The organism is Pseudomonas sp. Eth.TT006 (genome assembly GCF_054456575.1).
Map to the genome: position 1 here is coordinate 55,279 of NZ_JBTJEN010000011.1, position 54,430 is coordinate 109,708.

The 54,430-nt window shown below is 60.2% G+C and carries 55 protein-coding genes, 2 tRNA genes, 1 pseudogene and 1 riboswitch (2 of these 59 running past the window's edge); of the genes and pseudogenes, 26 read left to right on the forward strand and 32 right to left on the reverse strand.

Going from position 1 to position 54,430, the window contains the following annotated elements; all coding sequences use genetic code 11:
- The 3 genes from ACXR0M_RS18315 to ACXR0M_RS18325 all read right to left on the reverse strand — a co-directional run.
- Positions 1 to 38 carry the 5' portion of a low affinity iron permease family protein gene (locus ACXR0M_RS18315; RefSeq protein WP_458833195.1) on the reverse strand. The gene continues 373 nt to the left of window position 1, outside the view, so the window shows 38 of its 411 coding nt (coding positions 1–38); its start codon is at positions 36 to 38; its stop codon lies beyond the left edge, outside the window.
- A 120-nt stretch (positions 39 to 158) separates the two neighbouring features.
- Entirely contained in the window at positions 159 to 689 is a 531-nt protein-coding gene (locus ACXR0M_RS18320; protein ID WP_458833196.1) for an AidA/PixA family protein, read from the reverse strand.
- 123 nt (positions 690 to 812) lie between these two features.
- Complete coding sequence (locus ACXR0M_RS18325) at positions 813 to 1,316, reverse strand: inclusion body family protein (RefSeq protein ID WP_458833197.1); 504 nt, start codon at positions 1,314 to 1,316, stop codon at positions 813 to 815.
- Between the two features lie 369 nt (positions 1,317 to 1,685).
- Here ACXR0M_RS18325 and tam point away from each other — a divergent pair, with 369 nt between their 5' ends.
- Positions 1,686 to 2,456 (forward strand): trans-aconitate 2-methyltransferase, encoded by a 771-nt coding sequence (gene tam / locus ACXR0M_RS18330; protein WP_458833198.1) that lies wholly within the window; start codon positions 1,686 to 1,688, stop codon positions 2,454 to 2,456.
- A 286-nt stretch (positions 2,457 to 2,742) separates the two neighbouring features.
- Here the strand turns inward: tam and ACXR0M_RS18335 are convergent, their stop codons facing one another.
- The 13 genes from ACXR0M_RS18335 to ACXR0M_RS18395 form a co-directional block, all read right to left on the reverse strand.
- A complete protein-coding gene (locus tag ACXR0M_RS18335; RefSeq protein ID WP_458833199.1) occupies positions 2,743 to 4,002 on the reverse strand; it encodes a type II toxin-antitoxin system HipA family toxin in 1,260 nt (419 codons plus the stop codon).
- The gene (locus tag ACXR0M_RS18340) at positions 3,995 to 4,312 is read right to left on the reverse strand and encodes a helix-turn-helix domain-containing protein (protein WP_458833200.1); all 318 of its coding nucleotides are present in this window, start codon (positions 4,310 to 4,312) and stop codon (positions 3,995 to 3,997) included. The genes ACXR0M_RS18335 and ACXR0M_RS18340 overlap by 8 nt, the downstream gene beginning before the upstream one ends.
- A gap of 286 nt (positions 4,313 to 4,598) precedes the next feature.
- Positions 4,599 to 4,672: transfer RNA gene (locus tag ACXR0M_RS18345), tRNA-Gly, on the reverse strand.
- A gap of 157 nt (positions 4,673 to 4,829) precedes the next feature.
- Complete coding sequence (locus ACXR0M_RS18350; RefSeq protein ID WP_458833201.1) at positions 4,830 to 5,714, reverse strand: alpha/beta fold hydrolase; 885 nt, start codon at positions 5,712 to 5,714, stop codon at positions 4,830 to 4,832.
- A gap of 314 nt (positions 5,715 to 6,028) precedes the next feature.
- Entirely contained in the window at positions 6,029 to 6,721 is a 693-nt protein-coding gene (locus ACXR0M_RS18355; RefSeq protein WP_458833202.1) for a pseudouridine synthase, read from the reverse strand.
- 33 nt (positions 6,722 to 6,754) lie between these two features.
- A complete protein-coding gene (locus ACXR0M_RS18360) occupies positions 6,755 to 6,985 on the reverse strand; it encodes a cysteine-rich CWC family protein (protein ID WP_458833203.1) in 231 nt (76 codons plus the stop codon).
- Between the two features lie 237 nt (positions 6,986 to 7,222).
- Positions 7,223 to 8,995 (reverse strand): allophanate hydrolase, encoded by a 1,773-nt coding sequence (gene atzF / locus ACXR0M_RS18365; protein ID WP_458833204.1) that lies wholly within the window; start codon positions 8,993 to 8,995, stop codon positions 7,223 to 7,225.
- 24 nt (positions 8,996 to 9,019) lie between these two features.
- Positions 9,020 to 12,682, reverse strand: a complete 3,663-nt coding sequence (uca, locus tag ACXR0M_RS18370) for an urea carboxylase (protein ID WP_458833205.1) — start codon at positions 12,680 to 12,682, stop codon at positions 9,020 to 9,022.
- Between the two features lie 283 nt (positions 12,683 to 12,965).
- The gene (locus ACXR0M_RS18375; RefSeq protein WP_458833206.1) at positions 12,966 to 13,607 is read right to left on the reverse strand and encodes an urea amidolyase associated protein UAAP2; all 642 of its coding nucleotides are present in this window, start codon (positions 13,605 to 13,607) and stop codon (positions 12,966 to 12,968) included.
- A gap of 11 nt (positions 13,608 to 13,618) precedes the next feature.
- A complete protein-coding gene (locus tag ACXR0M_RS18380; protein ID WP_458833207.1) occupies positions 13,619 to 14,344 on the reverse strand; it encodes an urea amidolyase associated protein UAAP1 in 726 nt (241 codons plus the stop codon).
- 13 nt (positions 14,345 to 14,357) lie between these two features.
- A complete protein-coding gene (locus ACXR0M_RS18385; protein ID WP_458833208.1) occupies positions 14,358 to 15,146 on the reverse strand; it encodes an ABC transporter ATP-binding protein in 789 nt (262 codons plus the stop codon).
- Complete coding sequence (locus ACXR0M_RS18390) at positions 15,143 to 15,958, reverse strand: ABC transporter permease (protein ID WP_458833209.1); 816 nt, start codon at positions 15,956 to 15,958, stop codon at positions 15,143 to 15,145. The genes ACXR0M_RS18385 and ACXR0M_RS18390 overlap by 4 nt, the downstream gene beginning before the upstream one ends.
- Before the next feature lie 18 nt (positions 15,959 to 15,976).
- Positions 15,977 to 17,044: a putative urea ABC transporter substrate-binding protein gene (locus ACXR0M_RS18395; RefSeq protein ID WP_458833210.1), complete on the reverse strand. Its 1,068-nt coding sequence runs from the start codon at positions 17,042 to 17,044 to the stop codon at positions 15,977 to 15,979.
- 64 nt (positions 17,045 to 17,108) lie between these two features.
- Positions 17,109 to 17,209, reverse strand: a riboswitch (guanidine-I (ykkC/yxkD leader).
- 283 nt (positions 17,210 to 17,492) lie between these two features.
- Between ACXR0M_RS18395 and ACXR0M_RS18400 the strand changes: the two genes are divergently transcribed.
- The gene (locus tag ACXR0M_RS18400; RefSeq protein ID WP_458833211.1) at positions 17,493 to 17,756 is read left to right on the forward strand and encodes a hypothetical protein; all 264 of its coding nucleotides are present in this window, start codon (positions 17,493 to 17,495) and stop codon (positions 17,754 to 17,756) included.
- A gap of 178 nt (positions 17,757 to 17,934) precedes the next feature.
- On the forward strand, positions 17,935 to 18,333 hold the full coding sequence (locus tag ACXR0M_RS18405) for a hypothetical protein (protein WP_007963255.1): 399 nt from the start codon (positions 17,935 to 17,937) through the stop codon (positions 18,331 to 18,333).
- Between the two features lie 65 nt (positions 18,334 to 18,398).
- Here the strand turns inward: ACXR0M_RS18405 and ACXR0M_RS18410 are convergent, their stop codons facing one another.
- The gene (locus ACXR0M_RS18410; protein WP_458833212.1) at positions 18,399 to 19,511 is read right to left on the reverse strand and encodes an enoyl-CoA hydratase/isomerase family protein; all 1,113 of its coding nucleotides are present in this window, start codon (positions 19,509 to 19,511) and stop codon (positions 18,399 to 18,401) included.
- A gap of 133 nt (positions 19,512 to 19,644) precedes the next feature.
- Between ACXR0M_RS18410 and ung the strand changes: the two genes are divergently transcribed.
- Positions 19,645 to 20,337 (forward strand): uracil-DNA glycosylase, encoded by a 693-nt coding sequence (gene ung, locus ACXR0M_RS18415; RefSeq protein ID WP_097086750.1) that lies wholly within the window; start codon positions 19,645 to 19,647, stop codon positions 20,335 to 20,337.
- Positions 20,338 to 20,426: 89 nt separating this feature from the next.
- Here the strand turns inward: ung and ACXR0M_RS18420 are convergent, their stop codons facing one another.
- The 5 genes from ACXR0M_RS18420 to ACXR0M_RS18440 form a co-directional block, all read right to left on the reverse strand.
- Entirely contained in the window at positions 20,427 to 21,461 is a 1,035-nt protein-coding gene (locus tag ACXR0M_RS18420) for an AbrB family transcriptional regulator (RefSeq protein ID WP_458833213.1), read from the reverse strand.
- Positions 21,454 to 22,968, reverse strand: a complete 1,515-nt coding sequence (locus ACXR0M_RS18425; protein WP_458833214.1) for a tripartite tricarboxylate transporter permease — start codon at positions 22,966 to 22,968, stop codon at positions 21,454 to 21,456. Before ACXR0M_RS18425 ends, ACXR0M_RS18420 begins: the two co-directional genes overlap by 8 nt.
- A gap of 1 nt (position 22,969) precedes the next feature.
- A complete protein-coding gene (locus ACXR0M_RS18430; protein WP_458833215.1) occupies positions 22,970 to 23,428 on the reverse strand; it encodes a tripartite tricarboxylate transporter TctB family protein in 459 nt (152 codons plus the stop codon).
- A gap of 58 nt (positions 23,429 to 23,486) precedes the next feature.
- Complete coding sequence (locus ACXR0M_RS18435) at positions 23,487 to 24,464, reverse strand: Bug family tripartite tricarboxylate transporter substrate binding protein (RefSeq protein WP_458833216.1); 978 nt, start codon at positions 24,462 to 24,464, stop codon at positions 23,487 to 23,489.
- A 108-nt stretch (positions 24,465 to 24,572) separates the two neighbouring features.
- On the reverse strand, positions 24,573 to 25,865 hold the full coding sequence (locus ACXR0M_RS18440; protein WP_458833217.1) for an OprD family porin: 1,293 nt from the start codon (positions 25,863 to 25,865) through the stop codon (positions 24,573 to 24,575).
- Positions 25,866 to 26,103: 238 nt separating this feature from the next.
- Between ACXR0M_RS18440 and ACXR0M_RS18445 the strand changes: the two genes are divergently transcribed.
- Together ACXR0M_RS18445 and ACXR0M_RS18450 are read left to right on the forward strand one after the other, a co-directional pair.
- Entirely contained in the window at positions 26,104 to 26,775 is a 672-nt protein-coding gene (locus ACXR0M_RS18445; RefSeq protein ID WP_025110675.1) for a response regulator, read from the forward strand.
- Complete coding sequence (locus ACXR0M_RS18450) at positions 26,768 to 28,153, forward strand: sensor histidine kinase (RefSeq protein WP_458833218.1); 1,386 nt, start codon at positions 26,768 to 26,770, stop codon at positions 28,151 to 28,153. Before ACXR0M_RS18445 ends, ACXR0M_RS18450 begins: the two co-directional genes overlap by 8 nt.
- 117 nt (positions 28,154 to 28,270) lie before the next feature.
- On the opposite strand, the gene ACXR0M_RS18455 is transcribed toward ACXR0M_RS18450, so the two are convergent.
- Together ACXR0M_RS18455 and ygfZ are read right to left on the reverse strand one after the other, a co-directional pair.
- Positions 28,271 to 29,092 carry an HDOD domain-containing protein gene (locus tag ACXR0M_RS18455; RefSeq protein WP_458833219.1) on the reverse strand — a complete coding sequence of 274 codons (822 nt, stop codon included), beginning with the start codon at positions 29,090 to 29,092 and terminating at the stop codon, positions 28,271 to 28,273.
- 34 nt (positions 29,093 to 29,126) lie between these two features.
- A complete protein-coding gene (gene ygfZ / locus ACXR0M_RS18460; RefSeq protein ID WP_458833220.1) occupies positions 29,127 to 30,068 on the reverse strand; it encodes a CAF17-like 4Fe-4S cluster assembly/insertion protein YgfZ in 942 nt (313 codons plus the stop codon).
- 150 nt (positions 30,069 to 30,218) lie between these two features.
- Here ygfZ and ACXR0M_RS18465 point away from each other — a divergent pair, with 150 nt between their 5' ends.
- Both ACXR0M_RS18465 and ACXR0M_RS18470 read left to right on the forward strand, forming a co-directional pair.
- Positions 30,219 to 30,473 carry an FAD assembly factor SdhE gene (locus ACXR0M_RS18465; protein ID WP_007911418.1) on the forward strand — a complete coding sequence of 85 codons (255 nt, stop codon included), beginning with the start codon at positions 30,219 to 30,221 and terminating at the stop codon, positions 30,471 to 30,473.
- A complete protein-coding gene (locus tag ACXR0M_RS18470) occupies positions 30,457 to 30,909 on the forward strand; it encodes a protein YgfX (protein ID WP_458833221.1) in 453 nt (150 codons plus the stop codon). Before ACXR0M_RS18465 ends, ACXR0M_RS18470 begins: the two co-directional genes overlap by 17 nt.
- On the opposite strand, the gene nadB is transcribed toward ACXR0M_RS18470, so the two are convergent.
- Positions 30,878 to 32,494 carry an L-aspartate oxidase gene (gene nadB / locus ACXR0M_RS18475; RefSeq protein WP_458833222.1) on the reverse strand — a complete coding sequence of 539 codons (1,617 nt, stop codon included), beginning with the start codon at positions 32,492 to 32,494 and terminating at the stop codon, positions 30,878 to 30,880. The two genes, ACXR0M_RS18470 and nadB, sit on opposite strands and share 32 nt — an antisense overlap.
- A 558-nt stretch (positions 32,495 to 33,052) precedes the next feature.
- On the opposite strand from nadB, the gene rpoE reads away from it, so the two are divergent.
- From rpoE to ACXR0M_RS18495, 4 genes are all read left to right on the forward strand, one after another.
- Positions 33,053 to 33,634, forward strand: a complete 582-nt coding sequence (gene rpoE, locus ACXR0M_RS18480; protein WP_003172477.1) for an RNA polymerase sigma factor RpoE — start codon at positions 33,053 to 33,055, stop codon at positions 33,632 to 33,634.
- A gap of 30 nt (positions 33,635 to 33,664) precedes the next feature.
- Positions 33,665 to 34,252: a sigma-E factor negative regulatory protein gene (locus ACXR0M_RS18485; protein ID WP_458833223.1), complete on the forward strand. Its 588-nt coding sequence runs from the start codon at positions 33,665 to 33,667 to the stop codon at positions 34,250 to 34,252.
- An 8-nt stretch (positions 34,253 to 34,260) separates the two neighbouring features.
- Complete coding sequence (locus ACXR0M_RS18490; protein ID WP_458833224.1) at positions 34,261 to 35,223, forward strand: MucB/RseB C-terminal domain-containing protein; 963 nt, start codon at positions 34,261 to 34,263, stop codon at positions 35,221 to 35,223.
- 210 nt (positions 35,224 to 35,433) lie between these two features.
- Positions 35,434 to 36,864, forward strand: a complete 1,431-nt coding sequence (locus ACXR0M_RS18495) for a DegQ family serine endoprotease (RefSeq protein WP_458833225.1) — start codon at positions 35,434 to 35,436, stop codon at positions 36,862 to 36,864.
- A gap of 81 nt (positions 36,865 to 36,945) precedes the next feature.
- Here ACXR0M_RS18495 and ACXR0M_RS18500 read toward each other — a convergent pair whose 3' ends face one another.
- Complete coding sequence (locus tag ACXR0M_RS18500) at positions 36,946 to 38,379, reverse strand: M48 family metalloprotease (protein ID WP_458833226.1); 1,434 nt, start codon at positions 38,377 to 38,379, stop codon at positions 36,946 to 36,948.
- Between the two features lie 98 nt (positions 38,380 to 38,477).
- Between ACXR0M_RS18500 and ACXR0M_RS18505 the strand changes: the two genes are divergently transcribed.
- Both ACXR0M_RS18505 and ACXR0M_RS18510 read left to right on the forward strand, forming a co-directional pair.
- Positions 38,478 to 38,717 carry a sulfurtransferase TusA family protein gene (locus ACXR0M_RS18505; RefSeq protein WP_007963279.1) on the forward strand — a complete coding sequence of 80 codons (240 nt, stop codon included), beginning with the start codon at positions 38,478 to 38,480 and terminating at the stop codon, positions 38,715 to 38,717.
- A 32-nt stretch (positions 38,718 to 38,749) separates the two neighbouring features.
- Positions 38,750 to 39,820, forward strand: a complete 1,071-nt coding sequence (locus tag ACXR0M_RS18510) for an AI-2E family transporter (protein WP_458833227.1) — start codon at positions 38,750 to 38,752, stop codon at positions 39,818 to 39,820.
- An 85-nt stretch (positions 39,821 to 39,905) separates the two neighbouring features.
- Here ACXR0M_RS18510 and ACXR0M_RS18515 read toward each other — a convergent pair whose 3' ends face one another.
- Both ACXR0M_RS18515 and ACXR0M_RS18520 read right to left on the reverse strand, forming a co-directional pair.
- Positions 39,906 to 40,379, reverse strand: a complete 474-nt coding sequence (locus ACXR0M_RS18515; protein WP_458833228.1) for a peroxiredoxin — start codon at positions 40,377 to 40,379, stop codon at positions 39,906 to 39,908.
- A gap of 10 nt (positions 40,380 to 40,389) precedes the next feature.
- Entirely contained in the window at positions 40,390 to 40,950 is a 561-nt protein-coding gene (locus ACXR0M_RS18520) for a glycine cleavage system transcriptional repressor (RefSeq protein WP_039760908.1), read from the reverse strand.
- 321 nt (positions 40,951 to 41,271) lie between these two features.
- Between ACXR0M_RS18520 and dapA the strand changes: the two genes are divergently transcribed.
- The 6 genes from dapA (at position 41,272) to ACXR0M_RS18550 (ending at position 45,816) form a co-directional block, all read left to right on the forward strand.
- Positions 41,272 to 42,150: a 4-hydroxy-tetrahydrodipicolinate synthase gene (dapA, locus tag ACXR0M_RS18525; protein WP_458833229.1), complete on the forward strand. Its 879-nt coding sequence runs from the start codon at positions 41,272 to 41,274 to the stop codon at positions 42,148 to 42,150.
- Between the two features lie 17 nt (positions 42,151 to 42,167).
- Positions 42,168 to 43,283 (forward strand): outer membrane protein assembly factor BamC, encoded by a 1,116-nt coding sequence (gene bamC / locus ACXR0M_RS18530; protein WP_458833230.1) that lies wholly within the window; start codon positions 42,168 to 42,170, stop codon positions 43,281 to 43,283.
- Between the two features lie 4 nt (positions 43,284 to 43,287).
- Positions 43,288 to 44,049, forward strand: coding sequence for an MBL fold metallo-hydrolase (locus ACXR0M_RS18535; RefSeq protein WP_458833231.1), 762 nt, complete (start codon positions 43,288 to 43,290; stop codon positions 44,047 to 44,049).
- Positions 44,050 to 44,077: 28 nt separating this feature from the next.
- Positions 44,078 to 44,791 (forward strand): phosphoribosylaminoimidazolesuccinocarboxamide synthase, encoded by a 714-nt coding sequence (gene purC / locus ACXR0M_RS18540; RefSeq protein ID WP_003222578.1) that lies wholly within the window; start codon positions 44,078 to 44,080, stop codon positions 44,789 to 44,791.
- An 83-nt stretch (positions 44,792 to 44,874) separates the two neighbouring features.
- Positions 44,875 to 44,964: transfer RNA gene (locus tag ACXR0M_RS18545), tRNA-Ser, on the forward strand.
- Positions 44,965 to 45,531: 567 nt separating this feature from the next.
- Positions 45,532 to 45,816, forward strand: coding sequence for a hypothetical protein (locus ACXR0M_RS18550; RefSeq protein WP_458833232.1), 285 nt, complete (start codon positions 45,532 to 45,534; stop codon positions 45,814 to 45,816).
- A gap of 88 nt (positions 45,817 to 45,904) precedes the next feature.
- Here ACXR0M_RS18550 and ACXR0M_RS18555 read toward each other — a convergent pair whose 3' ends face one another.
- Entirely contained in the window at positions 45,905 to 46,198 is a 294-nt protein-coding gene (locus ACXR0M_RS18555; RefSeq protein ID WP_458833233.1) for a DUF3077 domain-containing protein, read from the reverse strand.
- Positions 46,199 to 46,597: 399 nt separating this feature from the next.
- On the opposite strand from ACXR0M_RS18555, the pseudogene ACXR0M_RS18560 reads away from it, so the two are divergent.
- Positions 46,598 to 46,780 (forward strand): annotated as a pseudogene (locus ACXR0M_RS18560) (toxin-antitoxin system HicB family antitoxin); the annotation flags it as partial.
- Between the two features lie 78 nt (positions 46,781 to 46,858).
- On the opposite strand, the gene ACXR0M_RS18565 reads toward ACXR0M_RS18560, so the two are convergent.
- Together ACXR0M_RS18565 and ACXR0M_RS18570 are read right to left on the reverse strand one after the other, a co-directional pair.
- Positions 46,859 to 47,755 carry a DUF2950 domain-containing protein gene (locus tag ACXR0M_RS18565; protein ID WP_458833234.1) on the reverse strand — a complete coding sequence of 299 codons (897 nt, stop codon included), beginning with the start codon at positions 47,753 to 47,755 and terminating at the stop codon, positions 46,859 to 46,861.
- Entirely contained in the window at positions 47,752 to 49,188 is a 1,437-nt protein-coding gene (locus ACXR0M_RS18570) for a DUF3300 domain-containing protein (protein ID WP_458833235.1), read from the reverse strand. The genes ACXR0M_RS18565 and ACXR0M_RS18570 overlap by 4 nt, the downstream gene beginning before the upstream one ends.
- 252 nt (positions 49,189 to 49,440) lie before the next feature.
- Between ACXR0M_RS18570 and ppk2 the strand changes: the two genes are divergently transcribed.
- Entirely contained in the window at positions 49,441 to 50,265 is an 825-nt protein-coding gene (gene ppk2 / locus ACXR0M_RS18575; RefSeq protein ID WP_458833237.1) for a polyphosphate kinase 2, read from the forward strand.
- 57 nt (positions 50,266 to 50,322) lie between these two features.
- Here ppk2 and ACXR0M_RS18580 read toward each other — a convergent pair whose 3' ends face one another.
- A complete protein-coding gene (locus tag ACXR0M_RS18580) occupies positions 50,323 to 50,514 on the reverse strand; it encodes a YegP family protein (RefSeq protein WP_458833238.1) in 192 nt (63 codons plus the stop codon).
- 276 nt (positions 50,515 to 50,790) lie between these two features.
- On the opposite strand from ACXR0M_RS18580, the gene ACXR0M_RS18585 reads away from it, so the two are divergent.
- The 4 genes in view from ACXR0M_RS18585 to ACXR0M_RS18600 are tightly spaced (at most 3 nt apart) and all read left to right on the forward strand, a layout consistent with a single transcriptional unit that may run on beyond the window.
- Positions 50,791 to 51,756, forward strand: a complete 966-nt coding sequence (locus tag ACXR0M_RS18585) for a glycosyltransferase family 2 protein (RefSeq protein WP_458833239.1) — start codon at positions 50,791 to 50,793, stop codon at positions 51,754 to 51,756.
- A 3-nt stretch (positions 51,757 to 51,759) separates the two neighbouring features.
- Positions 51,760 to 52,470 carry a class I SAM-dependent methyltransferase gene (locus ACXR0M_RS18590; RefSeq protein ID WP_458833240.1) on the forward strand — a complete coding sequence of 237 codons (711 nt, stop codon included), beginning with the start codon at positions 51,760 to 51,762 and terminating at the stop codon, positions 52,468 to 52,470.
- A complete protein-coding gene (locus ACXR0M_RS18595) occupies positions 52,467 to 52,853 on the forward strand; it encodes a GtrA family protein (RefSeq protein WP_458833241.1) in 387 nt (128 codons plus the stop codon). The genes ACXR0M_RS18590 and ACXR0M_RS18595 overlap by 4 nt, the downstream gene beginning before the upstream one ends.
- A protein-coding gene (locus ACXR0M_RS18600; protein ID WP_458833242.1) for a DUF6311 domain-containing protein crosses the window boundary here: on the forward strand, positions 52,850 to 54,430 show its 5' portion. Its footprint extends 525 nt past the window's final position; 1,581 of the gene's 2,106 nt are visible here — the first part of the coding sequence; its start codon is at positions 52,850 to 52,852; its stop codon lies beyond the right edge, outside the window. The genes ACXR0M_RS18595 and ACXR0M_RS18600 overlap by 4 nt, the downstream gene beginning before the upstream one ends.

A 54,430-nucleotide genomic window follows, 5' to 3' on the forward strand; every position in this document is an offset into this window, starting at 1 on the left:
CACAATGCGAGTTTTTGGGAGATTTTTGCGAATTTCATTGCCGTGTTCCTTATTGGGATTGCCTGAAATTCAGACCGTGACGGCGTTGCGAAAATTCGTTTTTTTACAGGCATGCCCCTGAAAAACCGGTCATGCGACCGGTTTCGACATGAGTACGCTCAGGACGTCAATTCAACCTCTGCCTGCCACTGAAAGAACCCCGCCACTTCACATTGCTGATTGACCAGCATGAAACCCAATTCGCACCGGGCGGTGCCAGGTGTTGCCGGGGTGCTTGTCCAGAAGTGATCGTCCGCTTTGCGCGTTCCTGGTACGGACGGCATTTCAGGGTTGGGCGCGGGGACGGTGAGTTCGGTGTGAACTTGCAGTTGAGGGACAGAAAGTAGGCCGCTGTTATCGACGGTCATGCGGTAGGTAACCACGCTGTGCTCGGCGATCAGGCTGACGCTTCTGGCGCGGAAATTAATGTCGCGACCAATCCTGACAAGGATTTTGGTGTGGCTGTCATTTGTAACTATTTTATCTGAATTGTTATCCGAGACAAAAAAGATAAACCCATCGGTAATGCTTGTAGGGTTCGCGGGATCCTGGCTGGGTGTTGGATAGTGCGAAAGCAGAGATTCGGCATCGACGATCAGCAACACATTCTGTGCGTTGGTAGTGTGGGTCGGGATCGGTTCGGAAGTCATTGTGGATTCCTTTCATGACGTCGCAACAAACGGCGGCCGCTTTGCTCAAGGCAGACATCCTGGTCCGGCCGGAGCGGCATCGGATCGATGGAGCCCCTCGTAGCCGAGAGGCTCACCACATCATCAGTTGTGGATGGAGATGAACGGATCCCAGGAGCAGCAGCCGATGATCTGGCAGTTGCGGTCGACGATCAGGAAGTGGAAGTGATAGGTCACGCGGCCGCAGTCCAGGGTCTCGGATGACCAGTAATGGTTGTCGACTTTCTGGCAGCTTGGCACGGATGGATTGCTCGTGTTGGGCACAGCTACGCACGCTGTGGCCTTGCGCGGTGAGGGGGGCGAGATCAGGTTCTCTCCGGCGTTGGGGACGAATTTGTAGAAAATCACTGCCTGTTCGAAGCTCTGCGACAGGCTGGTTTCACGCCAGCGGATCAGATCGCCGACCTGAGCCTTGAGATCGAGTTCGCCACCGGCCTGGCCACTGACGACGTTGTCCTGATTGGTGACCATGTACACATGTTTCCAATCAATCAGCGTTGGATTCTTCGAATCCTTGCTGATGTTTGGATACTTTTTCAGGATGGTTTCGGTGTCGATGGAAACCAGAATATCCGTAACTCGAGACATGGTGATGCTCCTTTTTCATAGTGAGCGTCGGACTGCAATCCAGGCACGACGACGCTTGCTTGCCGTATGGCTTTCGCGAGCACACTACTGGTGGAACCCATCGGTCATGAGGGACGGGCAGGCCGTGCTTCTTGCACGAAATAACGCGTTGTCGGGTTCCTTCCGATTGCCGCAGCTTGACTATAGGCAAGGTTGTCATGCTGTCAAAAACGCGTGTTGCTTGTTCGACGGACGGTCGATGATTTGGATGGCGGGAATAGGCGATAGCAGGACGATGTCTGAAACCGTTTGCAACGAGTCGCTCTGGAACTGCTCGCCGGGCTGCCTGTATTGTGACGAACAGCCGTCATGCCTCGACAGGAGAACGCAATGAGTTGGTCCGCCAAGCAATACGTCGCTTTTGAAGATGAACGCACCCGTCCGGCCCGTGATTTGCTGGCGGCGATTCCCACGGTGCAGGCTCGATCAGTCGTCGATATCGGTTGTGGTCCGGGTAACTCCACCGAGCTGTTGGTGCAGCGTTTTGTGCAGGCTCGGGTCAGCGGTCTGGACAGCTCTCCGGACATGATCGACGCCGCGCGCAAGCGCCTGCCGCAGTTGCAGTTCGACGTGGCGGAGATCGACCGCTGGGGCGATGCCGGCCCGTTCGATGTGATCTTCGCCAACGCCGTACTGCAGTGGCTGCCGGATCACGCGAAGCTGTTGCCGGCGCTGGCCGGCAAGCTGTCTCCTGGCGGCAGTCTGGCGATCCAGATGCCGGACAACCTCAACGAACCTTCTCATCGGCTGATGCGCGAAGTGGCGGCCAGCGGTCCCTGGGCCGCGAAACTGGCTGACGCTGCCGGGCAGCGTACCGAGATGGCGAGTGCCAGCGATTACTTCTCGATGTTGCGCCCGCACTGTTCGCGCGTCGACGTGTGGCGCACCACCTATCACCACCCGTTGGCGGACGGTGCAGCGGGGGTGGTGGAGTGGTTCAAGGGCAGTGGTTTGATTCCGTTTCTGAAACCGCTGAGCGAAGACGAGCGGGCGCAGTATCTGCAGCAATATCTGGCGGCGGTGGCCGAGGCTTATCCGGCGTTGCCTGATGGTTCGGTGCTGTTACCGTTCCCGCGGTTGTTCATTGTCGCGACCCGCTAAAGGCAAACACCGATCCTGTGGTGAGGGGATTTGTCCCCGATGGACTGCGTAGCAGACCCAAAATCTTAGGGGCGCTTCGCACCCCAGCGGGAGCAAGCTCTTTTCCGAAACATCCAGCCCCAGCACATGGGCGGTGCCGTGCTCACTGGCCCAGCGGCTTAACTAGCCATAGCCGCGCAGGGGGAGGGTGGTAGGGAAATGCCAATGGGTCGCGGGGCGGGTGAAAACCGTCGGTGCGTTGTGGATCTGTAATGTCGGAAAACGCTGCATAATTGCAGCGCCTTCTTCACCGCAACAATGCGATGTTGTGATCTATACGGTCTTGAATGGTACGCAGGGTTTCCTGAGTGATCAGGTCCGGGTAAAGGTCATTAGCCAGGGCCGAAAACTGGCTGGATACGTGGCAAAAACGCTCAATGATCAATCCTGCATCATTGGCACTGACTTCCGCTTCTGCTGCAAGACCAAACATCGCTTTCCGGTCGATTTCCAGCGCTTCGCCCATTACATCCATCTGATGATATCCACCGGATCCTTCGCAAAAGGTCACATCGTAGGCCGGCGCTAATTTCCAGTCGCCAGTTGACGACATGGTGTAGGCAAAGTTCTTGGGGTGATCATCCCGGTTATTGAACACAACGTTGAAAACAGCTCGCTCGAACGCCAGTGCTTTTTCACGCACGTCATTGGTACATCTTTGAGTCGCGCGCAAGAAATTGACGTAGTCCAATGAACCTGGTGATCGAAAATCTGCTCCGGTAAAGGCTGCAAGACTTTGCATGGGAACGCGCAGGCCGTCCTGTCGATCAAACCGTTTGCTGGCGAAGGCGGCCATTCCGTCTGACAGGCTGAAGTATTGCGTGTCTGGCGTTTGAATACCGCAGAGGCGCAAGCATTCGGCATAGACCATTTCGATGACACACACTTCGGGGTGTTCATGTCGGGCCGGGAACTTCACCAGCCATGCTTCAAAACCTGGAGTGGCAGCAGTGGTGAACATCCCGGAGTCAGGATCGCGATAGACCAAGGCCTTTGGTCTGGCACCTTGCGGAGCACCGCCCACCAGCAATAACTTCTGAAGGAGTTCGCCCCCTTCACCTTTCAGCACTTGCTGCACTTCAGCCGCCAGCAGCTCAATGGGAACATGCATTTGCGGCTCCTGCATCTCGGGTGCCACAGGTTTGAACGACATGGCACCCATGGCATTGTTGCCGATATAGGCCAGTCGTGCCAAAGGACCGATGCGTGCGGGATTCAGGCCACGCCGTTTGAATAAACGATCCATCAGCAGCATGCCCCAGCCGTCGGGCAGCGAGTCATAAACGGGACCGGGCAACCCCAGCTGATGCGGCGGGAAGTCCCGGCTCAATCTGGCGCCTTGCAGAGGAAGGCTCAGGGACGAAAGCTCCAAGCCCCTTTTTTTTGCTTTGTCGCTGTACTCGAAGACGGTCAGCGGTCGGCCAGTCAGGGCGGTGGTGGAAGCAAGAGTCCCCCACCGCCAATGCTCACCCCAGCCCTCATAGTAGACTTCCACTTGCTCAAGCATTGTCGGACTTCCTTTTGATGCGCTGACGCTTGGCACTGTTTTCGTAGCGCAGAATGTCGTCCAGCGTTTCCAGCTTCGGCAGGAACAGGTTTTCGAGTTCTTTGCTGCGGCCGAGAACCATGGCAACGCGCACCAGGTTTTCGAAGCCCACATTTCGTCCGGCCTCCAGATTGGATACCGTGTTGGTCCCGATACCGGCGCGAGCGGCTACGTCCGCCTGGGTCATTTCCAAGGCGAGCCGATCAGTGCGCAGGCGCTCACAAATCCGTTTGACGAGCTCACTGGGCTTGCTCAGGCTTAAATCCAGCATAGTGGCTTTTTACACCTTAAATTCAGTTCAAGGACGGGCATCAGGGGAATCATGCCAAGATGTGCATTCCTTTTGTTAATCCCGTTTATTGTGGCTTATCTTCGAAAAAGCGCAATAACACCCGAAAAAAGGAATTAATCCAATTTGTTGCAGCGTTCTTTTCCTTGCGAAGATCGAATGCCTGAAATCTTTTTTCAAATCCCGGACACAAAAAAACCGGCCCTGTAGGCCGGTTTTTTCTGGTGCTGCATCCCCCGTCAGAACCACGACGTGAGACTCGATTGTGTGGAGCGGGTAGAGGGAATCGAACCCTCAACTAAAGCTTGGGAAGCTTTCGTTTTGCCACTAAACTATACCCGCTCAGAGCGGCTGACTTTGTACCAGAGTCGGGCGCGGATTTGAAGTTTTTCTTTTGCTTGCCGCACGTTACAACATTGAAACGGGCATGCGCAGGCGAGTCGGGCAGGGGCGATACGCTGATGTTCGAGCCTGCCGACTCGTCTGCGACAACATCTTTTCAAATAGCCAGTGCATGGTGCTCCTGAACGAACGAGTAGCGCGTTCGGCTCGACTGTTGAGCCGGTTTCAGGAACCCGAGCAGGGCGTTCTGACTGTCGCGGCAGGCGGCCTTGTGTTCCATGTCGAGGAAGTGCCCGGTGGCCTGCAGCGTGGTGAAGCTGCTGTGCTTCACGTGGTTGCCGAATAGCCGGGCGTCTGTGGCGGCGGTGTACTCGTCCCATTCGCCGTTGAGAAACAGCACCGGCACGTTGACCTTCTTCGCTGCATTCAAATAGCACTGGCGATCGCTGTGCAACACGTCGTTGATGTGAAAGTGCATCTGCCCGTATTCGTGTTCGGCCAGGCTGCTGACGTGGCGATAGTTGAAGCGCTTGAACAGCGACGGCAGGTGTTTGCCGATGGTGTTGTTGACCAAGTGCCCGACGCGGTCGCCGTCGCGCTGGCCGAGGTAATCGACCCCGCGCTCCAGGTAATCGAGCATGTGCGCGTTGATCACCGGCGAGAACGAGCTGATCACGGCCTTTTCAATGCGCCGCGGCTGGTGGGCCAGGGCAACCAGGGTGGCCGCGCCGCCCCAGGAAAACGACAGCACGTGTTCGGCACCGAAGTGGTCGATCAGCTCCAGCAGAATCTGGCCTTCGACTTCCTTCGTCAGATGTTTCTCGTGACGGTTGTGGATTTTCGACTTGCCAGCGTAGGGCTGGTCGTAGCAAACCACATTGAATTGCGGGTGCAGGTTTTTCACAGTCTGTGCAAACGACGCAGTCGTGGCCATCGAGCCGTTGACCAGAATGATGGTCTTGTCTGCGGCGTCTGCGCGATAGAACTCCGTGTAAACCCGATACTGACCCTGTATATCCAGCACAGCGATTTCTGGCCTCATGTCATAAGACTCCTGGCAAGCAAGCGGGTATGCGCGCAATGAGATTGCACGAGCTTTGTGACAGGTAGGCATACGCCTGGAATTTGCCTGGCCCATGTCGATCCATGACTGCGGTCGACGGGTGTTGTTATTGGCGGGCAGTCTGCCGGCTGAGGCGCAGCCCAAGGGGCTGACGACCGGCAAAAAGTTTCTTGGAAGTATGTGGTGACTCATCGGTCACATTTCGGCCGACGTCCTGATTCAAGCAGTGAGCCGGGGATCGCGCAAGTGCCGTTGGTAAATTGTTCGACAACTTCTGCTGAGCGGTCGCCGGCTTAGAACCAATGAATCTCTTCGGTGCGCAAAGCACGGTACTCGCCCGGTTTTAGCGCGTCATCGAGCCGCAGCGCTCCCATGGATTCGCGGTGCAGGCGCAGCACTTTATTGTTGAAGTGACCGAACATGCGCTTCACCTGATGGTAGCGACCTTCGACGATGCCCAGACGCGCCGCCCTCGGGCCAAGCACTTCGAGCTGCGCCGGTTGCGTGGTCAGGTTTTCGAACGCGAAGTAGATGCCCTCGGCGAAGGTGATCGCATACTCCGGTCCGATGTCCTGTTCGGTTTCGACGTAATAGACCTTCGGCAGTTTGGTCTGCGGCTGGGTCAGGCGGCGCGACCAGGCGCCATCGTTGGTGATCAGCATCAGCCCGGTGGTATTGAAATCCAGGCGACCGGCGATGTGCAGGTCGTCCTTGTCCGGTTCATCGATCAGATCGAGCACGGTCGGGTGTTGCGGATCGCGGGTGGCGCTGACGCAGCCGGGCGGCTTGTGCAGCATGAAGTAGCGCGCCGGTTTGCCGATTTGCAGCACTTCGTCATCGACTTCGACGCGGCTGAACTCCAGCACTTCGCTGTGCGGATCGCTGACGACTTTTCCGTCGATCCGCACGCGCTTTTCCACGAGCAACAGGCGAACCTGCTGACGGTTGTAGCGGGGCAGGTTGCTCAGGAAGCGGTCGACGCGCATGTTCAGGAATCGGTTGAAGGCGGGGCGCGCATCTTACGGGATCGGCCGCGCCGCTGCTTGCAGTTGCGTCTCGACCTGAGCGCAGCGCGGGCAGAGGCAGGATTTGTCGCGCAGCGCCGCCGGCAGCGCTTCGAGCACTGCCGGATCGATGCTCACGCCGTAGCACCAGCACGCGCGGTCGGCGGTGCGCGGGTCGGCCAGGCTGCAGTCGTTGCGAGCGCCACAGGCCGGGCAGAGGTCGGGTTTAACGTCGGAATCAGGCATAAGTCGAGTAAGGCATTTCCACGCAGGTGCGGTTGCGGCCGGTTTTGTTTGGCTCGGTACATCACATGATCGGCCCGCGACGGCAGGCTGTGCAAGGTGTTCGGTGTTGACGATGCACCCTGTTGCCAAGCTGTCCCTGTAGGAGCGAGCCTGCTCGCGATATCGGAATAACATTCACCGAATATGTGACTGATCTCCCGCTATCGCGAGCAGGCTCACTCCTGCAGGGGGGCAGATTCAGGTCAGGGTTTCTAGATACGCGCGCCACCCACCCAAATGGCTGATGTCCAGCGCACCCTCCAGACCATAAGGTTCGCAGATAAACCCGCTCTCCCAACGTCCGTCCGCCAATTGCACCTTGCCCAGTCCAAGCGGCGCCGGAATCCCGGTCAGGAACGAGCCCAATTCGCTGCTCGGCAACTCCCACACTTCCACCGCAATCGCTACGCCGCCATCCTTGACCCGCACCATCCCCGGACGCAGCGGCGGGCCGCCGGCCAATGAATGCAGTTGATAGTCCGGCGAACTGAACGTCGTTTCCAGCAATCTCCCACCCCGCTGCGTCAGTTGCCAGTTCAACGCCAACCCTTGCAGATGTGCGCCACAGACCACGATGCGTGCGCGATCATGGCGCGCTGCGTTCGCCGGCGTCGGCAGGTCGGCATCCTGTTGACGCTGCAGCGCATCGGCGATGCTCAGCAGATATTGATCGGTGAACGCCCGGCCAAACAGCGTCACGCCCCACGGCAAACCGTTGGCCATGAACGCGCTCGGCACGGCGACGGCGGCGTAGTCGAGCAGGTTCATGAAGTTGGTGTAGTAACCCAGTTCGGAATTGCGCAGCACCGGTTCGGCCTGCAGTTCAGCCAGTGTCACCGGGCGGCCGATGGTCGGGGTCAGCACGCATTCGAGGCCGTCGAGGGCCTGATCACACAGGGCTTTCAGGGCTTGCAGCCGATACTGCGCGCGGAAGGTCTGCACGCCGGTCACCGCCGGGGCCTTGGCCAGCACGGCGCGGATCACCGGCAAAACGGCCTCGGGATTCTGTTCCATCAACTCGCCCGCCACGCTGTAGCGCTCGGCGACCCACGGCCCCTCGTAAAGCAGACGCGCGGCTTCAAGGAATGGCGAGAGATCCAGTTCGACTGCTTCACCTCCCAGGGCCTTGAGCCGGTCGATGGCATCGCCGAACAACAGCGGCCCTTCGACGCAGCCGAAAAACTCAAGGTCCTGCGCGCGCGGCACGCCGAAACGAAACGCTCGCGGCGCACCAAACGCCGAGCCGTCATTCCACGATGGATTGCGGCGGCTGTATGCGTCGCGTGGATCGAGTCTGGCGACAAGCGCCAGCAACTGACTGGCCTCACGCGCCGTGGCGGTAAACGTGGTAACGCAATCGAGCGTGCGACAGGCCGGCAGTACACCGGCGGTGGAAATCAGACCTTTGCTCGCCTTCAATCCGACCAGATTGTTCAGCGCCGCCGGCACCCGACCGGAGCCTGCAGTGTCGGTGCCCAAGGCGAAACTCGCCACGCCCAGCGCCACCGCCAGCGACGAACCGGCGCTGGAACCGCCGGACGGATATTCCGTCAGCACACTGTTTGGGCACGCGCCATAAGGCGAGCGGCTGCCGTTGAGTCCCGTGGCAAATTGATCGAGATTGGTCTTGCCCAGCGGAATCGCCCCCAAGGCGATCAACTGCTCGACGATGGTCGCCGAGCGCTCCGGCACATAAGCAAAGTCCGGGCACGCGGCGGTGGTCGGGATGCCCGCCAGATCAATGTTGTCCTTGATCGCAAACGGCACGCCGTACAGCGGCAGGCTGTCGAGGTCGCGACCGTCGAGGCCGGCAAGGTAGGGCTCCAGCTCCGCAACGCTGAGCAGATGAATGAACAGGTGATAATCCGGGTTCAGCGCGGCAGCTTTCTCGCGCAGTTTCGCCAGCAGTTGGCGCGGTGTGGTGTCGCCATTGCGATAGGCCCGGCGCAGAACATCGAGTTGCAGATTCATGAGTTGATCCTTGTCCAATTGGCTTCAGTCGAGTGCTAGCACCACGACCCGTTGTCCGGCGCGTACCGACGAACCGGGCTGCACGCGGATCTCGCGCACCACCCCGGCCATCGGCGCGAGTACCGGGATTTCCATCTTCATCGACTCGAGAATCACCAGCACATCTCCCGCCGCGACGCGGCTGCCGGCTTCGACCAGCACCTGCCAGAGATTGCCGGCGATGTGGCTGTCGACGCTGTGCTCACCGCTGGCCAGCGGCGCATCTTCGCTGGACTCGGCCATAGCTTCTTCGCTGTCGAAATGTGCCTGCCCGCTGGTGATCCAGCGTTCGCGCTCGGCGTTGAAGGCGCCCTGTTGCCGGGCGCGAAAGGCACTGATGCCTGTGGCTTCGCGGCTGAGAAACGCCTGATAGTCGGCAAGGTTGAGCTGGCTGTGTTCGATGTCGAGATCGAAACGCCCCAGCGGAAAATCGCGGCGGATGCGCAGCAATTCGTCGGCGCTGACCGGGTAGAAACGGATCTGGTCGAAGAAGCGCAGCAGCCACGGTTTGCCAGCGAATGCGGCGACTTCGCGGTAGCGATTCCACATCTGCAGCGTGCGCCCGACAAACTGATAACCGCCGGGGCCTTCCATGCCGTACACGCACATGTAAGCGCCGCCGATGCCCACCGAATTCTCGGCGGTCCAGGTGCGTGCCGGGTTGTATTTGGTCGTCACCAGGCGATGGCGCGGATCGAGCGGCGTGGCCACCGGCGCACCGAGGTATACGTCGCCGAGGCCCATCACCAGATAGCTCGCATCGAACACCGTTCGTTGCACTTCGTCGAGATTGGGCAGGTCGTTGATGCGACGGATGAACTCCAGATTGCTCGGGCACCACGGCGCGTCCTTGCGCACGGTGGTCATGTACTTTTCGATGGCCAACTGGCAAGCCGGGTCGTCCCAGGACAGCGGCAAATGAACGATGCGTGACGGCACTTGCAGGTCGTTGGCAGCGCACACCGCGTCCCACTCGCCGGCGATGAGGCCGAGCAGATCGGCCAGCGGCAGTTGCTCGGGCTGGTAGTGGATTTGCAGCGAGCGGATACCGGGGGTGAGGTCGATCACGCCGTGCAGGGATTTTTGTTCCAGGGCTTGCATGAGGGCGTGCGCGCGGAAGCGCAGGACGAGATTGAGCTCAGGCTCGCCGATTTCCAGCAATAGGTGAGTATCCCCGGAGACCCGCGCAACCAGCCGCCGATCCCCCTGACCCAACGCCAAAACCACAGGCGACACCAAACCCTGTGGGAGCGGCGGTGCGACGATTCGACTTGCTCGCGAAAGCGCTGTGTCAGACACATCAATGTCGACTGACACGGCCTCTTCGCGAGCAAGCCCGCTCCCACAGTGGGAATCCCATTTCAAGGCGAGGTTGCGGGCGGTCTTGAGGTCGACGGGAATGAACTGGATTTTATCGCCCGCCTTGAGCTGGCCCAGTTGCCAAAGATCCGCCTCGATCACCGTCACCGGGCAGACAAACCCGCCAAGGCTCGGGCCGTCCGGGCCGAGGATCACCGGCATGTCGCCGGTGAAATCTACCGCGCCGATGGCATACGGATTGTCGTGAATGTTTGACGGATGCAACCCGGCTTCACCACCGTCGGCCCGCACCCATTCCGGCTTCGGCCCGATCAGCCGGACGCCAGTGCGGCTGGAGTTGAAATGCACTTCCCAGCGGGTTTCAAAGAATCTGCTGATGTAGTTTTCGGTGAAATATTCCGGTGCGCCGTGGGGGCCGTAAATCACCCGAATCTGCCGCACCGCCGGCAACGCGGTGATGTGCTGTTCGGTCAACTGCTGACCAGCGCTGCGGTCCCCCAGCGCGGGGATATGCAACACATCCCCGGCGCGTAACGCACGACCACCGTGCCCGCCAAACTGGCCAAGGGTGAACGTGCTTTTGCTGCCCAGATAATCCGGCACCTGCAAACCGCCGCGCAGGCACAGATAACTGCGTGCACCGGCGCCGCTGATGCTGCCCAGATGCAACGTCGCGCCCGCCGGGATCAGCAGGGCGGTATTCATTGGCACGCTTTGCCCCTCAAGCGTCAGGCCAATCGGCGCCCCCGTCACCGCGACCACCGCCTCACAATTGAAGCGCAGCAACGGCCCGCTCATGGTGATTTCCAGCGCCGCCGTACCTTCGGCGTTGCCCAGCAGACGATTGCCCAGACGCAGCGCACGACTGTCCATCGGCCCCGATGGCGGTACACCGACCGCCCAGTAACCGAGGCGCCCGGGATAGTCCTGCACGCTGGTTTGCGTGCCGGCGCTGAGCACTTCAAAGGTGTTGGCGCGATAGACCAGATGCTCCAGACAACGGGTCCACGGCTCACCGCTGGCGAACGGCGTGTCGAGGAGGATCTGTCGCAGGTAATCACGGTTGGTTTCGACGCCGTATAACAGACTGTCGCCCAACGCTTGATCCAACTCGGCACGCGCCTGTTCGCGGGTCGGCGCCCAGGTGATGACTTTGGCAAGCATCGGATCGAAGTACGGCGGGATCTCGCAACCGGCCTCGACCCAGGTATCGATGCGCAGCTCAATGCCATTGGCCGGGGGGAATTGCACGGCCGTCAGCAAGCCAGGGCTCGGCTGGAAATCGCGGCCCGGATCTTCCGCATACAACCGCGCCTGAATCGCATGGCCTTGAGGTTTCAACGGGCGATACAACTCGCTCAGCGGTGGCAAATCTCCCGCCGCCAACTCGACCATCCAGCGCACCAGATCGACACCCCAGACCTGTTCGGTGACACCGTGTTCCACCTGCAAGCGTGTGTTCACTTCAAGAAAATAGAAACGCTGCGCCTCGCTGTCGAAGACAAATTCCACGGTGCCGGCGCTGCGATAGTTCACCGCTTTCGCCAGTTTGATCGCCGCCGCACAGAGCGCTTCGGCCATGCCGTGCGGCAGGTTCGGCGCCGGGGTTTCTTCGAGGACTTTCTGATTGCGCCGCTGCACCGAGCAGTCGCGCACGCCGAGGGCGATGACCTCACCGCGGCCGTCGCCGAACACCTGCACCTCCAGGTGCCGGGCGCGCTGGATGTATTTTTCGATGAACACCCCAGCGTCGCTGAAGTTGTTCTGGCCGAGACGTTTTACCGCTTCGAAGGATTCGCTCAATTCGCTGGCGCTGCGGCACACGCGCATGCCGATGCCGCCACCACCGGCGGTACTTTTCAGCATCACCGGGTAGCCCACCTGTTCGCCGGCGATCAGCGCGGCGTCGAGGCTGTCGAGCAGTTCGGTGCCTTCGAGCATGGGCACGCCGTGCTGTCTGGCCAGCGCACGGGCGGTGTGCTTGAGGCCGAACACGCGCAGTTGTTCCGGCGTCGGGCCAATGAAGGCAATGTCGTGCGCTGCGCAGGCTTCGGCGAACGCGGCGTTTTCCGAAAGAAACCCGTAACCGGGATGAATCGCCGTGGCGCCGCTTTGTTTTGCGATGGCGAGGATCTTGTCGACCGCCAGATAGGTGCCGGCGGCGGCGCCTTCACCGAGGCTGTGCGCTTCATCGGCGTGGAGGATGTGCAGGCTGGCGGCGTCGGCTTCGGAATACACGGCCACGCCTTTGACCTGCAGCGAAGCGAGAGTGCGCAGGATGCGGCAGGCGATGGCGCCACGGTTGGCGATAAGGACTTTTTCGAACATGGCATAACCCCTGAAGGGGAAGCGGGCCGTCCCGCCGTTTTTCGACAGACATCCGGGCCGTCCCGGATGAAAAAAAACACGTGTCTCAAATTCACCACAGCCCCCTGTGGGAGCGGGCTTGCTCGCGAAAGCGGTGTGTCGTTCAGCGGGGATGTAGCTGATCCACCGCATTCGCGAGCAAGCTCGCTCCCACAGGTTGATCAGGGGTGTCTGGGGGATTTCAGGCACTGCCCGGACCGCGCCTGGCACAGGGCAAACAACCAACGGCGCAACCGGCTGATTTTCAGTTCCATACCAGCAGCTCCGCAGGTGTCGGGTTGTAGGCGTTGCACGGGTTGTTCAGTTGCGGGCAGTTGGAAATCAGCACGATGACATCCATCTCCGCGCGCAAGTCGACGTACTTGCCCGGCGCCGAAATCCCGTCCTCGAAGGTCAGCCCGCCGTCCGCCGTGACCGGCACATTCATGAAGAAATTGATGTTCGGCCCGATGTCGCCTTTGCCTAGTCGGCCGTCGTGGGCGCAGGCGCGCAGGTAGTTGTCGCGGCAGCTGTGCATGTAGCGTTTTTCCAGGGCGTAGCGCACGGTGTTGCTCTCTTGTGCGCAGGCGCCGCCGAGGGTGTCGTGGCGGCCGCAGGTGTCGGCGACGATGGTCAGCATCGGCTGGCCGAGGTTGGAATACAGCACGCTGCCGCTGCTCAGGTAGACGCTGTTCTGCCGGCGCAGCGTGCGCTGCACGTCGTAGCGTTCCTTGGGATTGGCGAGGCTGTAGAACAGCGTATCGACGGCCTGATTGCCTTCCAGGTCTAGGATACGCAGGGTCTGGCCGGCTCTGACCTCCATCAGCCAGGGTTCACCGGCCGGGATCGTGGCGCGGTACACCGCGGTGTCGGGTTGTTTTGGCGAAGTGGCGATAGCAATTGACATGGCAGCGATCCTCAGGCGAACAAACGGTCGGTGTTGATAAAGCCGCGCTCATTTTCCGGGCGCGAGGTGCGGCAGTGTTCGGCGACGCTGGCGTCGGCGTTCATCCAGCTCAGTTTCAGTGGTCTGGGCGCGTATTCCGGCGCCGGATCCATCGGGTGTTGCAGCGCGGTGAGCACCACCAGCGTGTCCATCGGCGCGTACAACTCGATGTAGTCGCCGGCCCTGGAGTTGCCCTCGACGAAGTGAAAACGCCCGGCCTCATCGACGTTGACGCGGCTGAACAGATTGAGGGTCATCAACAGATCGGAGAGGCCCAGGCCCCACTTGCCGAGTTCCACCAGCAGGTTGTCGGTGCCGTTGCGGAAGAAGCCGTTACGCAGTTCCTGGTAGCGGCCCTGACCATACTTCTGCGCGACTTCTTCGGCGCAGAGCACACCGCCGAGGCTGTCACTCCAACCGCAGGTGTCAGCGGTGATCGCGGCGAGTACGCGGCCCATGTCCGAGTACAGGCAGTGGCCGCTGGTGAGTTTGGCGGTGTGTTGGCATTTGAGGCTGTCGGGCAGGTTGAGCCGTTCGGTTTTTTCATTGGCGTTGAGCAGGGTCAGGCTGACGTTGGCGCCGCCGCGCAGATCGGTCAGGCGCAGCAATTGGCCGCGCTTCAACACAAAAGAGCGATGGCCGCCGCCGGGCAGCATTTCTTCGGCAAACGGTGGAAACAGTCGGGTCGAATCAGTCATGGGAGCAGTCCTCTCAAGCGGTGCGAAGGGCGCCTGCCAGTGGCAACGGCAGGGCGTCGACAACGGCGCGTTGGGCGCGGCGGTCGCTGTTCAAAGGGATGTCGTAGGTGATGCGCGCGCCATAGGCGCCGGGGGCATGCGGGTCGAGGCGAACCTTGTCGAACACCAGCAGACGGGTGCCGAGGCTGAAGCCTTCGGACAAGTCGTGGGTGACCATGAACACCGTCAGTCGGGTTTCGCGCCACAGCTCCAGCAGCAAGGCGTGCATGTCTTTGCGGATGCCCGGGTCGAGCGCGCCAAACGGTTCGTCGAGCAGCAACACCCGTGGTTTCATGATCAGCGCCTGGGCAATCGCCAGCCGTTGCTGCATGCCGCCGGACAGCTGCGCCGGGTACTTGTCGAGTGCATGGCCGAGGCCGACTTTGTCGAGCAATGCCGCCGCCTGTTCGCGCGCCTCACGTTTGGCGCTGCCGAACAACCGACCGAGCAACGGCGCACGCGGCAGTTCAAGGCCGAGTGCGACGTTGTCGAGCACGCTCAAATGCGGGAACACCGAGTAGCGCTGGAACACCACGCCACGGCTGGCGTCCGGCTCGCTGGCCAGCGCTTGACCGTCGAGCAGGATCTCGCCGCGACTCGCCGTTTCCTGACCGAGCAGCAGCCGAAGGAAGGTCGATTTGCCGCAACCGGACGCGCCGACCAGGGTGCAGAACTCGCCCTCGTTGACGCTCAGGTTCAAGCCTTCCAGCACGACCTGATCGGCGTATTGCTGCCAGACGTTCTTGACCGTGATGAAGCTCATTTCGCCGCCCCTTCATACCAAGGGAATGCACGACGAGTCAGGTATTTCAGGCCCCAATCCATCAGCCAGGCGAGCAGGGTGATCCACACCACGTACGGCAGAATCACGTCCATCGCCAGATAGCGCCGCACCAGAAAAATCCGGTAGCCGAGGCCGTCGGTGGAGGCGATCGCTTCGGCAGCAATCAGGAACAGCCACGCCGAACCGAGCATCAGCCGCAACGAGATCAGTAAACGTGGCAGCAGTTGCGGCAGTACCACGCGCAGCATCAGCGTCCAGGTCGAGGCGCCGAGGGTCTGCGCCTTGATCAGCAGTTCGACGGGGATGTCCCGTGCTCGCTGTTCCAGATCACGCGCGAGGGCCGGGGTGATGCCGATGACGATCAGCATGACTTTCGACAACTCGCCCAGACCGAAGACGATGAACAGAATGGGCAGGATCGCCAGCGGCGGCACCATCGACAGCACCGTCAGCAGTGGTGATAACGGCGCACCGAACAGCGGCAGCGTACCGGCGGCGATGCCCAGGCACAGCCCCGCCAGCGCGGCGATGCCGAGGCCGATGGCCAGACGCCGCAGACTCGACGCGGTGTCCTGCCACAACAGGTAGTCACCGGTGCGGCTGTCGGCATTCAAGGCCAGGCGTTTTACCGCGTCGGTCATCTGCACGGCGCTGGGCAGCAGTTTGTCGTTGGGGTTGTCCGCCAGGCGCTCGGCCGAGCCCAGGAAGTAGGCGAACAGCACCAGGGCGAACGGCAGGATCACCAACAACAGGCGACTCGGGCGATCCGGGTGGCGATTGATCAGGCGCATGGCCAAATCCTCCGTGGCTTACAGCTTGGCGTCGGCGGCCATCTGCACGTAGGTCGGATCGAAACGCAGCTTGAGGTTGCCGGTGTCGCCGCTGGTCACGCCGTTGGCGAAAGCCATGCCGACCGCGCTGGTGTCTTTCGCGCCTTCGCCGAGCAGGCCGTGCTGGAAGGAGAATTCGGCGACCTTGCGCATGGTTTCCGGCAGTTGCTTGCTGGTGGCGAAGCTCAGCGCCTCCTGCGGTGTGGCGAACAGTCTGGTGGTGTCGAGTTGAGCCTGGAATCCGCCCAGATCAGTGCCCGAGGCCTTGGCCATGTGCTCCAGCGCAGCCTTGCTCGCGGCGTTCTTGGCGTTCATCAGTTCGACCACTTCGAACCATGCGCCGGTGAGTGCTTTACCCAGCGCCGGGTTGTCTTTGAGGGTGGCGCTGTTGACCACCATCATGTCCATGATCTCGCCGGGAATCTGGCTGGAATTGAACACTTCGGTCACGCCCGGTCTGGCCTTGATGTCCGAGAGCATCGGGTTCCAGGTGGTCACCGCGTTGACCTGTTCGGTGTTGAAGGCGGCGGAGATATCGGCGTCGGAAGTGTTGACCACTTTCAGGTCTTTCTCGGTCAGGTCGACCGAGTCCAGCGCGCGGGCCAGCAGGTAGTGCGAGACCGACAATTCCACCAGATTGACGTCCATGCCCTTGAGGTCGGCGACTGTCTTGCCGGCGCCCTTGAGGACGATGCCGTCATTGCCGTTGGAGAAATCGCTGACGATCAGCGCAGTGCTGTCGACGCCGCCCGCCGCTGGAATGGTCAGTGCGTCCATGTTGGTCATGGTGCAGCCGTCGAACTGGCCGGCGGTGTACTGGTTGATCGATTCGACGTAGTCGTTGAGCTGCACCACGTCGATCTTGATTCCGTACTTCTTCGCCCATTTGTCGACGATGCCCTGGCTGCCGGCGTATTCCCATGGCATCCAGCCGGCGTAAATCGTCCAGCACACGCTGAAGTGGTCTTTCTGTGCGGCGGGGGATTGCGTGCTGATGAGCGCGGCGAACACCGCGGCGAGCAGGGCGGGCAAACGTAGTCGGGTCATGGTTCGATTCTCCAGTTGATCAAGGGCGGACAGGAAGGCAACGCGGCACCGTGAACGGTGGCTTGTCTCCCGGGCTTTTGTCCCGCCGTGTAACCTCAACTGGAGGTCGCCAACTCTCGGACCAGTCACTCGCGCTTGCGAGCCGGAACCCTAGTCAGCCATTGCAAATTGTGGTGCCGCGAACCTGTGATGACTCCTGCACGGTTTTGCTAAAGCGAGAGGCGTGCCAAGTCGCGTCAGGCGCTCTGGCGCGGGGTTGCCGGTTGCCTCGGCGTGCAGACAGGGACGGTAGGGCGCTTTGTGTTGGTGCGCGGCTGCACCGTCATGCAGCGTGGATGCCGCTGATCTGATGCTTTCGGGGTGTCGGCACTCGGCATGGCTTTGCCAGTCAAAACAGATGTCAGCCGGTCTGTGCCGACTGCTGTCGCGGGTCTTTCAGGAGGCCGCCATGCTTATTCCAAAAACGTTGCGAAGGGTGCTGCTGGGAGCAGTGCTCGGTTTCGGTCTGTCCGGGTGTTATTACTACGCCGGTTCTTACGATGCTTATCCCGCCACTTATTACTATCCCGGCTATTACACGCCTTATTACTACGGTGGTTATTACGGTCCACGCTACTACGGTGGCGCGCGTTATTACCACGGTGGCTACGGGTATCGAGGCGGTTACGGGCGCGGTTATCACGGTGGCGGCTATCACGGTGGTCACCACTGATCAGCTCTAAATGACAGCGTTTTCCAAATGAACAGGATTTCATCAATCACTTGTTTCAACTTGTTGCAGGAACGCACCAGATTCCGAAAACGCTGTCAGATATTTCGTCAGTCACCCAATAAACGACTGATGCCTGCCAGCGTCGCTGGTGTGGCTACCCGCGGTCCAGGAGGCCGCCATGTATCGACGAATTCTTCTACTTGCTGCGATGATGTTTTCCGTTGCCGGTTGCGCTCCTTACTCCTACGCAGACAGTTATTACAGCTCGGAGGTCTACACCTCACCCGCACCGGCTTACTACAACACTGGCGGCACTTACTACAGCGGTGGCAGCACCTATTACTCGGCCCCGCGCTACTATCAGGCGGCCCCACGCTACTACCAACCGGCTCCGCGTTATTACTCGGCGCCACGCTACTACCAGCCAGCACCGCGCTACTACGAGAGCCGCCGCTGGCACGACAATGACCGAGGGCGTTGGGACGGTCACCGCGGTGGAGGCTGGGACCGCGACCGGGGCGGTCGGGATCATCACGGAAACCGCGGTGACCACGGTGGGCGAGGCGGTCGCTGGTAATCCTCCGCAAACAAAAAAGCGGCGCATTGAGCGCCGCTTTTTTTGTGCCTGCGATTTGCTGGCAATCAATAACTCGTGAGATCCGCCAGCGGATGCCGACCTTCCCATACCTTGTGAAAATGCGCTTCGACCACTGCTTCCGGAACATTGTTGATGTCCGGCCAATGCCAGTGCGGTTTCTGATCCTTGTCGATCAACCGCGCCCGCACCCCTTCGCTGAACTCCGGGTGACGGCAGCAGTTTAGGCTCAGCGTATATTCCATCTGAAAAACTTCGGCCAGTGACAAATACCGCGCGCGGACGATCTGTTCCCAGACCAGATGCGCGGTCAGTGGCGAGCCTTCGCTCATGGTCTTCGCCGCGCGGGCGAGCAACGGATCACTGCTGTCGCGTTGCAGGCTGAGGGCTTTCCAGGCGCAAGCCACGTCGCTGACGTCGAGCAGTTCGTCGAGCGACTGCCGCCGTGGCAGCCACTGCGCTTCGGGCATCTGACCGATGGCCTCCTGCTGCAAAGCCTTGAGCAGACTGTTGAGTTGCATGGCGGTCTGTTCCTGCCAGTTCAACTGCAGCAGGCCTTCGATCAGTTCCGGCTGCTGTTCGTCGAGCAGAAAGCGGTCGGCCAGACCCAGATCGATCGCATCGCGAGCGTTCATGTGCGCCCCGGTCAGACCGAGGAACAGCCCGAGCCTGCCCGGCAAGCGCGAAAGAAACCAACTGGCGCCCACGTCCGGATACAAACCGATGGTGATCTCCGGCATCGCCAGCCGGCTGCTCGGCGTGACGATCCGCGTGCTTGCACCCTGCAGCAGGCCCATGCCGCCGCCGAGCACGTAACCGTGGCCCCAGCAGATCAGCGGTTTGGGGTAGGTGTGCAGGCTGTAGTCCAGGCGATATTCGGCGGCGAAAAACTGCGCAGCCAGTGGCGGGACTTCGCCGGGGTGGGCGCGGCAGGCTTCGACCAGACTGCGTACCTCGCCGCCAGCGCAGAACGCCTTGGCGCCGTTGCCGCGCAGCAGCACGCAGACGATTTGCGGATCCTTGGCCCAGGCCTGCAGTTTGTCGCTCAGGGCGTTGATCATCGGCAAGGACAGCGCGTTGAGCGATTTTTCAGCGTCCAGCGTGGCGATTCCGAGGCGGGCGCCATCGGTGCCGGTGAGTTCTTCGAAGTGCAGATTCATCGTGACCTCGATCGGGAATTTGAACGATCAGTATGATCGTTGTGTGGGAAAGTGCCGGATCTGCGTCAGATCAATTGACAAGCATGGGCGGGTTTCCTAGGGTTCGCCCCACTTGTTTTCGCCGGATGTAACCATGACTGCTGACGACCGTATCAAACTCGAACCGAGCTGGAAGGAGGCACTGCGTGCTGAGTTCGACCAGCCTTACATGGCAGAGTTGCGCAATTTCCTGCAGCAGGAGCGGGCGGCCGGCAAGGAGATCTATCCGCCGGGTCCGTTGATTTTCAACGCACTGAATTCGACGCCGCTGGATAAAGTCAAAGTCGTGATTCTTGGTCAGGACCCGTATCACGGCCCCGGTCAGGCTCACGGCTTGTGCTTCTCGGTGCAGCCGGGCGTGCCGGCGCCGCCGTCGCTGGTCAACATCTATAAAGAGTTGAAACGCGACCTGAACATCGACATCCCCAACCACGGCTACCTTCAGAGCTGGGCCGATCAGGGCGTGTTGATGCTCAACACCACCATGACCGTCGAGCGCGCCAACGCCAACGCGCACAAGGACAAGGGCTGGCAGTTTTTCACTGACCGGATCATTGAAGTGGTCAGCGAGCGCCAGCCACATCTGGTGTTCATGCTGTGGGGCGCACATGCGCAGAGTAAGCAGAAGCTGATCGATGCGACCAAACATCTGGTGCTGACATCGGTGCATCCTTCGCCGTTATCGGCTTATCGCGGATTTCTGGGTTGCGGGCATTTCAGCCGGACCAACAAGTTTCTCGAGCAGAATGGTGAGGCGCCGATCGAGTGGCGGTTACCGCCGATCTAAAAAGCATCGCGAGCAGGCTCACTCCTACAGGTACAGCGAACGCATTCCAATGTAGGAGTGAGCCTGCTCGCGATGAAGTCGACTCGGTATCACTCGGGATGACGATTCCAATACCGAAACAACGGCTCCGCCAGAAACAGCACAAACAACAACCGCATCACCTGCATCGCCGTCACCAGCGGTACCGACAGTTGCAGGGTCTCCGCCGTCAGGCTCATTTCGGCAATCCCGCCGGGCATCATGCCCAGCGTCAGTGAGCGCAGATCCAGATGGGTCAGCGCACTCAAACCCAGCGCGGCCAAGGTCGCGATCAACATGGTCAGCGCCGTGCCGATCAATGTCCGCCCCATAAAGGACGGCGCGCGGCGGAAGAACTCCCGGTTGAAGTGACAGCCCAGGCCGCTGCCGATCAACCACTGGCCGATCTGGCTGCCACCGTCCGGCAGGCCGATGTGCAAGTCCCAGGTAATGCTCACCGTGGCACTCACCAGCAACGGCCCGAACAGCCACGGGTTGGGTTGACGCAAGCGCTGCCAGAGCCAGGCGAGCAGGGCGCCTGCAGGAAACAGAAGCGCCAGCCAGCGCCAATCGACGTTGCCAGCGTGAGAAATTGGCGTGCCGTCGCCCAGCAGATACTTGAATGCGGCCGGTACGCACAGCACCACCACCAGCACTCGCAGACTTTGCCCTGCCGCGACATGGCTGAGCAGCGCGCCGTTGCGGGCGCCGAGGTTGACCATCTCCCCGGAGCCACCGGGCATGCTTGAGAAGAACGCTGTGGCGCGATCCTCACCGGTGCGGCGCATCAGCCACACGCCGACGACTGCCGACAGGCTGGTGACCAGCGCACCGAAGAAGATCAAACCGAAATGACTGAGGACCTGCTCCATCACCAGCGGGGTGAAGTGCAGACCGATGCCGATCCCGACAATCCATTGGCCGCATTTGCGGCCGCCGGGGATTTCCCTGAGTTGCCATGGGGTCAGGCAGCGCACCAGGATGATCGCCAGCAACGAGCCGACCATCCACGGTAGCGGCCAGCCGATCTGGCTGGCGATAAAACCGCCCAGCAGACCGACCAGCGGCGTCGCCCACCAGCTTCTGAGGGACGAGCGATCAGACATCGGCGATGGCGCGTTGCGCAGCCGCACGTTTGCGCCAGATGCGGATCAGCGGGAACACCAGCATCAGCGCCGTCAGCACCCAGACACCGAAAGTGATCGGGCTCGACCAGAGGATTTCCAGTGCACCGTTGGAGATCGACAGCGCACGTCGCAGGTTCTGCTCCATCAGACCGCCGAGAATGAAGCCCAGCAGCACTGGCGACAGCGGGAAGTCCAGCTTGCGCAGTATGTAACCGAAGATGCCGATGCCGACCATCAGGAACAGGTCGAAGGTGGTCGCATGCACCGCGTACACGCCGATCCCGGTAATGATCGCGATCACCGGCACCAGCGCCCAGTTCGGCACGGCGAGGATGCGGGTGAAGATGCGGATCATCGGGATGTTGAGGATCACCAGCATGATGTTGGCGATGAACAACGAGGCGATCAGGCCCCAGACGATGTCCGGTTGCTGTTGGAACAGCAGCGGCCCCGGGGTGATGTTGTACAGCGACAGCGCGCCGATCATCACCGCAGTGGTGCCCGAACCGGGTACGCCGAGGGTCAGCATCGGCACCAGTGCGCCACAGGCCGAAGCGCCGATCGCGGTTTCCGGAGCGGCGAGGCCACGGGCGTCACCCTGACCGAATTTGCCGCTGGCGCCGGCCATGCGTTTTTCGGTCATGTAGGCCACGGCGCTGGCGAGCGTCGCACCGGCGCCCGGCAACACGCCCATGATGAACCCCAGCAGGCCGCAACGGATGTTCACCACGAACACCGACGCCGCTTCCTTGAAGTTGAACATCATCCGCCCGGTGGCTTTCACCGCTTCCTGGCCGCGATGGGTTTTTTCCAGCAGCAGAAGGATTTCACTCACCGAGAACAGACCCAGCACCAGCACCACGAACTGGATGCCGTCGGTCAGGTGAATGTTGTCGCCGGTGAAGCGGTACACGCCGCTGTTGGCGTCGATGCCGACGGTCGACAGGAACAGACCGATCAGCGCCGCAATGAAAGTCTTCAGCGGTCGATCGCCGGCCATGCCGCCGAGGCAGACAATCGCGAACACCATCAACACGAAGTATTCCGCCGGTCCGAAGGCGATCGCCCATTTCGCCAGCAGCGGGGCGAATAGCACCATGCCGCAGGTGGCAATGAACGCACCGATGAACGAACTCCACGCCGACAGCGACAGCGCCACCCCGGCCAGACCCTGACGGGCCATTGGATAACCGTCGAGGGTGGTCATCACGGTGGAGGCTTCGCCCGGAATGTTCAGCAGGATCGAACTGATGCGCCCGCCGTATTCGCAGCCCAGGTACACCGCGGCCAGCAGAATCAGCGCCGACTCCGGCGGCAGGCCGAGGGCGAAGGCGATAGGGATCAGCAGGGCCACGCCATTGATCGGGCCCAAGCCCGGCAACAGCCCGACCACGGTGCCGATCAGCGTGCCGGTCAGGGCCGTGACCAGGTTGTACGGGCTCAGCGCGACGCCGAAACCCTGGCCCAAATAACCGAGAGTATCCATATCAGTTCTCCAGAACGTCGAGCAGGCCCAGCGGCAGCGGAACGTCCATCAGGCGGTCGAACAGCAGGTACAGGGCAATGGCCATCAATGTCGTCACCACGATGCTCGGCAACCAGCGACCGCCGTACAGGCGCGCCATCGGAATGCCGATCAGGATGCTGCTGAGAATGAAGCCCAGCGGTTCGAACAGGCCGGCGAAGATCAGCAGCAACAGCACGCAGATGCTGATCTTGGTCAGGGTTTCGCGATCCAGCGGCGGCTCGTCTTCACTGTGTTTGATCGGCGCCGGGCGGAACACCATGTACAGCAGCGCCAGGCCCATCAGGCCGAGCATCAGCAGAGGAAAGGCGCGCGGGCCCACCGGTTCGTAGGAAAAAGCCGCTTGATACGGCCACGCCATCAGCGCCAGTCCGACACAGACCAGCAGCAGCACCGAAGCGAAAATGCGTTGTAAGAGCATGGGAAACTCCTGTGCCGTGAGCTCGACGCGCGAGGCCACGGCCGCTAGACCGAGAGGATCACTGAATCAGGCCGAACTCTTTGGCCAGCACTTTGTAATCCGCCACTTGTTTCTTCACGTAGGCGTCCAGTTCCGGGCCGGTCATGGCGAACGGGAACAGCTCACGCTGATCGCGCAGCTTGGCGAACTCTTCCGAGGTCAGCAGTTTGTCGAAGGCTTCTTTCCACCAGGCGTAGTCTTCGTCGCTGACTTTCGGCCCGAGGTAGAAGCCGCGCACCACGGGCCAGACGATGTCGTAGCCTTGTTCGCGAGCGGTCGGGATGTCTTTCATTTCCGGCTCATCGAGGCGCTTGTCGGCGAACACCGCCAACAGACGCATGTCGCCGCTCTGGATGTGCGGCATGGAGTCGGAAATGTCGGTACTGCCGACCTGAATGTGGCCGCCGAGCAGGGCGGTGGCGATTTCGCCGCCGCCTTCGAGGGCGACGTAACGCAGGTCACGCGGGTTGATCCCGGCAGCCTTGGCGATCAATGCGGTCTGCATCCAGTCCTGGCTGCCGACGGTGCCGCCGGAACCGATCACCACCGAGCTTGGATCTTTCTTCAAGGCTTTGACGAGATCGTCGAGGGTCTTGTAGGGCGAATCGCTTTTCACTGCGATGGCGCCGTAACTGGTGCCGACGGCGGCGAGCCAGCGCACGTTGCTTTCATCGAAACGGCCGAATTTGCCCTGCGCCAGGTTCAGCAGCGACCCGCTGGACCACGCCACCAGCGTACCGGCATCGGCCGGGCGCTGAGCGACCACCGCGTTATACGCTACCGCGCCGACACCGCCGGGCATGTAGGTCACGCGCATCGGTTTGGTCAGCAGTTTTTCGTTGACCAGCGCGCTCTGCGCCAGTTTGCAGGTCAGGTCGAAACCACCGCCGGGGGAGGCCGGGGCAATGCATTCCGGACGTTTCGGTTCGGCCATCAACTGGCCGGCAACCAGCATCACACCAGCGGCCAGAGCAACTTTACGCAATGATAAGTTCATTCAAGTCTCCACTATTTCTTGTTGTAAGGGCTTTTGTAGGAGCTGCCGAAGGCTGCGATCTTTTGATCTTTTGATCCTGGGATCACAACCCCCAACGTTTTCAATCAATTACCAAAGGGCAACGCTATAGCTCACCAGCAACCGCACTTCATCGGCATCGCGAGCCGAGTAGTTGGAACGGTAAGTGGCATTACGCAAACGCACGGCGACATCTTTCAAGGCGCCGCTTTGTACAACGTATTTGATCTCGGTGTTGCGCTCCCACTCTTTGCCTTCTTCGCCGTTCTTGAGCTTGATGTTGTCGCCGCTCAGGTAACGCGTCATGAAACTCAGGCCGGGAATGCCGAGTTTGGCGAAGTCGTAGTCATAACGTGCTTGCCACGAATGCTCTTCGGCGCCGGCAAAGTCGTTGATCTGCACGAAGTTGACCAGGTACGGGTCGCTGCCATCGACATACGGGAAGGCGCTGTCGCCGGACATGTGCTGATAACCGGCGCTCAACTTGTGCCCGCTCAAGGCGTAGCTGACCAGACCGTTGAGCGAGCGGTTGTCGATCTTGCCGCCACGGGCCGCGCCCTGATCGTCACTCACGGCAAAACGCAGGTCGGTGGCGAAGGTGCCGGGGCCCATCGGGCGCGAGGCGAGGAGGCCGAAGAAGTGCTGGTTGTAGACTTCATCGAGTTGCGCAAAGTGGTAGCTGCCGGTGATCTTGTCGGTGAACTTGTAGTCCACGCCGGCAAAGTCGAAATGCTTGCCGGCCACGGTTCCGGCAAAACGGCCGTTCTTGTTGTTGAGGGCAATGTCCTCGAAGTCGGTGCTGTCGCGGTCCTTGGCTTTCTCCAGACGGCCACCGGTGAAGGTCAGGTTCTTGATCTCTTTGGAGGTCAGCAAACCACCCTCAAAGGTCTGCGGCAGGATGCGCCCGTCGTTCGGCTTGAGGATCGGCAGTTCCGGCATCAGGCTGCCGACTTTCAACTCGGTGGCGGAGATTTTCATTTTGCCGGTCAGGCCGACTTTGGAATATTCGTCGGCGGCGCGCCCGTCATCGTGGGTCGGCAACAGCCCGGTGCCGGTGCGATCCGGACTCGAATCCAGCTTCACCCCCAGCATGCCCAGCGCATCGACACCGAAGCCCACGGTACCGTCGGTGTAGCCCGATTGCAGGTTGAGCATGAAACCCTGTGCCCATTCATCACGCTTGCTTTGCTGGGCACTGGTGCCGTCGCGAAAGTCGCGGTTGAAGTACATGTTGCGGGTTTCGAAGGTGGCGGAACTGTCTTTGATGAAGTCGGCGTAGCTCAACGGCGAAAAACCGGCGAGAGCGGCAGCACTGGCGAGGGCGGTGTGGCTGAAGCGCGAAGGGCGAGCGGGCGTAAGAGCCCTGGTCTGCAAGGACGGCATGCGCGGTGTACTCCGTTTTATTGTTCTTATTGGTCGAAAACGCTTCGTGGCGTTTTTCGTAACGCTGTGTGGCAGCAGCGACGGCAGTCGAAACTGTCCGTGGGCCGACTCTAACGGGCTAACCTTTCACTAACCTTTCAACCGGATTTCGCGGTTTTCGGGCTTCACAGCGCCGGTTGCGGCTGTAAACTCCGCGGCAAAGAATGGCGTCGGCCATCGCTGAATGAGGTAGAGATCCATGCGTGTTCTGCTCGTCGAAGACCATCTGCAGCTGGCCGAAAGTGTCGCCCAGGCGCTCAAGAGCACCGGTCTGACCGTTGACGTGTTGCACGATGGCGTGGCGGCCGACCTAGCCCTGAGCAGCGAGGAATACGCAATGGCGATCCTCGATGTCGGCCTGCCGCGCATGGACGGTTTCGAGGTGCTGGCGCGTTTGCGCGCACGCGGCAAAAACCTGCCGGTGCTGATGCTCACCGCGCGCAGCGATGTGAAGGACCGGGTTCACGGCCTGAATCTCGGTGCTGACGATTATCTGGCCAAACCGTTCGAACTGACCGAACTCGAAGCCCGGGTCAAAGCCCTGCTGCGCCGAAGTGTGCTCGGCGGTGAGCGTCAGCAGCGTTGCGGCGTGCTGGCCTACGATCTCGACACCCGGCGTTTCAGTCTCGGCGAAGAACTGCTGACCCTGACCTCCCGCGAGCAAGCAGTACTCGAAGCATTGATCGCCCGCCCGGGACGGGTAATGAGCAAGGAGCAACTGGCGGCCCAGGTGTTCGGCCTCGACGAAGAAGCCAGCCCCGACGCAATCGAAATTTACGTGCATCGCCTGCGCAAGAAACTCGACGGCCAACCGGTGGCGATCGTGACCTTCCGCGGCCTCGGTTACCTGCTGGAAAGCCGCGATGCATAAGCCCAGCAGTCTGCGCTGGCGCTTGCTGTGGAACCTCGCATTGCTGTTGGTGGTGTTGATGCTCGCCAGTGGTTTGAGCGCCTACTGGAACGGGCGCGAAGCCGCCGACACCGCTTACGACCGCACGTTATTGGCCTCGGCGCGGACCATCGCCGCCGGCCTGTCCCAGCGCGACGGCACACTCAGCGCCGACGTGCCTTATGTGGCGCTCGACACTTTTGCCTACGACAGCGCCGGGCGGATTTATTACCAGGTCAACGACATCCACCGAAAGCTGATTTCCGGTTATGAAAACCTGCCCGGCCCGCCGCCCGGCACGCCACGCACCGACGATTATCCGGCGTTGGCGCGCTTCTACAACGCGACCTATCGCGGGCAGAACGTGCGCGTGGTCAGCCTGCTCAAAGCGGTCACCGAACCGAACATGAATGGCATGGCGGAAATCCGTGTCGCTGAAACCGACGAAGCGCGGGTGGCCATGGCCCGCAGTCTGGCGGCCGACACCCTGTTGCGTCTGGGCATGCTGGCCGTCGGCGCGCTGTTGCTGGTGTGGTTTGCGGTGAGTGCTGCGTTGCGTCCGCTGGAGCGCTTGCGCACGGCGGTCGAGGAGCGCCAGCCGGATGATTTGCGGCCGCTGCCGCTGGTCGAAGTGCAGCGCGAACTGTGGCCGCTGGTGCGTGCGCTCAACCATTTCACTGAACGCCTGCGCGGACAGTTCGAGCGTCAGGCGCAGTTCATCGCCGATGCTGCGCACGAGCTGCGTACCCCGTTGGCGGCGTTGAAGGCACGACTGGAACTGGGGCTGCGTTCCAGCGAGGCGGAAACCTGGCGCACCACCCTGGAGTCATCGGCGCAGAGCACTGACCGTCTGACGCATCTGGCCAATCAGTTGCTGTCGCTGGCGCGGGTGGAAAACGGTGCCCGGGCGATTGCCGAGGGCGGCGCGCAACTGCTCGATCTGAGTCAGCTGGCCCGTGAGCTGGGCATGGCCATGGCGCCATTGGCCCATGCGCGCGGGGTCGCGTTGGCGCTGGAAGCGGATGAGCCGGTGTGGCTGCGCGGTGAGCCAACGTTGCTCAATGAACTGCTGAGCAATCTGGTGGACAACGCCTTGGCACACACACCGCCGGGCGGCAACGTGATTCTGCGGGTGACAGCGCCGGCAGTACTTGAGGTCGAGGATGATGGCCCGGGGATTCCGCTGGAGGAGCGTGACCGGGTATTCGAGCGCTTCTATCGGCGCAATCAGCAGGTCGCGGGCTCAGGGTTGGGATTGGCAATTGTCGGAGAAATCTGCCGGGCGCATCTGGCGCAGATCACGCTGCATGATGGTGAGCAGGCCGGTTTGAAGGTTCGGGTGAGTTTTATCGCCGGGTAAATGTGGTGTTGTTGCGGGCCTCTTCGCGAGCAAGCCCGCTCCCACACGGGATTTGTGTACGACGCAGATCCAATGTGGGAGCGGGCTTGCTCGCGAAGGCCTCGCCTCGGTCGCGGATCAGTAAAGCATCGACCGCGACTCTGCCAGGTCCGCGCAAAGGGCTTCGTTCTGCGGATCGATCCCGAGTTTGCGGAAGGCCGGAACGCTGAGCGGATCGATCCGTGCAAAGGGGTGACCGCTGTCCTTGTGGCAATACAGGCTCGCCACTTGCACCAGATCGACGTAATCGATCTTCAGCGAATCGCGCTTGAAGTCCTGATACAGCCCCGGCAACGCCACCAGTTGCTCGGGAAATTCCCAGACCCGCAACAGCTTGTCGCCCAGCAGCGGGTGAATGTGGTCGATCACGTGATTGAGGCTGACCGGGTCTGACAGCAGTTCGTAGTGATCTTCGGCATAGGTCAGGATCGGCAGCACACCGATTTGATGCACCAGTCCGCCAAGTGCGGCCTGATCAGGCTTGAGCTGGGTGTAGCGGCGGCACAGTGCGTAGCTGACGCCGGCGATCTCCAGACTCCTGCGCCAGACTTCGCGCATCTTCTGTTCAACCACCTCGGAGCGGGCGTGGAAGATCTGCTCCATCACCAGACCGATCGCCAGGTTGCTGCTGTAGTTCACGCCCAGCCGGGTGATGGCGGTGTGCAGGTCGGTGACTTCCTGGGTAGCGCGCAATAACGGGCTGTTGACCACTTTGATCAGGCGCGCCGATAGCGCCGTATCCCGACCGATGACTTTACTCAGGGTGCTGACGCTGATTTCCGGGTCTTCGGCGGCCTTGCGAATTTGCAGGGCCACTTCCGGTAACGTTGGCAGAACCAGGTCATCGTTATCGATGGCCTCAACCAAATCCTGTTGGACTTTATCCGCCAGCTCGCTCATGTAGATTCTCTAGGGTGTTGCAACAAGGCTGCGATCAGCGCTGGATTTCGCGGTCGCGATCCAGTTCGTAGGGCAAGTCGAGCAAATGCAGGGCCGGCCCTTCGAGGGTGCCCAGGTGCAAATCACCCGCTTCGGCAGCTTCGGCCTGCAACACCGCCAGCAGTTCAATTTTTTCTTCGCCGCGTGCAGCAATAACCACTTCTCCGATGGCGCTGGCATGACTTGGGGCGAACAGCGGGGTGCCTGGCTCCGGCAGTTCAGCCGCGTCCAGTTGCACGCGATACAGGCGCCGCTTGAGTTTGCCCAGGTATTGCATGCGCGCGACAATTTCCTGGCCGGTGTAGCAGCCTTTCTTGAAGCTCACGCCGCCGACTGCTTGCAGGTTGAGCATCTGCGGGATGAACAGCTCGCGAGTGGTCGGCATGACCTGACCGATCCCGGCGCGGATCTGCCCCAGCAGCCATTGGTTCAGTTCACCTTCAGGCAGAGCAGCGGCCAGTTTGGCCTTCAGGGCGTCGGCCTGATCGGCCGGTGCCCAGAGTTCGGCGCGATCAGGCGAGACGCGAATCGCAATCAGTGGGTCGTGGCGCACCACGCTGTCGGTGTCTGCCGGCAAGTCCAGACCGAGGCTGGTCAGGGCGGCGTCGCCGTGTTCCAGACCAAAGCGCACCCAGGCAGCGCTTTCGTCGGTCAGTTTCGATTTGGAAAAAACCGCGTACTTCTTCAGGTCCGCCAACTGTGGCTCGAGCAACTCGCTGGCCATCGCCAGCAGCACGCCGTCACCTTCGAGCAGAATGCGGAAGCTCGACTGCATCCGGCCTTTTTGCGTGCAGCGCGCGCCGAGGCTGGCCTTGGTGTCACTGAGATAATTGATATTGCAGGTCAATTGGCCTTGCAGGAATTTGCCGGCATCCACGCCGCGAACCGCGAGTACGCCTTCATGAGACAGGGTGCAGAAAAAAGCAGAATCGGCCATGGGTCATCGCAGGGTAAAAAAGTCTGGGGGACATCATAAGGGCGCGTAGTTGAAATGGGTAGTTGATAAAGGATCGGTGATGCCCGACCAAAGCCGACTGTGCGACCCGCGCCGGGGCTGTATACTGCGCGCCTATTTGAGGAGGGCTCCATGGTCGAACAAGTTGAACTCAATCGCCTGTTTTGGCACAGCCGCCGTGGCATGCTGGAACTTGACGTGCTGCTGGTGCCGTTCGTGCAGGAGGTTTATGCGACGTTGAACCAGGTCGATCGCGATCTGTATGTGCGTCTGCTGACCTGTGAGGATCAGGACATGTTCGGCTGGTTCATGGAGCGCAGCGAATCCGAAGACCCTGAGCTGCAGCGCATGGTCCGGATGATTCTGGATCGTGTTCAGCCCAAGTAATACGTTCGAATGCCGCTGGCATGCCTCACGGCAGTTGCTGGCGGCGTATCTGTTGGCCCAGGCGTTCGCTCTGGGTGCCTTGTTTGTGCTTTCGATTCCGCTCTGGGCCAGCCTGCTCGGCGCTTTTGTCTGCCTGGCGCATGCGTTGCGGGTGCTGCCACGGCAAGTGCTGTTGACGCATCCCGAGGCATTTTGCGGTTTGCGGCGCGATGCCGATGGCTGGCAGCTGTGGAATCAGGCAAATGGCTGGCAAGCGGCGCAACTGCGCCCCGACAGCCTGGCGTTGCCACTGATCGTGGTGCTGCGGTTTCGTTTGCGCGGCGAGTGGCGCGTCCGATCGATCTGCGTACCCCGCGACGCGCAGGCGGCGGATGTGCACCGCCGCCTGCGGGTGCGGCTCAAGTTCAGCCGGCGTAGGTGGGTGGCACCAGAATAGTGTCGAGTGCTTCGGGCAGCAGGTCCGGGTAGTCGAGCGTGTAATGCAGGCCGCGGCTCTCCTTGCGTTCCATGGCTGACTGGATCATCAATTCGGCGACCTGCGCCAGGTTGCGCAATTCGATCAGGTCGCGGCTGACTTTATAGTTGCTGTAGAACTCGTCGATCTCGTCCAGCAACAGGCGCACCCGGTGCTGCGCCCGTTGCAGACGCTTGTTGGTGCGCACGATGCCCACGTAGTCCCACATGAAGCGCCGCAGTTCATCCCAGTTGTGCGCGATGATCACGTCTTCGTCGGAGTCGGTCACCTGGCTGGCGTCCCATTCGGGCAGGGCGCTTGGGGCGGTGATGTCATCCAGTTGCGCGAGAATGTCTGCCGCCGCCGACCGGGCGTAGACGAAGCATTCGAGCAGTGAGTTGCTGGCCATGCGGTTGGCGCCGTGCAAGCCGGTGAAGCTGGTTTCACCAATCGCGTACAAGCCCGGGACATCGGTGCGACCGTGCTGGTCGACCATTACCCCACCACAGGTGTAGTGCGCCGCGGGTACGACCGGGATCGGCTGTCTGGTGATGTCGATGCCAAAGCCCAGGCAGCGCTCATAGACCGTCGGGAAATGGCTTTTGATGAAGGCTTCGGGCTTGTGGCTGATGTCGAGATAGACGCAGTCGACGCCCAGGCGCTTCATTTCATGGTCGATTGCCCGGGCGACGATATCGCGCGGCGCCAGCTCGGCACGTGGGTCGAAACGCGGCATGAAACGTTCGCCGTTCGGCAGCTTCAGATGTGCACCTTCGCCGCGCAGGGCCTCGGTGATCAGAAAACTCTTGGCTTGCGGGTGATACAGGCAGGTGGGATGAAACTGGTTGAATTCCAGATTCGCCACCCGGCATCCAGAGCGCCAGGCCATGGCGATGCCGTCACCGCAGGCACCGTCCGGGTTACTGGTATAAAGGTAGACCTTGGCCGCGCCGCCCGACGCGAGGATCACGAAGCGCGCGCCGTAGGTGTCGACTTCGCCGGTTGCACGATTCAGCACATAGGCGCCAAGGCAGCGTTCGCCATCCATGCCCAGGCGCCGTTCGGTGATCAGATCAACGGCAACCCGTTGCTCCAGCAGCTCGATGTTGCTGCGCTGTCTGGCTTGGGCGAGCAGGGTGGTGAAAATTGCCGCGCCGGTAGCATCGGCGGCGTGAATGATCCGCCGATGGCTGTGTCCGCCTTCGCGGGTCAGGTGAAATTCGAAACCGCCGTCTTCAGTCCCGGATTGCTCATCGCGGGTGAAGGGCACACCTTGATCGATCAGCCACTGGATGGCTTCGCGACTGTGCTCGACCGTGAAACGCACCGCGTCTTCATGGCACAGGCCACCGCCGGCGTTCAGCGTGTCGTCGACGTGGGATTCGACAGTATCGGTGTCGTCCAGCACGGCAGCGACGCCGCCCTGGGCCCAATAGGTCGAGCCGTTGGCGAGATCGCCCTTGCTCAATACTGCAATGCGGAGATGACCCGGCAAGGTCAACGCAAGACTCAAACCGGCAGCGCCGCTGCCAATGACCAGAACATCGTGTTGAAACTGTTGGCTCATTTCAGGATTCCGCTCAAAGCGACCCGGATCGGGGTTGGCGCAAGACAGCTGGTTCGGCGAGTCAAGACAGCCACACAGCCCACTAGTATATAGAGGGGGGGAGCGGCACAATAGCCAGGCGTGTATGGCATTGTGAAACTACTGTGACGACAAATGCTTGACGTTTCGTCGGAGGTTTTTTTCCGTCGTTTCGGGAAAAGGCCACTGTATCGAGGATGAAACAGGCTTTTTCAGCGCAGGGTCGCTTAATGTCATGTCGGGCTGGCTGCAAATAATTGGAACTTTTGCCAGAGAGCCAAGATCAATAGTCAGTTGCCAGAAACACGGGACCGTGTCGGCTTCAATGCAGGACCTGCTACTGGGTTTTTGCCGGCGAACCGATGACAAGATTATTCGCGCAGCCGGTTTATCCCGCGCTGCGTTTTTCGTGCGTGCCAAATCAGAGCCCGCAGGAAACTTGCCTGAAGGGGGAGAACTTTTGCGAAAAGCCCGAGTCTATGTTTGCAAGACTGGTCGTTTAGTTATGCAAGCCTCCTCCATGCTTATCGAGGAGTGTTCATGCTAACCCAGGAAGAGGATCAGCAGCTGGTCGAGCGCGTTCAGCGTGGCGACAAGCGAGCTTTCGATCTGCTGGTGCTGAAATATCAGCACAAAATTCTCGGGTTGATCGTGCGTTTCGTGCACGACACCCATGAAGCCCAGGATGTGGCTCAGGAAGCCTTTATCAAGGCGTACCGAGCGCTAGGAAATTTTCGCGGAGACAGCGCGTTTTATACGTGGCTTTACCGCATTGCCATCAACACGGCAAAAAACTATCTGGTTTCACGCGGCCGCCGGCCGCCGGATAGCGATGTAAGTTCTGAAGACGCAGAGTTCTACGATGGCGATCACGGCCTCAAGGATCTCGAATCACCGGAACGCGCATTGCTGCGGGATGAGATCGAAGGCACCGTCCATCGAACCATTCAGCAACTGCCAGAGGATTTGCGTACAGCGTTAACTTTACGTGAATTCGATGGTCTGAGTTACGAAGACATTGCGAGCGTCATGCAATGTCCGGTGGGTACCGTGCGCTCCCGGATTTTCCGCGCTCGGGAGGCCATCGATAAAGCCCTGCAGCCGTTGTTGCAGGAAAACTGAGACAGCGGCGACAGCCAAGAGAGGAACGCCATGAGTCGTGAAGCCCTGCAGGAATCGCTGTCCGCAGTGATGGATAACGAAGCGGACGAACTGGAATTGCGTCGAGTGATCAATGCACTCGATGATGTTGAAACCCGTGAGACCTGGGCTCGTTATCAGATCGCTCGGGCAGCCATGCACAAGGATCTGCTGCTTCCGCGTCTGGATATTGCTGCGGCAGTCTCTGCTGCACTGGAAGACGAAACAGCTCCGGCCAAAGTATCCCGTGGCCCATGGCGTAATCTCGGTCGTCTGGCCGTTGCTGCTTCGGTAACTGTTGCTGTACTGGCCGGTGTTCGCCTGTACAACCAGGACGAAATTGCGGGTGTCGAGCTGGCTCAGCAGTCCAACCAGCCATCGCTGGTCGCACCGCAGGTCAAAGGCCCGGCAGTACTGGCTGGTTACAAGGAAAGCTCGGAAACCACTGGCCCTATGGTTAATGGTGTTCTGCAGGGGCAACCAGGCTGGCATGATCAGCGTTTGCCAGGCTACCTGCGCCAGCATGCCCAGCAGGCTGCGCTGAAAGGTACTGAAAGTGCGCTGCCTTATGCACGTGCGGCAAGCATGGAAAACCGTTAAGGAGGATCATGCGCGCCATCCCTCTACTTTCGCTTCTGCTTAGCGGCTGGTTTGTTGTTCCAGCCCATGCTGATGAGGCTCAGGACTGGTTGACCCGCCTGGGCCAGGCTGAGCAGCAGCAAAGCTTCCACGGCACCTTCGTTTACGAGCGCAACGGTAGTTTTTCTACCCACAATATCTGGCATCGTGTCCAGAACGGTCAGGTCCGCGAGCGGTTGGTTCAGCTCGACGGTTCTGCACAGGAAGTCGTGCGCATTGATGGGCATACCCAATGCGTCAGCGGCACCCTGATTGCGGGGTTGGGAGATTCTCCCAACTCGGCCGCTCGTGCGCTTGATCCCCAAAAGCTGAAGAACTGGTATGACCTTGCTGTCATCGGCAAGTCGCGCGTGGCCGGGCGAGATGCGGTGATCGTAGCGCTGACGCCACGGGACCAGCATCGCTACGGTTTCGAGTTGCATCTGGACAAGCAGACCGGACTGCCACTCAAGTCGCTGTTGCTCAATGACAAGGGGCAGTTGCTTGAACGCTTTCAGTTCACCAGCCTTGATACCGCAGAAGTCCCTTCCGACAAAGACCTGCAAGCCGGTGCCGAGTGCAAGGCCATCAAGCTCGACAGTGACAAGGCTTCAGCAATCAAGACCGCTCAGCTCTGGCATTCCGACTGGCTGCCGCCAGGCTTTGAACTGACCAGCAGCACTTCGCACAAAGACCCGGAAACCAAAGCTCAGGTCAACAGCCTGATGTATGACGACGGGCTGGCACGTTTTTCGGTGTTTCTGGAACCACTTAACGGTGCAACAGTCACCGATACTCGTACACAGTTGGGTCCGACTGTTGCCGTGTCCCGCCGCCTGACGACGCCTGAGGGCGAGATGATGGTGACGGTTGTCGGCGAAATTCCCATCGGCACCGCTGAACGAATTGCTTTGTCGATGCGCAACGATGGCGCTGCAACCAGCAAGCAGTGAGCTGATTTCAGTCATTTCCACCCCTTCGTCGAGACGTAGATGAAATGTTTGCTCAGCATTTTCATTTGCAAATCACCCGAATTTTTTTTATAGGTCAGAGCCTCACGGCTCTGGCCTTGTCTGTTGTTCCCGGATCAAAAATGCCGGCACGCGGTTCCCGGTGTTCCTTGCTCCATATCGCTTAACCCTGCTCGTCGTAACGGGAGCTGTATGTCGATACTTAGCTTGAAGTCTTATCTCTCCATTTTCGCCACCGTGCTGGTGTTGGGACAGGCTGTTCCTGCTGCCCAAGCCGCTGATCTGCCGGATTTCACTCAACTGGTCGAACAGGCTTCGCCGGCGGTGGTGAACATCAGTACCACGCAGAAACTGCCGGATCGCAAAGTGAACCAGCAGATGCCTGACCTGGAAGGCTTGCCGCCGATGCTGCGCGAGTTCTTCGAGCGCGGCATGCCGCCGCAACAGCGTTCACCCCGTGGCGATCGCCAGCGTGAAGCGCAATCGCTCGGTTCTGGTTTCATAATTTCTTCGGATGGTTACATCCTGACCAACAACCATGTGATTGCCGACGCTGACGAAATCCTCGTGCGTCTGGCTGATCGCAGCGAAATGAAAGCCAAGCTGATCGGCACCGATCCACGTTCCGACGTGGCCCTGCTGAAAATCGATGGCAAGGATCTGCCGGTGCTCAAGCTCGGCAAATCCCAGGACCTGAAGGCCGGTCAGTGGGTCGTGGCGATCGGTTCGCCGTTCGGCTTTGACCACACCGTGACCCAAGGCATCGTCAGCGCCGTCGGCCGGAGCTTGCCGAACGAAAACTACGTGCCGTTCATCCAGACTGACGTGCCGATCAACCCGGGCAACTCCGGTGGCCCGCTGTTCAACCTGAACGGTGAAGTGGTCGGCATCAACTCGCAGATCTACACCCGTTCCGGTGGCTTCATGGGCGTGTCGTTCGCCATCCCGATCGATGTGGCGATGGACGTCTCCAATCAGCTGAAAAGCGGTGGCAAGGTCAGCCGCGGCTGGTTGGGCGTGGTCATCCAGGAAGTGAACAAGGATCTGGCCGAGTCGTTCGGTCTGGATAAGCCGGCCGGTGCACTGGTAGCGCAGATTCAGGATGACGGTCCGGCAGCCAAGGGCGGCCTGCAAGTGGGCGACGTGATTCTGAGCATGAACGGTCAGCCGATCGTCATGTCCGCCGACTTGCCGCATCTGGTAGGCGCGTTGAAGGCGGGCGCCAAGGCCAACCTCGAAGTGATTCGTGACGGCAAGCGCAAGAATGTCGAGCTGACAGTCGGCGCGATTCCGGATGAGGACAAAGAGCTCGCAGCGCTGCCGAAGTCAGGTGCGGAAAGCAGCAGCAACCGCCTCGGTGTGTCCGTTGTCGAGCTGACCGCTGAACAGAAGAAAACCTACGACCTCAAGGGCGGTGTGGTGATCAAGGAAGTTCAGGACGGTCCTGCAGCCTTGATCGGTCTGCAGCCAGGTGATGTCATCACTCACCTGAACAATCAGGCGATTGGCTCCACCAAGGAGTTCGCCGACATTGCCAAGGCGCTGCCAAAGAACCGTTCGGTGTCGATGCGCGTTCTGCGTCAAGGCCGAGCCAGCTTCATCACCTTCAAACTGGCTGAATAATCCGCTTGCGGTGAAATAAAAAACCGCCTCGAAAGAGGCGGTTTTTTTGTGCCTGGAACATTTGTCTTGCCGAGAAAAAACTCAGCCCATCATGTCCTTGATCATGCGCTCCTGTTCCATCAGCTCGCGCTGACGGGCATCGATGCGCGAGGACAGCGGGAAGTTGCTGCCGGCTTTGCGCTTGGCAAAATCGAGCTGCTGGATCGCTTGGCGGTAATCGCCCACCAGCGCGAAGTATTCGGCACGGGCTTGATGCAGACCAATGATGTTGCCGGACAGGCCGCGAGTTTCGGCGACCTGATACCACACGTCCGGATCGTCCGGGCGGGATTTGAGCAAGCTGTCGAGGGCTTTCTCGGCGTCGGCGGTGCGATTCTGTTTCAGCAGCAGATCGACACGCACCTGATTCAGCGGGTAGTTGCCCGGATACTGCGTGAGCATCCGGTCGACCCGCGTTTGCGCGTCCGGCAGTCGGTTGTTGGTGATGTCCAGATCGATCTGCGCGAGATTGTAGATGATCTCGTTGGGCGACTTGGCCAGCAGTTGCTTGAGATTTTCGCGCGCGTCATTGAGCTGACCGCCCTTGATCTGCGCAATCGCCAAGCCGTAGCGAGCCACGTCGTTTTTCGGGTTTTCGTCCAATTGTGCACGGAATCGCTTGGCGCCCAGCCCCGGGGTTTCTTCATAGATCAGTTGTACGCGGGCGCGGATCAGTTGATAGCGCATGCTGTCTTCAATGCCACCGGGCGGTGCCTGTTCGGCGCGGTTGCGGGTGTCGGCGATACGCGATTCGGTGACCGGGTGAGTCAGGAGGAATTCTGGCGGTTTGGCATCGAAGCGGTACTGACGCATCAGGCGTTCGAACATGGTCGGCATCGAGCGCGGGTCGTAGCCGGCCTTTTCCAGGTTAAGGATGCCGATACGGTCGGCTTCCTGTTCGTTCTGGCGCGAGAAGGTGCGTTGCGACTGGATCGCTGCCGCCTGCGTACCGGCGATAGTCGCGATCCCGGCATCACCGCCACCGGCGGCGGCAATCACGATACCCGCCAGCAGCGCAGCCATCATGGGTACCTGCATCCGCTGCGAGGCTTCAACGCCGCGAGCAAAATGGCGTTGTGACAAGTGCGCCAGTTCGTGCGCCAGCACCGAGGCATATTCGCCTTCGGTCTGGGCATTGAGGAACAGCCCGCCGTTGACCCCGACTACGCCACCCGGCGCGGCGAAGGCGTTGAGTTGCGGGCTGTTGATCAGGATGAATTCCAGGCGCCGGTCAGTGACCTGACTGGTTTCCACCAGTTTGTAGACGCTGGATTCGACGTAATCCTTGAGCTGCGGATCGTTGAGCTGCGCAACCTGGCTACGCAGCATGGCCAGCCAGGCACGGCCGAGCTGATATTCCTGCTGTGGCGAGACAATGGCAGAACTGGCGTCGCCGAGTGACGGCAGATCGTCGGCGAAGCCCGGTGAGGCGAGCAGGCAAGCGAGCGTCAGCAGGGTAGGGCGCAGAAATGTCATGCACAAAGCCTTCGAAGACAAAGAGCTTACTGTAGCCGGACACCGGCCTTGCGACCAGATATTCTAGGCAGCCCAACCAGTTGAACCGGAGTGACGCAATGACCGACGCTGTAGCCCATGATTGTGAACTGGACGCCAGTGGCCTGAATTGCCCGTTGCCGTTGCTCAAAGCGAAAATGGAACTCAACAAGCTGCCCAGCGGCGCCGTGCTTAAGGTGATTGCCACGGACGCGGGCTCGCAGCGCGACTTCCGCACCTTCGCCCGGTTGGCCGGTCATACGCTGCTGCGCGAAGAAGACGAAGCAGGCGTCTACCGTTACTGGTTGAAAAAAGCCTGAAACCTTCCGCGTAAAAGACCTAAGGAATATTAATGTTCAAAGTGTTGCGCGACTGGATTCAGCGTTACTTCTCCGATGAAGAGGCGGTGGTGCTGGCGGTGCTGCTGTTTCTCGCCTTCACCGCGGTGCTCACCCTCGGCGGCATGCTCGCGCCAGTATTGGCCGGGATGGTGCTGGCGTATCTGATGCAAGGCCTGGTGGTTGCGCTCGAGCGTATGCGTGTGCCGGGCGCGGCGGCGGTGGGGCTGGTGTTTGCGCTGTTCATGGGTGTGTTGCTGGTGTTCATCGTGGTGGTCGTGCCCTTGCTCTGGCATCAATTGATAACGCTGTTCAACGAACTGCCGGGGATGCTCGTCAAATGGCAGTCGCTGCTGCTGTTGCTGCCTGAGCGTTATCCGCACCTGGTTTCTGACGAGCAGGTGCTGCAGGCGATCGAAGTGGCACGTGGCGAGATCGGCAAGTTCGGGCAGTGGGCGCTGACCTTTTCGCTGTCGAGTCTGCCGTTGCTGGTCAACATCATGATCTATCTGGTGCTGGTGCCGATCCTGGTGTTCTTCTTCCTCAAGGATCGGGCCATGATCGGCGAGTGGGTACGCGGTTACCTGCCCCGTGAGCGGGCGCTGATCACTCGGGTCGCGCAGGAGATGAACCGGCAGATCGCCAACTACATTCGCGGCAAAGTCATCGAGATCGTGATCTGTGGCGGTGTGACCTACATCGCCTTCGTCGCCCTCGGCCTCAACTATGCGGCGCTGTTGGCGTTGCTGGTCGGGGTGTCGGTGGTGGTGCCCTACGTTGGCGCGGTGGTGGTGACGGTGCCGGTGCTGCTGATTGCGCTGTTCCAGTGGGGCTGGAGCGATCAGTTCATCTATCTGATGGCAGTCTACGGGATCATTCAGACGCTGGACGGCAACGTGCTGGTACCGTTGCTGTTTTCCGAAGCGGTCAACCTGCACCCGGTGGCAATCATCTGCGCGGTGCTGTTGTTTGGCGGGTTGTGGGGTTTCTGGGGAGTGTTCTTTGCGATCCCGCTGGCGACGCTGTTCAAGGCCGTGCTGGATGCGTGGCCGCGTAAGGAGCCGGTTGTCGCGCCGTTACTATAAAAGCAAAAAGATCGCAGCCTGCGGCAGCTCCTATATTGGAATGCGTTTCCAGTAGGAGCTGCCGAAGGCTGCGATCTTTTGATTTTCAGGCTTTGTTCAGCGCTTCAGCCGCAGCCAAAACCGCATCCACATGTCCCGGCACCTTCACGCCGCGCCATTCCTGACGCAGTACACCGTTCTTGTCGATCAGGAACGTGCTGCGATCAACGCCCAGGTATTCCTTGCCGTAGAGTTTTTTCAGCTTGATCACGTCGAACAGCTGGCAGACGGCTTCGTCCTTGTCGCTGATCAGCTCGAACGGAAATTCCTGCTTGCACTTGAAGTTCTCATGGGACTTCAGGCTATCGCGGGAAATGCCAAAGATTTCCGTGTTGGCAGCCTGAAAAGCCGGGTATTGATCACGAAAGCCCTGGCCTTCGGTGGTGCAACCCGGAGTGCTGTCCTTCGGGTAGAAGTAGATCACCACTTGCTTGCCCTTCAAGGCAGACAGACTGACAGTCTGCCCGCTGGTGGCAGGTGCTTCGAAATCCGCAACCGGTTGGTCGATGACAACGGCCATGAAAGCTTCCTTACATTGGGTTTTGTGGGCGCCAAGGCTCGATCAGTGCATCCAGATTCATCGCATCGGCGAAATCCAGGAACTGATCGCGCAGCCAGCTGATCTGGGTGCCGGCCGGCAGCGTCACGGTGAACGTGGCGTTGAGCATGGTGCCGCCGGTCTGCGGGGCCTGATAGGTGTCGCAGGTCAGGTTTTCCAGCTCGACATTGTGGTCCATGAAGAACTGGCACAGCTCATTGATGATGTCCGGGCGATACGCCGAGCTGACATAAGCTACGTATGGCAACGCCTGCGGGCGGTTTTCCAGCGCGGCGCTGCGCACCACGTTGACGGTGAAGGCGTGGCGCTTGGCCAGAAGCGGCAGGCTGCCTTCGAGGCGGGCCAGGGCGTCCCAGCTGCCGGAGATTTCCAGCACCAGGGCGCTGCACTCGCCGTGGCGGGTCAGGCGGGAGGTGACGACGGCGCAGCGATTTTCATGGCTGGCGCGGCACAGGACGTTAGTCAGCTCCATGGGGTTGGCGCCAAGGGCACTGATGACAAGGAATTGTTCGCGAACTGTGGGGGTGGACATGCAGCATTCCTAAAGCGATGAGCGGTCGGTAGCTCGATGGACGTTGGTCGTCGGGACCTGCGCGTGCCGATTCGGAAAGCCCCGGGCCACGGCGCGCAATTCGCTCCAGTAATAATGAAGCGTGCAGCGGCGACACTGGAACGGGACCTGGGAGACCGACAAGGGAGGCTGGAACCCGGCGTACAAGCGGATCTGTACCGATCAAAGTCTGAAGGGTAGCGAAAACCGACGCCAAGGGGAATGGCGGCGCAGTACTTCGCTTGTGCAAGCATCTTGGCGCCAGTACCATTACCGCTCTCTTTTTCCGGCAGGAGCGGTTTCATGATTGCGGGCAGTATGGTGGCACTGGTCACACCCATGGATGCACAAGGGCGTCTTGACTGGGACAGCCTCAGCAAACTCGTGGACTTCCACCTCAAGAACGGCACCCATGCCATTGTCGCGGTCGGTACGACCGGCGAGTCGGCCACTCTTGATGTAGAAGAACACATTGCCGTCATCAAAGCCGTGGTCAAACAGGTTGCCGGTCGCATCCCGGTGATCGCCGGTACTGGCGCCAACTCGACCCGCGAAGCCGTCGAACTGACCCGCAATGCCAAGGAAGCCGGTGCCGACGCCTGCCTGCTGGTGGTGCCGTACTACAACAAGCCGACCCAGGAAGGCCTGTACCAGCACTTCAAGCACATCGCCGAGTCGGTCGACATTCCGCAGATTCTCTACAACGTTCCCGGCCGCACCTCCTGCGATATGCAGGCCGAGACCGTGATTCGCCTGTCCACCGTGCCGAACATCATCGGCATCAAGGAAGCCACCGGCGATCTGAAACGCGCCAAAGCCATCATCGACGGCGTGAGCAAGGACTTCATCGTGCTGTCCGGCGATGATCCGACCGCTGTCGAGCTGATCCTGATGGGTGGCAAAGGCAACATCTCTGTGACCGCCAACGTCGCCCCGCGCGAAATGGCTGACCTGTGCGAGGCCGCGCTGAAGGGCGACGCCGAAACCGCACGGGCCATCAACGAAAAACTGATGCCGCTGCACAAGGACCTGTTCATCGAAGCCAACCCGATTCCGGTGAAGTGGGCTTTGGTGGAAATGGGCCTGATGCACCAAGGCATCCGCCTGCCGCTGACCTGGCTGAGCGCTCCTTGTCATGAAACGCTTCGCACGGCCCTGCGCCAGTGCAGCGTCCTGGTTTAATTGAGGAAGTACAACGCATGAAGCGAATGGCCGGACTTTCCGCACTTGCCTTGATTATCTCCAGCACCAGTGGCTGCGGATGGGTCTGGGGCCCGGAAGGTTATTTCCGTGATCGCGGTAGCGATTACCTGGAAGCGCAACAGACTGCACCAATGCAACTGCCACCGAATGTCAGCACCTCCAAGCGTCTGGATCCGCTGTTGCCGATCCCGCGCAACGTGGCGGATGACACCGCCAAGGGCGAATACGTGGTGCCGCGTCCGCAACCGCTGACCGCGACTGCCGATGCCACCGACTACTCGCTGCAAAAAAGCGGTGATTCGCGTTGGGTCGTGGCCCAGCACCCACCGGCCGAAGTCTGGCCAGTGGCGGTGCAATTCTTCCAGGACAACGGTTTCCGTCTGGATGAACAGCGCCCGCAAACCGGTGAATTCACCACCACCTGGCAGCATTCCGACGAGCTGTCCGCCGCCATGGCCAAGCGCCTGAGCGCCGCCGGTGTCGGTGCCGACAGCGAAACCCGCGTGCGGGTGCGCATCGAGCCGGGCGTGCAGCGCAACACCAGTGAAATCTACGTGGTCAGCGCCGAGCGTCCTGCCGGCAGCACCGCCGACGTCGACTTCACCAACCGTTCGGTCAACACCGGCCTCGACGCCGCACTGGTCGACGACATGCTGGCGAGCATGAGCCGGATCTCCGAGAAGGGCGGTTCGGTGTCGATGCTGGCTTCGCGTGATTTCGATACCCCAAGCCGTGTCAGCCTCAGCGAAGACGGTAGCGGTAACCCGGTGCTGAACGTCGGTCCGGACCTGGATCGTGCCTGGTCGAGCGTCGGCCGTGCGCTGGAGCAAGGTCAGTGGCGCGTTGAAGACATCAACCGCAGCCTGGGCCTGTACTACATCAACCTGGCGGAAAAAGCCGAGAAGAAAGATGACAAGCCTGGTTTCTTCAGCAGCCTGTTCGGCAGTGCGCCGACCAAGGAAGAAGTTGAAGCCCGCGCCGAGCGTTATCAGGTGCGCCTGAGCAAGGTCGGTGAAAACGTTCAGGTCACCGTCGAGAAGAACATCAACACCGTTGCGCCGGCCGATGTGGCCCGCAAAGTGTTGAGCGTGATTCAGGACAACCTGGGCTGATCACATGCGTTTTGCCGTTCTCGGCAGCGGTAGCCAAGGGAACGGCACGCTGATCGCCAGTGCTGATACGTATGTGCTGGTGGATTGTGGTTTTTCCCTGCGGGAAACCGAAAAACGCCTGTTGCGCCTGGGTGTGCACCCGGCGCAACTGAGCGCGATACTCGTAACCCACGAACATGCCGACCACGTGCATGGCGTGGGTTTGCTGTCTCGGCGCTACAATCTGCCGGTCTACCTCAGTCGCGGCACACTGCGCGGGATGCGCAAACCGATCGAACCCGCCGGCTTTCTGGCCAGCGGCGAGCAGCTGCAGATCGGCGCACTGAACATCGGGGTCATTGCCGTGGCCCATGATGCACAGGAGCCGACCCAGTATGTGTTCAGTGATCACGAACAGCGGCGTTTCGGCCTGCTGACCGACCTGGGTTCCTACTGCGAGCGGGTGCTGGACGGCTATCGGGATCTCGATGCATTGATGATCGAGTCCAATCATTGCCGCGACATGCTGGCCCGTGGTCATTACCCGTACTTTCTCAAGCAGCGGGTGGGCGGCGAGCTGGGACATTTGAATAACCATCAGGCGGCATTCCTGGTGGCCGAGTTGGGGTGGCAGGGCTTGCAGCATCTGGTTCTGGCCCACCTGAGCAGCAAGAACAACCTGCCGCAGCTGGCCCGGCAATGTTTCGTCGACACCCTCGGGTGCGACCCGGACTGGCTGCAACTGGCCGATCAAGATTCAGGGCTCGACTGGCGCCATATCGCCTAGCCCATCTACTTAGCAAGCGGAGCCCATCATGGAAAAACGTGAAGAACTCTACCGCGGCAAAGCCAAGTCGGTTTACAAGACCGACGACGCTGACCGCTTGATCCTGCTGTTTCGCAACGACACCTCGGCGTTCGACGGCAAGCGCATCGAGCAGCTCGACCGCAAGGGCATGGTGAACAACAAGTTCAACGCCTTCATCATGCAGAAACTCGAAGCGGCCGGCATTCCGACCCAGTTCGACAAACTGCTGGGCGACAACGAGTGCCTGGTGAAGAAGCTCGACATGATCCCGGTCGAGTGCGTCGTGCGTAACTACGCCGCCGGCAGCCTGGTCAAGCGCCTGGGCGTCGAAGAGGGCATGAAGCTCAACCCTTACACCTTCGAACTGTTCCTGAAGGACGACGCCAAGGGCGACCCGTTCATCAACGAATCCCACGTCGTGGCATTCGGTTGGGGCACTGCCGAGCAACTGGCACGCATGAAAGAACTGTCGCTCAAGGTCAACGAAGTCCTGAGCAAACTGTTCGACGACGCCGGCCTGCTGTTGGTGGACTTCAAGCTTGAATTCGGCGTGTTCAGCGATGGCTCCATCGTCCTCGGCGACGAGTTCAGCCCGGACGGCTGCCGTCTGTGGGACAAGGACACCAAGAAGAAGATGGACAAGGACCGCTTCCGCCAGGGCCTCGGTGACGTCATCGAAGCCTACGAAGAAGTCGCCAAGCGTCTGGGCGTACCGCTTTAATCGACGCAAGCATCTGATAGCACGGAGAAATTTTCGAAAGAGTGTTTGCTTTCGGTAAAAGTGTTGTTATGATGCGCGCCGTTGGAGAGATGCCAGAGTGGCCGAATGGGACGGATTCGAAATCCGTTGTACCTTCACCGGTACCTAGGGTTCGAATCCCTATCTCTCCGCCATATATGAAAAAGCCCCGTAGCTGAGAAGCTGCGGGGCTTTTTTGTTTTTGAAGTTTATTCAATTCGTTTATTGACGCATCAGAATTGGATCTCTAGCTCGATTCAGACAAGTAACAGTCAAGTGCGTTAGTGCTGCACATACTCGGAAAAGCTATCCCTGCCTCGGCGTGATCATTTCCAAAGTCTTGCGTAAACGCCGCTGTCCTCCAGCCCTTCGTCGTCTGAGCTTTCCAAGTGATTCCATTGGGCTACTATCATTGGAAAAATGGAGGTTTGTATGAAAAGGTTTTTTTCTGTAGCCGTTATCGCAATCTCTGTGGCGCTCTCAGGGCAGGTTTATGCACGTGGAAGCAGTTTTGGCAGTCATTCCTCGTTCAAGTCTGGGTACTCCAGTGGCAGTCGTATTGACCATTCGGTTAGTGGGTATACGCGAAGCAATGGAACGTATGTTCGCCCCTCTCACGCGACAAACCCAGACTCCACGAGGAACAACAACTACAGCACTAAGGGAAATGTGAATCCGTACACCGGAAAATTCGGCACCAAAACTCGTGATGGCGAGTAGGTATGAAGCCGCTGGAGAGGGGACTTTACTCAACTGTGCTGCTTGCCCTCATCCTGGGGAGCACGAATATTTCTGCTGGTACATTTGATGACTACGAATGCACAGATGATTGCTCTGGGCATCAAGCCGGATATGACTGGGCCGAGGAAAAGGGAATTGACGACGAAAATTTCTGTAGCACCCCATCAGAGTCTTTTAATGAAGGTTGTCAGTCGTTTGTCGAAGGAGGCGCCGGCGTAATTTCAACGGACGATGATAGCGATGAAGAAACCGATGATGACGAATGAGTGCTCATACAAACGGCCCCGTAAATGAACGATTACGGGGCTTTTTTATGGCTGAGAAGTACCGGCTAGATTCCGGATGAGATGACCATCATTTTTCTGTTTTCACCGGGATCTTGGCTGCCCTCGGCGAAACCGCTTTAATCACATCATCAACAATCGCCTTACCCATCTCCGTCAAAAAATGCGCCGCCCAGGCATATCGGTCGGTTTCTTTGATGAATGCTGCATCTTCTGCAAGTGCCTTGGCGAGCGCGAGCAAGTCAGAAGCCTGAGCCAATGCTTGGCTGACAGGTATTCCCGCGTTGACGTGAAATAGCGGACTGTCGGAACAATAGAAGAAGGGCGTTGATCCAGCAGTTTTCTCTTCAGGTGCATCATGCATGTGTAACTCCTTGACTGTGAGGAGCTGCCACTTTCGTTTCCAAGCGATGGGTGGCAGCTGTGCGCAGGTTGGAAACCGGGAGTCAAGGAGACCGGCACGCCCGAGGGCGTCCCACACACAGCCGCCATAAAGCAAATTTGCGGGCGTAAAAAGACGCCAGCATTTGTCAGGGCGCTGTTGCGTGACTCGTCGGGTTTCCAAGCCCGGCCGCTGAATATGCAGCGACGTCCTGAGAATATCCCGCCGAAAGAAAGGCCAACAAGGCAGCAACTGGCTGGTACGCACAGCTACAGCCCATTCACACGCAACTCGCGGATTCTGCCTACAAGCTTGTTTTGAGTCACCTGATTATTCTTGTCGGCATGATGCTCAAACCCGAATACGACAAGGAGCTATCCGATGACCGTGATGATGAACAAAGGCTTCGCCGCCCGCATCGAGTACAGCGACGAGGACGGTCTGTTTATTGGTCATATCAACGGAACAAAGGATGTAGTCGGCTTTCATGGCGAGTCGTTCAACGAGCTCAGTAAGGCCTTTGAAGAAGCCGTCACAGACTATCTGGAAACCTGCGCCAGACTCATTGATCAAAGGAAAGCCCCGTAGCTGAAAAGCTACGGGGCTTTTTCGTTTCTGATCTGGCGTAACCCAATAGCCTCGCTACTCCCGTTCCGGCTTCACCACCTCCCAACTATCATCCGGATCAAACCGCGTCATCGCCTTCGCCACCTTCTCCCCATCCGGCCCCAGATCCTTCTGAAACACCTGCCCGTCATGGCTGATCATGAAGCTCATCACGCCCGTGTCGTCGTACTTCGCCGGCCAGGCGATCAGGGCGAAGCCGCGGCTCATCTTGTCGCCGATCAAGTAGCTGTAGGCGCCGCCGGGGGCGGATGGGCCTTGGGCTTTGAGGATGCGGAAGTGGTAGCCGTGCCAGTCTTCGTCGTTGATGGCCTGGCCGAAGACCGGGCCGAGGGGGCTGATCTGGCCGCTGGCGTCGTCTGGCCAGTAGAGGCCGTCGTGTGTGCCGGGGGAGCTGATGATGTTCTGCGCGTATTCGAGGGCACCGTCGCCGTCGCGGTCTACGCTGGCGTAGTCCATCTGCGCGTCGTGGTAGGCCAGCGCCGATTGCACGGCCGCAAGTTCATTGTGGCCAATGCGGCGGGCGCGGATTTCCTTGCGGGCGGCCTGCATGTCGAAGCGCCAGCCGTTTTTGTCTTTGCTCAGCGGGATGGGTAGCGTCCAGTGATCCGGGCCGACGGAGAGCACGGCTTGGTTGTCGGCGGTTTTTTCCAGGCTGTGCTGCTCGTGGTATTGCTGCAGAAACGCGTCGACGTCACTGCGCTGCACACCTTCGCGCGGGATGAAGCTGTGCCATTGCTCGCCGAGCAGCTCGGTCAGGCGTTGCTGATCGGCGTGTTCGGTGCCGAGGGCTGTGATGAAGGCGTCGACGGCTTTTTCCGGGGTTGGAAATGTCTGTTGAGCGAGGGCCAGCCCGGTCCAGGCGAGACCAAGGGTAATGGCCAGGCAGCCCTTGATTAGCAAATGCATGTTCATCGGCGGCCACCTCCTCTTTGACGCATGGGCGCCGCGGCCGGTCGGCTGATTTGGTGCCCGGCGGCGCGCGAGGTGTTGGGGCGTTGCGCGGAAGTCTGGCTGGCCCGGCCGCGATCAGCCTGTTGGCGGGTTTGCGCTGGCGAACGCGCCCCGGCGAAGGCGTTGTCGCGTGCACTGCCTGCGGCCGGACGGGTCTGCGGCGTCTGCCGCGCTTGCGGCGTACGCGTGTCGCGTTGATTGGCCCCAGGTTGGCGGGCATCGCGCGTAGTGCCTTGCGCCCGGTCTGCGGTCCTCGGTCTGTCCGCAGCGCCTTGCATCCGGTTGCCGGCACTGGCGGACTGCGCCTCGCGCACGCGCTCCTGGGCTTGCCGATTGCTGGTGGCCGGCCGTTCGATACCGGCCCGGTCCATCGAACCGCGGGCCTTTTCTCGAGCCTGGGCGCGTTGCGCGGTGTCACCGCGATAGGCTTCACGCTGGGCCGCGCCGTCGAGTTGGCGTCCATATTGACTGCGGCTGCGGTTGTCCCGATAGGGCACGCCGTCGCGGTGCGCAGCGTTGTGCTGCCACTTGTTGTTGGTGATGCGATTGTTGCCGTTGATGTTGTTGTAGCGGTTCACATCAATGTCGACGTCGTTATTGCCCCAGTCGCAGTCGCCCCACAGCGAGGCCACGATCGCCACGCCAGTGCCGAAGGCCAGCCCGGCCATCAGTGCTTGCCCCGGGTAGTAAGCGGGCGGCGGCGGGTAATAAACCGGCGGAGATGCTGGGTAGGCCCAAGTGCCGTAGGTGGTCGTCGGGTTGTAGGTCGGCACGTACACCACTTGCGGATCGGCGGGCTGAATGATGATGGTCGAGGAACTGCTGGCCGGCGGGGTAGGCGTTGCAGGCGAAGCGGCAGGCGCCGGTGCAGCGACGTTCTGCACTGTCACATTCTGATATTGATTGCTCTGCAGATTACCCGCCGCCTGTGCCTGACGCCGCAAACGCTGCACGCCTTGCATCAGCTCATCGGGCTGGGCCAGAAAGGCATCGCCCAGACGCTGGACCCAGACCGGATCCTGGCCCAGCGTCGCCAGCACCTGCGGAAATGCCACCAAGGCCTGCACGCTCGGGTCCCATGTCTGGGTCGCCACTTGCTTGACTGCCTCGTCGCCCTTGGCGTCCGGGTTGGCCTTGGACCAGGTCACCGCTTCGGCGACTTCGCCAGGATAGGTCACTGCCATCAACACCTGCGCCAGCAGCGGGTCCGGATACAGCGCAATCGGCGCGAGCATCTGGTCGAGTTGTTCCTGGGTAAACACTGGATCTTTGGCGGGCGCCGCTAGCGTTGCCGGATCGGCAGCATTTGTCGCTGGATCCGCCGCCCACAGCAGACCCGGCGCGGCACTCAAGGCGAATGCGACAGACATTGCGTAAAACAACGAGACAGGCATAACGCTCCCCACATCCAGTGGCAGGTTTGCAACAAACAATGCATGAGCATCCGGCAATCAATGCCGCTGAAGGAGAATGGTAGGCGAAAGGTGTTCCGTCAAAATCCTGCGCAGGCTTTTTCGCGATAAGCCGACTGCCCGCTGATCGCCGCCGGTTCGCTTGCGTTTTGCGATAAATGACTAAACTTTCCTGTTTCAGGTCATGGGCTGTCGGAACTCGCCGCCAGCCACTTCAATCGGAGAGGTTGGGTCATGGCAAAAAGCAAAAAGAACGACGCTTCCCGCGACAAATCCGCTGAACCCGCCAAGCTGTCCAACAAGGACTATCTGAGCGAACTGCGCCGGCTGCATGTCGAACTGGTGAAAATGCAGGAATGGGTCAAGGCCGAAGGGATCAAGATCTGCATCATCTTCGAAGGCCGTGACGGGGCGGGGAAGGGCGGCACGATCAAGGCGCTGACCGATCGTGTCAGCCCGCGAGTGTTCCGCGTGGTCGCGCTGCCGGCCCCGACCGAACGCGAGAAGAGTCAGATGTATATTCAGCGTTACCTGCCGTATCTGCCGGCCGCCGGTGAGGTGGTGATCTTCGACCGCAGTTGGTACAACCGCGCCGGCGTCGAACGGGTGATGGGGTTTTGCAGCGACAAGCAGGTCGACAAGTTCCTCAGGACCTTGCCGCTGGTGGAGCGGGCCGTCGTCGGCTCGGGAGTGATACTGCTCAAATACTGGCTGAACGTCAGTCAGGAGGAGCAGACCAGACGTCTCGAAGAGCGTATCAGCGATGGCCGCAAGATCTGGAAACTGTCACCCATGGATCTCAAGTCCTACAGCCGTTGGTATGACTACTCCAGGGCACGGGACGAGATGATCGAAGCCACCGACACCGATTACGCGCCCTGGCTGGTGGCCAATTCCAACGACAAGAAACGCGCGCGGCTCAATATCATTTCCGACCTGCTCAGCCGTATCCCTTACAAGGAAGTACCGCGAGACAAGGTAGTACTGCCCAAGCGGCAGAAGCCGGGCGGCTACAAGGAAAGCGATTATCCGTTCAAGAACATTCCCGAAAGGTTCTGAGTGCACCGCGCTCCAGCTGCCTGAGTCGCCAGGCAACTGGGGTCTGGGGTTTGGACCTCAGATTTCCTTCACCGGTGTTTCGCTCTGCGCACCCTTGATCAACTCGATCACATGCAAACAATCCGCCTTGTTCACATACGACTCGCCACTGGCGATGGTCTCGTGGTTGCCTGCGCGCAGCCTCCAGCGCCATTGGCCTTTGCCGGTGCTCGGGGTACCACGGGATTGCCTGTAAATCTCGAAATACATTCGGTTCGCTCCTTGCGATAGTGTTTGCGACAGCCTGTGTGGCGCATCGACGCAAGCCTAGCGGAGCGAGTTTTTTTCGCTATCGGGGATTTGTTTCCAATCGTTGGCAGATGTTTCTGAAGCGTGCGGACTAGAGCGCCCGCATCGGCGTCTGGATTGGCTGGAATGTCGCCATTTCCACCTTGCAAGGCATTCGACGCTACTGCTTAATACGGGACGGCTCATGGCGTCGAACCCCCTTCGACGACCGACAAACACTATAAAAAGAGCATTCCCTTGACTGAGCATGGAACGGCACAGGCCACACGGGTCACGTTATCGCTGGTTGTCCCGGTTTTTAATGAGGAGGACAGTCTCGACGCGTTCATCCTGCGCATCGATGAAGTCTTCCAGCCGCTGGCGTCGATTGCGCTGGAGCTGGTGTTCGTCAACGACGGCAGCACCGATGCCACACTCGCCCGGCTGCTGGAGCGGCAGCGCCAGGATACGCGCTTGCGCATCGTCGACCTGAGCCGCAACTTTGGCAAGGAGGCGGCGCTGTCTGCCGGGTTGCAGATCGCCACCGGGCAGATCGTCGTGCCGATTGACGCCGATCTGCAGGACCCGCCTGAAGTCATCCTGCACATGATCGAGCGGTGGCGCGAGGGCTATGAAGTGGTGCTCGGCCATCGCGTCAGCCGCCGCAGCGACACCTGGGCCAAGCAGACTTCGGCCCACTGGTTCTACCGCCTGCACAACCGGATCGCCGAGCAACCGCTGCCGGCAAACGTCGGTGATTTCCGCCTGATGGACCGTTGCGTGGTCGATGCCTTGCTGACCTTGCCCGAGTCGCGACGCTTCATGAAGGGGCTGTTCGCGTGGGTCGGATTCCGTACGACTCACGTTGATTACGAGCGTCCCGAGCGCGTAGCCGGGCAGAGCAAGTTCAACGGCTGGCGGCTGTGGAATTTCGCCCTGGAGGGTATCACCAGTTTCAGTACCGAACCGCTGCGGATCTGGACTTACATCGGCGCGATGGTGTCGCTGGTGTCCTTTGCCTTCGCCATTTTTATTGTGTTGCGCACGCTGATCCACGGCGTCGATATGCCCGGTTACGCGTCGCTTATGGTGGCCGTGACGTTCCTCGGTGGTCTGCAACTGATCGGCATCGGCGTTCTCGGCGAGTACCTCGGCCGCACTTATATCGAATCCAAACGCCGACCGGTTTTTCTGGTGCGCCGCGTCTACGACCCCAAGGATTGAAACATGGACCTCAAGGAAACCGACATCCTCGGCGATGCCATCGGCGAGCATTGGTATTACTGCTCCAAGGCCGCAGCGACCCGTCGTTTGCTGGGTGATGCGCCGATCACGCGGATTCTCGACGTGGGTGCCGGCTCGGGATTTTTCTCCCATCATTTGCTGAGCCAGACCGCGGCGCAGCAAGCGTGGTGTGTCGACATCAGCTATCCCGCCGATTCGGACGCGACCACTGCCGGTAAACCGGTGCACTACCGCCGTGACATTGAGGCTATCGACGCCGATCTGGTGCTGCTGATGGACGTGCTCGAGCATGTCGACGATGACCTTGGACTGCTCAAATCCTACGTGGACAAAGTGCCGTCCGGCAGCCGATTTCTGATGACCGTGCCGGCGTTCCAGTTCATGTGGAGCGGGCACGATGATTTCCTTGAGCACAAGCGCCGCTACACCCTGCCACAGTTCGAAACGCTGGCTCGTGATGCGGGGTTGGTGGTGCAGCGCGGCGCTTATTATTTCGGCGCGGTGTTCCCGATCGCGGCGGCCCTGCGTTTGCTCGCGCAAGGCGCGCAAGATCAGGCTCCCCGTTCGCAGCTCAAACGTCACCATCCTCTGGTGAACCAGGTTCTGAAAACCCTTTGTTCGCTTGAGTTGCCATTGCTGAGCGTGAATCGCCTGGGTGGTTTGAGTGTGTTCGTACTGGCGCGCAAACCGTGACCTCAGCCGAGAGAACAGCGTTGATCCAGCGTGGTGTGCGCTTTGCCGTGACGGGCCTGTTCGTCACGGCCTTGCATGCGCTGGTGGCCGTGCTGTTCATTGAGTTCATCCGCCCCGATCCGCCGTTGGCCAACGGCGTGGCTTTCGCCGTGGCGACGGTGGTGTCGTACCTGATCAATACCACGTGGAGTTTCTCCGCACGGTTGCATGGACGGACCCTGCTGCGGTTCCTCGCGGTATCGGTGTGCGGTTTTCTGTTGGCGATGTTTGTCGCCTGGGCTGCGCAGATGGTCGGGCTGAATTATCTGTTGGGTATCGTCGCGGTGGCGCTGACGATTCCGGCATTCACCTTTGTCTTGCACAATTTCTGGACGTATCGATGAAGCTTTCCGCAACCCATCGGGCGACTGCGCTGCTACCCGTGCTTTTGGGCGTTCTGGTGTTTTTCATTGTGGTCGGCCCGCGTGCCTTGAATCCGATGAACATTGCATGGCTGGGCGACGGCGACCCGGCCACCCATTACCTGGGATGGGTGTTTTTCCGGCATTCGCCGTGGACTTTTCCGCTGGGGCTTAACCCGTCGTACGGAATGGAGTTGGGTAACGGCATTATTTTTTCCGATTCCAACCCGCTGCTCGCCTTTATCTTCAAACCGTTCTCGGCGTTATTGCCCGAGCCTTTCCAGTATTTCGGGCTGTGGCTGCTGACGTGTTTCATCCTGCAGAGCTGGTTTGCCTGGAAGCTGATCGGCCTGTTCAGTCGTGACACGGCGTTGCGTTTGCTCGGTGCCGGACTGTTTTTGTTCGTCCCGGCGATGATTGTCCGCATGAGCGTGCACCTGTCCCTCGCGGGGCATTTTCTGCTGCTGGCAGCGCTGTATCTGGCGTTGCGTCCGTTTACGCCCAAACGTCGACTGGCGTGGGGCGCGCTGCTGGCGACGGCGGCGTTGGTACATGCCTATCTGCTGGCGATGATTGCGTTGCTCTGGCTCGCCGATCTTGCCGCCAAAACCCTGCAACGGCGCCTGACGCCGGGCAAGGCGCTGATCGAGTTGAGCGGGCTGTTTCTGCTGGTCAGTCTCTGCTGCTGGCAGGCCGGTTATTTCAGTGTCGGCGACGGTGGGCTGGCATTGATGGGCTATGGTCTGTTTCGGGCGAATGTCCTGACCTTTTTCGATGCCGGGGTCTGGTCCTATACCTTGCAGGACATGCCGGGCGTGCTGGGGGATGGCGACGGGTTCGCGTTCCTTGGTCTGGGGGTGATCTGCCTGGGTATCTGCGCGTTGGTGCCTGTGCTGCAAGGCACGACTGACCTGAGGGCCAAGGCTCGCCGTTATCCGTTGGTTTTGCTCGCATTGGCGGGGCTGGGGATCTTTGCCGTTTCCAACAATATTGGCGTAGGTCCATTTGAATTTCGGATTCCGCTACCGGATGCCGTAGTCGCAGTGGCGACGATTTTTCGCGGCTCGGGACGAATGATCTGGCCGCTCATGTACATGGCCATTCTGGCAATCCTGTACGTGGTGATTCGCGGACACACCTCACGCGTGGCGTTGATGCTGCTGAGCGTTGCGCTGGCGGTACAGGTAGCGGATACGCGCGTCGGTTGGGCAGTGTCTCGCGGACTGTTCATGGCCCCGCCGGCGTCCACCTGGAAGACACCGTTGGTCAACCCTTTCTGGGAGCAGGCGGCGCAGCGTTATCAGGCCGTGCGCTGGCTGCGTCCGGAGAATTATCCGGAACAGTGGATGACCCTGGCCGACTATGCGGGTCGCCATCACCTGCCGACCAATGCTGTCTACCTGGGGCGAGTGAGTACGGTGGCCACTGAAGCGGCCCAGGCCGTGTCGGATCGAATGGTCAGTTCAGGAAGTTACGCCGCCGATACCCTGTATGTGTTGAGTAACCGCACTGTGCTGGAAGCTGCACTGACGGTGCATCGCGATACCGATCTACTCGCC

Excerpts from the sequence above, each read along its gene's own strand:
- ACXR0M_RS18405 (WP_007963255.1), top strand. The coding sequence starts at position 17,935 with ATGTATCGACGAATTCTTCTACTTGCTGCGATGATGTTTTCCGTTGCC.
- ACXR0M_RS18490 (WP_458833224.1), top strand. The coding sequence starts at position 34,261 with ATGCGCGCCATCCCTCTACTTTCGCTTCTGCTTAGCGGCTGGTTTGTT.
- ACXR0M_RS18550 (WP_458833232.1), top strand. The coding sequence starts at position 45,532 with ATGAAGCCGCTGGAGAGGGGACTTTACTCAACTGTGCTGCTTGCCCTC.
- ACXR0M_RS18340 (WP_458833200.1), bottom strand. The coding sequence starts at position 4,312 with ATGCTGGATTTAAGCCTGAGCAAGCCCAGTGAGCTCGTCAAACGGATT.
- rpoE (WP_003172477.1), top strand. The coding sequence starts at position 33,053 with ATGCTAACCCAGGAAGAGGATCAGCAGCTGGTCGAGCGCGTTCAGCGT.
- ACXR0M_RS18565 (WP_458833234.1), bottom strand. The coding sequence starts at position 47,755 with ATGAACATGCATTTGCTAATCAAGGGCTGCCTGGCCATTACCCTTGGT.
- ung (WP_097086750.1), top strand. The coding sequence starts at position 19,645 with ATGACTGCTGACGACCGTATCAAACTCGAACCGAGCTGGAAGGAGGCA.
- bamC (WP_458833230.1), top strand. The coding sequence starts at position 42,168 with ATGAAGCGAATGGCCGGACTTTCCGCACTTGCCTTGATTATCTCCAGC.
- ACXR0M_RS18465 (WP_007911418.1), top strand. The coding sequence starts at position 30,219 with ATGGTCGAACAAGTTGAACTCAATCGCCTGTTTTGGCACAGCCGCCGT.
- ACXR0M_RS18485 (WP_458833223.1), top strand. The coding sequence starts at position 33,665 with ATGAGTCGTGAAGCCCTGCAGGAATCGCTGTCCGCAGTGATGGATAAC.
- purC (WP_003222578.1), top strand. The coding sequence starts at position 44,078 with ATGGAAAAACGTGAAGAACTCTACCGCGGCAAAGCCAAGTCGGTTTAC.
- ACXR0M_RS18535 (WP_458833231.1), top strand. The coding sequence starts at position 43,288 with ATGCGTTTTGCCGTTCTCGGCAGCGGTAGCCAAGGGAACGGCACGCTG.
- ACXR0M_RS18515 (WP_458833228.1), bottom strand. The coding sequence starts at position 40,379 with ATGGCCGTTGTCATCGACCAACCGGTTGCGGATTTCGAAGCACCTGCC.
- ACXR0M_RS18320 (WP_458833196.1), bottom strand. The coding sequence starts at position 689 with ATGACTTCCGAACCGATCCCGACCCACACTACCAACGCACAGAATGTG.
- ACXR0M_RS18455 (WP_458833219.1), bottom strand. The coding sequence starts at position 29,092 with ATGAGCGAGCTGGCGGATAAAGTCCAACAGGATTTGGTTGAGGCCATC.
- ACXR0M_RS18590 (WP_458833240.1), top strand. The coding sequence starts at position 51,760 with ATGGACCTCAAGGAAACCGACATCCTCGGCGATGCCATCGGCGAGCAT.
- ACXR0M_RS18500 (WP_458833226.1), bottom strand. The coding sequence starts at position 38,379 with ATGACATTTCTGCGCCCTACCCTGCTGACGCTCGCTTGCCTGCTCGCC.
- atzF (WP_458833204.1), bottom strand. The coding sequence starts at position 8,995 with ATGAATCTGCAACTCGATGTTCTGCGCCGGGCCTATCGCAATGGCGAC.
- ACXR0M_RS18445 (WP_025110675.1), top strand. The coding sequence starts at position 26,104 with ATGCGTGTTCTGCTCGTCGAAGACCATCTGCAGCTGGCCGAAAGTGTC.
- ACXR0M_RS18360 (WP_458833203.1), bottom strand. The coding sequence starts at position 6,985 with ATGCCTGATTCCGACGTTAAACCCGACCTCTGCCCGGCCTGTGGCGCT.
- ACXR0M_RS18425 (WP_458833214.1), bottom strand. The coding sequence starts at position 22,968 with ATGGATACTCTCGGTTATTTGGGCCAGGGTTTCGGCGTCGCGCTGAGC.
- ACXR0M_RS18335 (WP_458833199.1), bottom strand. The coding sequence starts at position 4,002 with ATGCTTGAGCAAGTGGAAGTCTACTATGAGGGCTGGGGTGAGCATTGG.
- ACXR0M_RS18400 (WP_458833211.1), top strand. The coding sequence starts at position 17,493 with ATGCTTATTCCAAAAACGTTGCGAAGGGTGCTGCTGGGAGCAGTGCTC.
- ACXR0M_RS18385 (WP_458833208.1), bottom strand. The coding sequence starts at position 15,146 with ATGAGCTTCATCACGGTCAAGAACGTCTGGCAGCAATACGCCGATCAG.
- ACXR0M_RS18395 (WP_458833210.1), bottom strand. The coding sequence starts at position 17,044 with ATGACCCGACTACGTTTGCCCGCCCTGCTCGCCGCGGTGTTCGCCGCG.
- ACXR0M_RS18450 (WP_458833218.1), top strand. The coding sequence starts at position 26,768 with ATGCATAAGCCCAGCAGTCTGCGCTGGCGCTTGCTGTGGAACCTCGCA.
- ACXR0M_RS18410 (WP_458833212.1), bottom strand. The coding sequence starts at position 19,511 with ATGAATCTGCACTTCGAAGAACTCACCGGCACCGATGGCGCCCGCCTC.
- ACXR0M_RS18510 (WP_458833227.1), top strand. The coding sequence starts at position 38,750 with ATGTTCAAAGTGTTGCGCGACTGGATTCAGCGTTACTTCTCCGATGAA.
- dapA (WP_458833229.1), top strand. The coding sequence starts at position 41,272 with ATGATTGCGGGCAGTATGGTGGCACTGGTCACACCCATGGATGCACAA.
- ACXR0M_RS18495 (WP_458833225.1), top strand. The coding sequence starts at position 35,434 with ATGTCGATACTTAGCTTGAAGTCTTATCTCTCCATTTTCGCCACCGTG.
- ACXR0M_RS18375 (WP_458833206.1), bottom strand. The coding sequence starts at position 13,607 with ATGTCAATTGCTATCGCCACTTCGCCAAAACAACCCGACACCGCGGTG.
- ACXR0M_RS18390 (WP_458833209.1), bottom strand. The coding sequence starts at position 15,958 with ATGCGCCTGATCAATCGCCACCCGGATCGCCCGAGTCGCCTGTTGTTG.
- uca (WP_458833205.1), bottom strand. The coding sequence starts at position 12,682 with ATGTTCGAAAAAGTCCTTATCGCCAACCGTGGCGCCATCGCCTGCCGC.
- ACXR0M_RS18580 (WP_458833238.1), bottom strand. The coding sequence starts at position 50,514 with ATGTATTTCGAGATTTACAGGCAATCCCGTGGTACCCCGAGCACCGGC.
- ygfZ (WP_458833220.1), bottom strand. The coding sequence starts at position 30,068 with ATGGCCGATTCTGCTTTTTTCTGCACCCTGTCTCATGAAGGCGTACTC.
- ACXR0M_RS18325 (WP_458833197.1), bottom strand. The coding sequence starts at position 1,316 with ATGTCTCGAGTTACGGATATTCTGGTTTCCATCGACACCGAAACCATC.
- ACXR0M_RS18435 (WP_458833216.1), bottom strand. The coding sequence starts at position 24,464 with ATGAACTTATCATTGCGTAAAGTTGCTCTGGCCGCTGGTGTGATGCTG.
- ACXR0M_RS18430 (WP_458833215.1), bottom strand. The coding sequence starts at position 23,428 with ATGCTCTTACAACGCATTTTCGCTTCGGTGCTGCTGCTGGTCTGTGTC.
- ACXR0M_RS18380 (WP_458833207.1), bottom strand. The coding sequence starts at position 14,344 with ATGACTGATTCGACCCGACTGTTTCCACCGTTTGCCGAAGAAATGCTG.
- ACXR0M_RS18520 (WP_039760908.1), bottom strand. The coding sequence starts at position 40,950 with ATGTCCACCCCCACAGTTCGCGAACAATTCCTTGTCATCAGTGCCCTT.
- ACXR0M_RS18505 (WP_007963279.1), top strand. The coding sequence starts at position 38,478 with ATGACCGACGCTGTAGCCCATGATTGTGAACTGGACGCCAGTGGCCTG.
- ACXR0M_RS18440 (WP_458833217.1), bottom strand. The coding sequence starts at position 25,865 with ATGCCGTCCTTGCAGACCAGGGCTCTTACGCCCGCTCGCCCTTCGCGC.
- ACXR0M_RS18555 (WP_458833233.1), bottom strand. The coding sequence starts at position 46,198 with ATGCATGATGCACCTGAAGAGAAAACTGCTGGATCAACGCCCTTCTTC.
- nadB (WP_458833222.1), bottom strand. The coding sequence starts at position 32,494 with ATGAGCCAACAGTTTCAACACGATGTTCTGGTCATTGGCAGCGGCGCT.
- ACXR0M_RS18350 (WP_458833201.1), bottom strand. The coding sequence starts at position 5,714 with ATGAGGCCAGAAATCGCTGTGCTGGATATACAGGGTCAGTATCGGGTT.
- ACXR0M_RS18570 (WP_458833235.1), bottom strand. The coding sequence starts at position 49,188 with ATGCCTGTCTCGTTGTTTTACGCAATGTCTGTCGCATTCGCCTTGAGT.
- tam (WP_458833198.1), top strand. The coding sequence starts at position 1,686 with ATGAGTTGGTCCGCCAAGCAATACGTCGCTTTTGAAGATGAACGCACC.
- ppk2 (WP_458833237.1), top strand. The coding sequence starts at position 49,441 with ATGGCAAAAAGCAAAAAGAACGACGCTTCCCGCGACAAATCCGCTGAA.
- ACXR0M_RS18355 (WP_458833202.1), bottom strand. The coding sequence starts at position 6,721 with ATGCGCGTCGACCGCTTCCTGAGCAACCTGCCCCGCTACAACCGTCAG.
- ACXR0M_RS18420 (WP_458833213.1), bottom strand. The coding sequence starts at position 21,461 with ATGTCTGATCGCTCGTCCCTCAGAAGCTGGTGGGCGACGCCGCTGGTC.